Source organism: Ramlibacter sp., assembly GCF_035548915.1.
Taxonomy (GTDB): domain Bacteria; phylum Pseudomonadota; class Gammaproteobacteria; order Burkholderiales; family Burkholderiaceae_C; genus Ramlibacter.
This window is the reverse complement of the sequence record NZ_DASZSE010000028.1, coordinates 1-57,671: the sequence shown is the minus strand read 5'-3', so window position 1 is coordinate 57,671 and position 57,671 is coordinate 1. Positions and strand designations below refer to the sequence as shown.

Genomic DNA, 57,671 nt, shown 5'->3' with positions numbered 1-57,671 from the left:
ACCTGCCCCGACAACAGGTGACGCGGGAGGCTGACTCCGGCGTTGCTGCCGCTCACTACCCTTGGCATGGCTGGCCCAGCGGCCCGCAGGTTTCATTACTCACAGGAGAAGTCGCATGTCTCGTTTCACGAAAATCGCCGGCCTCGTGGCCGGGGCCTCCGCCGTCGCCGTGCTGGGCGTGGCCGTGGCGCAGGGCGTTCCGCCCAACCCCTTCATCACCAACCCCGCGCTCGGCGCGGGCCAGCAGAGCACGCACCTGACGTCGATGGGCGAGACGGGCGTGCCGGGCCTGATCGACCGTGTCGCGACCGCGCAGGTTCAGACCGAGCAGCAGACCGCCGCCGTCGAACAGCCCGCGCCGCAAGTGGCACAGGCCGAGCCGGCCCAGCCGCAGGAAAGCCAGGCCATGGGCGCACCGCCCGCGCCCGAGGCGCAGCCGCAGCCGGCGCCCGCGCCGATGAAGCCGCGCCACGACCGCAACTGATCGCGCCTCGCGTCGGCTTGCCAGGGGCCCTGCGCAACGGCCGGGCCCCTTTTTGCGTTCAGCCCGCGTCGAAGGCGGCCTTCAGCCACTCGATGCCGCCTGCCTCTAGGCTCACCACGTCGAAGCGGCATGGCGGGGGCGCGGCGAGGCGCGTGAGGAAGTGGCGAGCCGCGAACACGATGCGCCGCCGCTTCGCGTGGCCGATGCTCGCGGCGGCGCCGCCGTACCTCGCGCTCGCGCGTCCGCGCACTTCCACGAAGACGAGCGTGCCGTCGGCCTCGCGCATGACGAGGTCGATCTCGCCGCCGCCGCGTCCGGGCGTCCGATAATTGCGCGCGACCAGCACGAGGCCGCGTTCGCGCAGGTGCGCGAGCGCGCGCTCCTCGGCCGCGTCGCCGGCGGCCTTGGTGGTGGCGGCCGGCACGCTGCTTCGGCCGCGGGGGAACTGGATTGGGCGCATCTTTCGCATCGGCCCTCGATGCCGCCAAAGCCGCGGCGGGGCAGCAGCATTATCCGGACGGCGCGCTTTTCGTCGTCGCGACCCCGATCGGCAATCTGGCCGACGTGACCCTGCGCGCGCTTCACGTGCTGCGGCTGGCCGACGCGATCGCATGCGAGGACACGCGGCACACGCAGGCCCTGCTGCGACACCTGGGCATCGAGAAGACGGGGCCGCTCATCGCATTGCACGAACACAACGAGCGGGAAGCGGCCGAGGCCGTGATCGGGCGCCTGCGGGCGGGCGAGCGCATCGCCTACGTGAGTGACGCGGGCACGCCCGCGGTGAGCGATCCCGGAGCGCGGCTTGCCGCGTCGGTCCGGCAGGCGGGGCTGCGCGTCGTCCCCATCCCCGGTGCGAGCAGCGTGACAACGCTGCTGAGCGCCGCCGGCGCGGTGGGCCACGAAGGGGCGTTCGTCTTCGCCGGCTTCCTGCCCGCGAAGGCGGGCGAGCGCGACGCCGCGGTCGAAGCTCTGCGCGCCGAGCCGCGGGCCGTCGTGCTCCTGGAAGCGCCTCACCGCATCGAGGCGCTCGCGCGCTCGCTCGCGGCGCTGGGCGAGCGCGGCCTCACGGTCGGGCGCGAACTCACCAAGCAATTCGAGGAAATCGCCACGCTGCGCTGCGACGCGTTCGCCGCGTGGCTCGAAGCCTCGCCGCAGCGCACGCGCGGCGAATTCGCGCTCTTGCTGCATCCGGTGGAGCGAAGCGCCGAAGCCGGCGAAGGGCAACGGGTGCTCAGAATCCTGCTGGACGAAATGCCGCTCAGGACGGCGGTGAAGCTCGCCGCCGAGATCAGCGGCGAGCCGCGCAACGCGCTCTACGAAGAGGCGCTGAAGATGAAGGGCGGGTGAGGTCAGACGACGAGCGGATCGACGTCGATCGCCCAGCGGATGAGGCCCTTCGGGCGCAGCGTGTGCAGCGCAGGCTGCCACTGCGCGAGGAAGCGTTGCAGCGCGGCGCGCGAGGCGCACTCCACCAGCAGCTGCGCGCGCTCCACGTTCGCGACGCGCTGCACCGCCATCGGGACTGCCGAATAGATGCTCACGCCGTGCGCGCCGGGCAACGCGTGCGCCGCCTCGGCCGCCCCGTTCAGAAAACCCTGCGCCGTCTCCTGAGTGCGCGCTTCGGCGCGCAGCAGCGCCTGGAAGGCGAAGGGCGGCATTCCGGCTTGCTCGCGTTCCTTCAGCTGCCGCGCTGCGAAGCCGGGATAGTCGTGGCGCGCGAGCGCCGCGAACAGCGCATGGCGCGGATGCCACGTCTGCACCCACATCTCGCTCGCGATCGCCTGCCCGGCGTCGCGCCCGGCGCGGCCCGCGGCTTGCATGAGCAGCGAGAAGAGCCGCTCGGGCGCACGGAAATCGGAGGAAAAGAGCGCGGCATCCGCGTTCACCGCGGCCACGAGCGTGATGCGCCGGAAGTCGTGCCCCTTGGTCACCATCTGCGTGCCCACGAGCACGTCGACTTCGCCCGCGTGAACTTCGGCGAGCTGCCGCTCGAGCGCGCCCTGGCCGCGGGTCGTGTCGGCGTCCATGCGCGCGATGCGCGCGGGCTCGCCATTCGGGCGAAGCGCATCGGCCAGCAGCGCGGCGAGTTGTTCCTCGAGACGCTCGGTCCCGCGGCCGAAGGGCGCGATGTCGACGTTGCCGCAGGCCGGGCAGGCGCGCGGCACTCGCTCCGTGAAGCCGCAGTGGTGGCAGCGCAGGCTGCGGTCGATCTTGTGGAAGACACGGTACGCGCTGCAGTGCGGACACTCGCTTTTCCAGTCGCAGGCGGTGCAGGCGAGCACCGGCGCGTAGCCGCGGCGATTGAGAAAGACGAGGGACTGCTCGCCGCGCGCGATGCGCTCGCGCAGGGCCTGCAGCAGCTGCGCGGAAAACACGGTTCCCTTCGGCTGCAGGTTCATGTCGACCAGCCGCACCGCGGGCAGGGTGCCCTCGCCGACCCGTGCCGGCATGTCGAGCCGCCGGTAGCGTCGACGTTCGGCCGCGAGCCAGGATTCGAGCGAAGGCGTGGCCGAGCCGAGGATCACCTGCGCGCCTTCCGACCTGCCGCGCCACACGGCGAGGTCCCGCGCGGAATAGCGCGCGCCTTCCTGCTGCTTGTAGCTCGGGTCGTGCTCTTCGTCGACGACGACGAGCTTCAGTCGCGGCATCGACGCGAACACCGCCATGCGCGTGCCGAGCACGATGCGCGCGTCACCGAGATGCGCGGCCAGCCACGCCGCAAGCCGCTGGGGCGGCGTCATGCCGCTGTGCATCGGCACGACCGAGTCCTCTCCGAAGCGTTCGACGAATCTCGCGAGCAGTTGCGGCGTGAGATTGATTTCCGGCACGAGCACGAGTGCCTGGGCCCGCGCGTCCTCGTCCAGCACGCGCTCGACGGCTCGCAGATAGACCTCGGTTTTGCCGCTGCCGGTGGCGCCGAAGAGGAGCGACGTGCCGGGTTCGCCGCGCAGCGACTCGAGCACTTCCCTTTGCTGAACGGTGAGTTCGGGCCCGGTGCGGCGCGTTGAAGCCGATGGCGCGATGCGCTCGGACCGGCGCTTCAGCCGGCGCGCGAGTTGAGCCGGGCCGAGCTCACGCAGTTGCGGCGGCAACACAGCCAGCGCCAGTTCGCCGATGCCGCGCTGATAGTACGCGGCCGAAAAGGTAACGAGCTGTCGCCAGCTCTCGGTGAGTGGCGCGATGCCGTCGAGCGCGCCGCTCACCGCCTTTTCTTCCGCGCCGGCGGCTTGCGGCTCGCCGTCCCAGACGATGCCGAGCACCTCGCGCCGCCCGAGCGGCACCCGCACCAATGTACCGGGCGCAAGTGCAAGCTCACTCCGATACGTGAGAGGGGCCGCGAGTGAACTGTGAGCCGGCGTCGGCACGACAACCGCGGCGCGATGGGCCATCGTGGCCATCGGTTCAGCGGCCCAAGCTCAGGCCGGATTGCGAAATCGACTTTAAGTCGTTGATTCGAAAGCGCTTTGCCCGGCCGGCCGCATTCGTGTGGATAACTTTGTTGATAGGAAGCGCCCGCCCCCGCGCGGAGCCCGGAAAATCAAGGGCTTGGCTCACCGGTGCGCTTTCCGTGCACAAATCAAATTCTTTGAAAATCAAGGAGTTGCGACTGCTACTGATTTCGGAGCGGCGCGCGCGCGCCGTCCATTGGCAAGGCGTCCCGTGACACAAATTTTGTGCATAAGTCAAGTTGCGGACTGCATGGGAACCTAGGGAAGGACCTGATGACGAGGGGCTCGGCTCGCATCCTCGGATCGCATGTGCCGGGAATGTGAATGCACCGCATCCACGAGTGCCTGAACGTTCTCAGGCGGTGTGTGCTGGCTGATGCCGTGGCCCAGATTGAAGATGTGGGTGGGCCCGGGCTGCGCACCCGCATGCGGCGGGCCGAAACATTCGAGCACATGTTTCGCCTGCGCGGCGACCGCCGCGGGCGAGGCGAAGAGGACCGCCGGGTCGAGATTGCCCTGCAACGCCTTCGATCGGCCGACCTGCTCGCGCGCGTGTCCCAGGTTCACGGTCCAGTCGACGCCGAGCACGTCGCAATCGAGCTGTTCCATCTCGTCGAGCCAGAGGCCGCCGCCCTTGGTGAAAACGATGCGGGGGATGGTGGCGCCTTCGTGTTCGCGCTTCAGGCCCGCAAGCACGCGCGCCGTGTAGGCGAGGCTGAATTCCTGGAACGCGCCGTCGGCAAGCGCGCCGCCCCAGCTGTCGAACACCATCACGGCTTGCGCGCCCGCATCGATCTGCGCATTCAGGTAGCCGCACACCGCCTCCGCGTTCACGTCAAGGATGCGATGCATGAGATCCGGCCGGCTGTACAGGAGACTCTTCACGCCGCGCCAGTCGTCGGCCGAGCCCGCGCCTTCGACCATGTAGCACGCGAGAGTCCACGGGCTGCCTGAAAAGCCGATCAGGGGCACGCGTCCGTCGAGCGCGCGGCGGATCGATGCGACTGCGTCGAACACATAGCGCAGCTTTTCGAGATCGGGCACGCGCAACGCCGCGACGGCGGCCTCATCGCGTACCGGATGCGCGAAGTGCGGCCCTTCGCCCTCGGCGAAGCCCAGGCCCAGGCCCATCGCATCGGGCACCGTGAGGATGTCGGAAAAGAGAATGGCCGCATCGAGACCGTAGCGGTCGATCGGCTGCAGCGTGACTTCGGTGGCGAACCCCGGGTCGGTCGCGAGCCCCATGAAGCTGCCCGCGCGCGCGCGCGTCGCGCGGTACTCCGGCAGGTAGCGGCCGGCCTGGCGCATCAGCCACACGGGCGTGTAGGGCGTGGCCTCGCGCAGGCAGGCGCGCAGGAACACGTCGTTTTTCAGCGGGGCGGTCATGGCGCGATTGTCGCAGGACCTATGATGCGTCGCGACGCAATACCGGCGAAACGGGGACTCACGGGGCGGGAATGGACGAATCCTTCGAATGGGGCCGCGAGCTCTTCCTGCGCGGCGTGACCGAGTACCAGGCGGGCCGCTACGCCGAGGCGGAGTGGCGATTCGCCGAAGCCCTCGCGCTCGTCCCCGGGCGGGTGTCGACGCTCACGAACCTGGGGGCCGTCCGCCTGAAGCTCGGACGCGCGGCCGATGCCCTCGTCGTGCTGGACCAGGCGCTCGCGCAGGAGCCGGACAACGTCGAGGCGTTGAGCCAGCGCGCGACGGCGCTCGCCTCGCTCGGCCGGCACGAGGAGGCGCTGCGCGATTTCGACCGCTCGTTGACGCTGCGGCCCGCGCAAGGCGCCGCATGGAGCTACCGCGGCAACGTGCTGCGCGAGATGGGGCTTCTGGCCGAAGCGCGGCTGTCGTTCGAGCAGGCGCTCGCCCACGGAGCGGACCGCGAGCTGAACTCGTACTACCTGGCGGCGCTCGGCGGCAACGATGCGCCGCTGTCCTCGCCGGGCGGCTACGTGCAGTCGCTCTTCGACTCCTACGCGGGGGAATTCGACTCGCACCTCGTGAAGCAGTTGCGCTACGACGCGCCGGGCGTGCTCGCGGCACGCATCGCCGCCGAGGGAAGGCACTTTCGCCGTGCGCTGGACCTCGGCTGCGGCACGGGCCTGTGCGGCGCGGCGCTCGCGCCTCTTTGCGATGCCATCGACGGCGTCGACGTTTCGGGCGCGATGCTGGAAAAGGCGCGCGCGCTTCGCGTGTACAGCGAACTCGATCAAGTCGACGTCGTGCTGGCCCTGCAGCAGGCTCGGCATCGGTACGAGGCGGTGATCGCCGCCGACGTGTTCGCCTATCTCGGCGACCTCGAACCCGTATTCGCCGGCGTGGCTCGCGTGCTCGAAGCGGGCGGACTCTTCTGCTTCACGGTCGAAGCGGGCGAAGAGAGCGAAGCGGCGGCCGGTTTCGTGCTGCGTCCGAGCCTGCGCTATGCGCATTCGCGGGCGTATCTGCTGAGGCTCGCCCAGGCGCATGGCTTCGAAGCGAGGCACATCGAATCGCGTCCGATCCGCGAAGACCAGCGCGTGCCGATCCCGGGACTCTTCATCTGGCTGGCTTTGCCGAAGCCGTCATGAGACGGCCTTTTCAAGCGCCTGGTCGATGTCCCAGAGGATGTCCTCGACCTCCTCGATGCCCACCGAGAGCCGCACCATGTCGGGCCGCACGCCGGCGCGCGCGAGTTCCTCGTCGTTCAGCTGCCGGTGCGTGGTCGATGCGGGGTGGATCACGAGCGTCTTCGCATCGCCGATGTTGGCGAGGTGGCTCAGGAATTCGCAGGCATCGATGAAGCGTTCGCCGGCGCGCGCGGGGTCGGCAGCGCGGATGCCGAAGGTGAGGATGCCCGAGCACCCGGGCCGGCCGTCGATCTCGCGGAACTGCTTCTTCGCGAGCGCGTGATGTGCCGACGACTCGAGTCCGGGATAGTTCACCCACGAGACGCGCGGATGATCCTGAAGGTGCTCGGCGATCCGCTGCGCGTTGCGGCAGTGGGCCTGCATGCGCAGGTGCAGCGTCTCGATGCCCTGCAGGATCAGCCACGCATTGAGCGGCGAGAGCGATGCGCCGAAGGTCCGGTTCACCTCCATGCGCGCCTTCATGGTGTAGCCGAAGTCGCCGAAGGTCTCGTAGAACTTCACGCCGTGGTAGGCGCGGCTCGGCTCGAGCATCTCGGGAAACTTGTCGCGCGCAAGGGGCGAGCTCCAGTCGAACTTGCCCGATTCCACGATCACGCCGGCCATGGTCGTGCCGTGGCCGCCAAGGTATTTGGTCGCGCTGTGCACGACGATGTCGGCGCCGAAGGCGAACGGCGTGCACAGATAGGGCGAGGCGACCGTGTTGTCGACGACCAGCGGCAGGCCGTGGTCGTGCGCGATGCGCGCCGTCGCTTCGATGTCGAACACGTTCACGAGCGGGTTGCCGAGCGTCTCGCCGTAGAGCGCCCGCGTGGTCGGCCGAATCGCGCGGCGGAAGTTGTCCGGGTCTTCGGGATCGACGAAGGTGGTTTCGATGCCGAGCCGCTGGAAGCCGACGCCGAGCTGGCCCACAGTGCCGCCGTAGAGCGTGGACGCCGCCACGATGTGGTCGCCCGCCTTCAGGATCGCGAGCAGCGCAGTCATCTGCGCCGCCATGCCGGTGGCGCAGGCGAGGGCGGCGCGACCGTTTTCGAGCGAGGCGACGCGTTCTTCGAGCACCGCGACCGTCGGGTTGCCGATGCGCGAATAAACGTTGCCGAAGGTCTGCAGGTTGAAAAGCGACGCCGCGTGCTCGGCCGAATCGAACACGAAGCTCGTGGTCTGGTGGATCGGCGTCGCGCGCGCGCCGGTCACGGGGTCGGGCATCGCGCCCGCGTGGATGGCGCGGGTGCCGAACCCGTAGTCGTGGTCGCGGTCCTGGCTGGCCATGTCAGTAGAAGAGGTGCCGCGGGCGGCGCGACGAGATCACCTTCGTGTTCACGCCCGCCCAGTTCAAGCCGCCGAAGAGCCGCGCGTGTTCGATCTTCACGCAGCGGTCCATCACCACGTCGAGGCCCGCGGCGCGCGCCTTGGCCGCCGCCGTTTCGTTGACCACGCCGATCTGCATCCAGAGCGTCTTCGCGCCGATCGCGATCGCCTCGTCGGCGATGGGCGGGATGTCTTCGCTGCGGCGAAAGCAGTCCACCATGTCGATCGCGTGGTCCCGGGCGGCTTCGGTCACCGAAGCGTACGAACGTTGCCCGAGGATCTCGCGCGCGGTCGGGTTCACCGGGACGACGCGATAGCCGTGTTCCATCATGTACTTGGCCGCGAAGAAGCTCGGCCGGTGCCACTGCGGCGACAGGCCGACGACGGCGATCGTGCGCGTGGCGGCGAGGATGCGCCGCAGATCGGCGATGGTGTTCATCGCCGCCCAGTCTATGTCAAGTTCGTGCAAGGTGCCCAAGGCAGCATCCGCGCCCAGGAGGCGACGGCATGTTCTTCTTCACGGTGCTTGCCCTGATCGCGACGGTGCTCGCGCTCGTCTGCATGGGCTACTTCTTCCTGGGGTCGGTGCCGCTGCTCGTGCTGGAACACGACACGCCGCTCGACTCGCGCTTCATCCGCGGCTTCTTCAACGTCTACTATCGCGCGCTGCCGGCGCTCGCCGCCCTGGGCGCGGTGAGCTACGCGCTCGCGGGCAAGGCGGGCTTCGCCGTGGAGATGGCGCTGATTTTCGGACTCACGCTTGCCGCGCGGCGGATCGTGCTCGCGGAAATGGACACGCTGCGCGCGACGATGACGGCATCCGACGTGGCCGCCATCGCGCGATTTCGCCGCGTGCACATCGCGGCGATCGCGCTCAACCTCGCGCAGCTGGTCGCGCTCGGCGTGAGCCTCACGCTGCTGCGGTTGTAGGCACGCCGTGACTGGCTCCTCTCCCAGAGGGAGAGGGAGCCAGTCACCGGGCACCTGTAGGGCCAGGATCTCCTCGAATTGGATCTCTTCAGAGCTTCGCGATCGCCGAGCGGACTTCTCCGACACCCAGCACTTCCGACAGCACCACGGGCGCGCTGCCGTTTCTGTAGAACACGTACACCGGCACGCCGTTGCGCCCGAGCTCGGCGAGCGCGGCCGTGATTGCCGGGTCGCGCCGCGTCCAGTCCGCGCGCAGCATGACGACGTCGCGCGCCTTGAGGTCCGCGAGCACATCGGCATTCGAGAGCGTCGTCTTCTTGTTGTACTGGCAAGTCACGCACCAGGCCGCGGTGAAATCCACGAAGACCGGCTTGCCTTGCGCGAGCACCTGTTCGACGCGGCCCGGCTCCCACGGCTGCCACGGTCCTTCCGCGGCCGTGGCTTGCGCGGCCTGCACCTGGGTGACGTACGGGCCCGCGGCCCAGCCAAGCAATGCGAGCGTCGCGAGCGACAGTGTCGTCATCGCCACGCGCGCGCGGCCGGCGAGACCGATCGCCCACACGACCATCGCGAGCGCCACGAGCAGCAGAAGCAGCGACGCCGCGCCGTCGATACCGCTTTGGTGCCCGATCACCCACACGAGCCAGGCGACCGTGGCGAACATCGGAAACGCCATCAGACGCCGGAACACGGCCATCCAGGGGCCGGGCCGCGGCAGCGCCCGTGCGACCGCCGGGAGCCAGCTTGCGGCGAGATAGGGCAGCGCCATGCCCAGGCCGATGCACGCGAAGACGACGAGTGCCTCGGCCGCCGGCAGCGCGATTGCGAATCCGAGCGACGCGCCCATGAAGGGTGCCGTGCAAGGCGACGCCACGGCGACCGCGAGCACGCCGGTGAGGAGTGAATCCGCAAGCGGATGCCGCACCTGCAACGCCGCCACGCGGCTCGGCAGGATCGAGCCGAATTCGAACAGGCCGGCGAAGTTCAATCCGATGACGGTGAAGAGCGCCGCGAGCGAGGCGACCACACCGGGCGACTGCAACTGGAAACCCCAGCCGAGCTGTTCGCCCGCCGCGCGCAAGGCAAGCATGAGCCCGCCCAGGGCCAGGAATGAAACGATCACGCCCGCCGCATACGCGAGGCCTGCCAGGCGGTGCGCACGCCGGTCGTTCGCATGCTTCGTGAATCCGATCACCTTGATCGCGAGCACGGGGAACACGCAGGGCATCAGGTTCAGGATGAGTCCGCCGAAGAGCGCGCCAAGCAGCGCCGCTGCGAGTCCTATCGACGCAGTGGGCGCGCGCGCAGGCGCCTGGGCCGATGCGTTGCCGCGAAGCGCCTGCTCGAGCGCGGGCGACAGGCCCGCGGCCGCCGCCACCTTCGGCCATTCGCCCACGACCTCGAGTTCGGCGCGCCAGCCCTGTCCCGGCCCGCTCGCGAGCACCACCGGCATCGCTGCGGGCCTGCCGCTGCGCTGCGCGGAAAGCGGCACGCGGGCGGTCCAGGCGGCGCCGTTCCACGCCTGCGTCCATCTCGCGCCCGGTTCGATCACTTCGGGGGTTTCCGGGAAGAATTCGAGGGTCTTGCCGCGCACCTCCACGGGCAGGCCCTGGACAGTGACGGCCAGCGCATCGCCGTCGATGCGTGCGGTGCTGTCGGGGATCACGCCCGTGCCGGCGATCACCGGCCTCGGCCGCGCGGCGAGCGCCTCTTCGAATTCCCTCGCGTGCAGCGCGGTCGAGCCCTTCGCCGCAATCTTGAGGACGAAGTCGCCTTCTTCGGGAATGCATTCCTTCTGGCACACGAGCCACTGCGCATGCAGCTTGGCTTCCATGTCGCCGCCCAGGAGCGACGGCTTGAAGCCGGGCCCGATCGTGACGGGCACCGGCAGCAGCACGGTGTCTTCGTAGCCGTAGTTGGCAAGATTGCCGATCGGAATCTTCTTCGGCACGGGCCACGCGATGTCGCCCGCGGTCACGCCTTCGGGGAGCGTCCACTGCAGCTGGGTCGCAAGCCCCGAATCGCCCGGGTTCTTCCAGTAGGTGTGCCACCCGCTCGCGTGCTTCAGTTGCAGGCCCAGCCAGACCGGGCTGCCGGGCTGCACGCCTTCGGGTGCCTGCGCCATCAGTTCCGCTCGCACGTGTTCGGTCGTGAGGACCGCTTTGCCCTCGGCAGCCCAGGCGCCGCCGCACAAGAGGGCCAGCGCAGGCAGCGCGGCGCGCACCAGCCGCTTCATCGTCATGCGAACCCGAGCACCACGCGCCGCGTCATGGCGCTTTTCTTCTCGATCTTGGTGACGATGACGTTGCCGATCTCCGACGTGTTCGCCACGTGCGTGCCGCCGCAGGGCTGGTAGTCGATCAGTGCTTCACCGCCCACGCGGATGGTCCGGATGCGTCCCGTCCCCCTCGGCGGCTGCACCGACATGCTCTTCACGAGCGCCGGGTTCGCATCGAGTTCCTCGTCGGTGATCGAGCCGATCGCCACCGGATGCGCCGCCGCCACGAGCTTCGCGATGCCCTGGGTGAGCGCTTCCTTGTCGAGAGGTTCGGTCATGTTGAAGTCCAGCCGCGCGTATTCCCCGGTGATCGAGCACCCGTTCACGAGCTGCGGCACCAGGTGGCACAGCAGGTGGGTCGCCGTATGGAAGCGCATCAGCTTGTGGCGCCGCTCCCAGTCGATGCGCGCGTTCACCGTGTCACCGACCTTCAGGCTCATCAGAAGTTCCTCCTGACCGACGGCCGGCACGTGCACGATCCGGGCGGTCGGGCGACCCTCGGCATCCTTGCCCTTGCGGGTGTCGGCGATGCGCAGTTGCGTGCCGTCCGGCGCGCGCAGCACGCCGGTGTCTCCCGCCTGGCCGCCGCCCAGGGGGTAGAACACGGTCCGGTCGAGAATGATTCCATCGGCCCCGGCCGCGACCACGGCGGCCGTGCATTCCTGCAGGTAGGCGTCCTCGCGAAACAACTCTTGCGTCATGGCCGCCATTGTCCCGCTTTCCATGCCGGCGCGCCGGGCGCCGAGCGCCGCCGCCTCAGAACAGCGCGTCGAGATTCGCGATCACGAGCGCGGTGATGGACGGGCCGCGCGTGCACTGGTCGAGGCTGCACAGCACCATCACGGACGCGGACAGTACCCACAGCGGGAATTGTTCACGCAGCGCGAGCTGGAGTTTCGAAAGAGTCCCTCGGTTCATGCGAACGATGATCGCGCGGGGGCCGCATGCGCGAAGCCGCCGATTGCCGCCACCCGATGCGCGCGGCGGGCGCGTGCGGCAGTCGGCGTCGGGCCGACAGTCGTAGGGCGCATCCGCCGGTGGCGCGGCCCCGCATCCCGGGGCGCCCCGAGCTGAGCTTGGGTGCCTTGCTCCGGCGGGATGCAGGCAAGGCTGTGCCGGCACCGGCACGCGAGTCTCGAGCAGCGTGGCTGCCGGCCGCCGTAAACTGGCGCAACCGGGGGTGCACCACATGCCCAGCAAGACCTTCACGAGCGGCCGCATCCGCGAGGCCGACTACGACCCGTCGACGAAGCAGCTCGACCTGCATTGGGACAACGGCAACGTGCTTGCCTACAAGCACGTCCCGGACGAAGTGTTCCGGCGGCTTTGCGCCGCGCCGAATCCGACGACCTACTGGGAAGACCGCATCGCGGAGGAATATCCGAAGGGCGTGCCGCGCAGCTCGGGCAAGGCAGCCGGCGGCAAGACACTCAAGGATCTGTTCGGCGACACGGGCGAAAGCGCGGAGTGAGCCGATGGCGGCATGCCGCCCTCAGTGCGCGCGCCGGGATTTCACATCATCGAGGTAGTTGTAGACGGTAAAGCGCGTGACGCCGAGAGCGGCTGCCGCCTTTTCCACGCCGCCCTTCACGATGAAGAGGCCGCGCTCGAACATCGACTCGACCGCGGCCGTCTTCTCCTCCTTGTTCATCCGCGCGACCGGCTTGCCGTAGCGGCGCACGGCCTGCTCGATGATGTCGTGCATGAGCGCCTCCATGTCGGGCGCGTCCACCTTCGCCTGCGTCGTCGCGATCGCCTTCGAAGGCAGCATTCGCGAGAGCAGCGCGTGCGCCGCCTCGACGCCCTGCAGATCGGCGTTCAGGCACAGCGCGGCGAAGGTGCGTCCGAGCGAATCGCGGAACATCACGGTGCCCGAGGTGAGGTTGCGGCCGTCGCGGGTGATCGTCGGATACGGAAACACCGACACGTGCCCGGCGGGCAGCGCATCGACCATGCCTTCGGCGAGGATCGCGAGCGCCTTGTCGTTGCCCGGACCGGCCAGCACGGGGCTGCCCGGGCTGCGACCCGTGACGTGGCCGTTGGCGATCCTCAGCACGGAGTTTTCCGGATGCGTGAGGTCGTGCAGCACCACCTCGACGTGCTCGCCCGCCATCGCGCCGAGCATCGGCACGATGCAGTCCAGCGCGGCGAGGATCGCCTCGCGTTCGCGCTGGACCTCCGGCGGGATCGCACCCCGGGCGGGCGCCTGCTTGCGCGTCATCGTTCGAAGTCGACCTCCGCGACCATCTCGATCTCCACGGCGATGCCGAACGGCAGGTCGTGCGCGGACACGGCGCTGCGCGCGTGACGGCCCCGCTCGCCGAAGACCTGCACCAGCAGGTCGGACGCGCCGTTGAGCACGAGGTGCTGGCGCTGGAAGCCTTCGGCGCAGTTCACCCACGCGAGCAGCTTCATGATGCGCGTGACGCGGTCGAGCGAGCCCGCGTGCTCGCGCAGGATCGCGAGCGAATTGAGGATCGTGAGGCGCGCGGCGGCATAGCCTTCTTCTTCCGTCAGGTCGACGCCGACCTTGCCGCGATACACGACCTGCCCGCCCGCGAGCGGGCCCTGGCCCGCGAGGAAGACGAGGCGGCCGCTTTGGGTGGCCGTCACGTAGTTCGCGGCGGGTTTCGGCGCGACGGGGAGTTCGATGCCGAGCGCCTTCAGGCGTGCCTCGGGGGACGCGTCCGCCGAGCCGTCCGCCCGGGCGCCCGAAGGGCCGCCTGCCTCTGCGTCTGCGCCGTGCGTCTCCATGCCGGGAACCTTTCGTGCGGCTTGACACCCTCGTCGCGTGCCGCGTACAGTGCAGTTTAAACGTGTTGTTGAAGGTATTCAACAAAATTTCAAGAGCCGCGATGCCACCGCTTTCCATCCACGGACGCAGCCGCGAGGTACGCGACCTGTTTCCGTACCTCGAAGCGCGCTGCTATCTCGACACGGCGGCGGCGGGCCTCGCCTGGCAGGGTCACGGCGCCGCCGTCGCGCGCTTCTTCGACGAGGTCAAGGACCGCGGCTACGACGCGCGGCCCGAATGGTGGGCCATGATCGCGAAGGTGCGCGCACGGCTCGCCCGATGGCTCGGGATGGAACCGGAGGACGTCGCATTCGTGTCGAACACGACCGAGGGCCTGAACCTCGCCGCGCACAGCCTGCGGTTCGCCAGGGGCGAGCGCATCGTGCTCGCGGAAGACGAATTTCCCTCCGTGGCGCGCATCTGGGGGCCGGCCGCGCAGGCGGGGGCGGAACTCGTGCGCGTGCCGATCCCGCGCGAGGCGCTGCGCCAGCAGGCCCTCATGGAAGCGGTCGATGCGCGCACGCGGCTGCTCGTGGTCTCGCAGACGCATTCGGGCACGGGGACGACCGTGGACCTCGACGCGCTCGGACGCCACTGTCACGAACGCGGCGCGCTGCTGATGGTCGATGGCATCCAGGCGCTCGGCGCCGTGCCGTTCACGCTGGAGCACGTGGACATCTACGCTTCGTCCTTCTTCAAATGGATGCTGTCGGGCTTCGGCATCGCGATGCTCGTCACTTCCGCGCGGGCGCGCGAAGCGATGACGCCCGCATGGCACGGCTACGCCAACATGGACGAGCCGCATCAGCTGCAGTACGCGCACGTCAACTCGCCGGCGATCTATGGGCTGGACGCGACGCTCGACCTCATGGAGTCGTTCGGCTGGGAAGCGATCCACGCACAGGTGCGTGACCTCGGCGACCGGCTCCTGCTCGCGGCCGACGGCCACGGCCTGGACCTCGTCACGCCGCGCGCGCAGCGCGCGGGCATCTTCATCTTCCGCGCGCCGGACGGCGAAGCCGCGCGAATGCGCCTGGCCGAAAGCGGAATCAGTGTCTCCGCGCGCGGCCAAGGCGTGCGCGTCTCACCGCACTTCTACAACACGGCCGAGGATGTCGACCGCTGCGCCTCGGCACTGGCGCAGGCGATCGCCCGCACCTGAGCCGAAACGTCGTCCCAAGAATCCATCCCGAGGAGCCCACGATGCCGCTATCCGTCTTCTTCTCACACCGCATGGTCGCGGCCGTGGCGCTCGCCGCCGCGGGCGCATGCTCGCACGCGCAGGCACCCGCCGCGTCCGGGCCCGCCGCCCAGGCCACGACCTCGCCGACGCTCGCGGCCGTGAAATCGCGCGGAACGCTCAACTGCGGCGTGATCGGCAGCTCGGCCAATTTCTCGCTGCCGGACAGCCAGGGCGTGATGCGCGGCATCGATGCCGACCTGTGCCGCGCCGTGGCGGCGGCGGTGTTCGGGGACGCGAACAAGGTGAAGTTCGTCAACCTCACGCCCGCGCAACGGCTCGTGGCGGTGCAATCGGGCGAGGTGGACGTGTCGTTCTCGCAGATCACATGGACGCTCACGCGCGAGTCGAAGTCCGGCGTGCAGTTCACGGGCACCTACTTCTTCGACACGTACGGCGTGATGGTGCCCAAGTCGCTGAAGGTCGCGACCACCGCGAAGCTGGGCGGCGCCAGCATCTGCATGATCACCGGCCCGGGCGAGACGAATGCCGCCGAATACTTCGGCAAGATCAAGGTGCGCTACAAGCCCGTGCCGTTTTCCGAAGGCGAGCAGATGCGCAAGGCCTTCCTCGCGAAGCGCTGCGACGCGATCTTCCACAGTCTTTCGGCGCTCGCGAGCTTCAAGGGGACGCTCGGCGCGCAGGGCGGCGACTATCTGCTGCTGCCCGAGACGCACGCGCGCGAGCCGCTCGCGGGCGCGGTGCGCAAGGGTGACGACCGCTGGTTCGACATCGTGCGCTACGCGTTCAACGCGATGATCGTGGCCGAGGAGCTGGGCATCAACTCGAAGAACCTGAAGAGCTTCGCCTCTTCGAGCGATCCGGATGTGAAGCGCCTCCTCGGCGCCGAAGGCGAGCTCGGCCCCTCGATGGGCCTCGACAAGGAATGGGCGGCGAACATCGTCGCGCAGGTGGGCAACTACGCCGAAGTGTTCGACCGTGCGTTCGCCGCGAGCGGCATGCCGCGCGCGCAGAACAAGCTGGCGGCGCAGGGCGGGCTGATGTACGGCCTGCCGATGCGCTGAGCGGCTGCGCGATGACGGGTGCGCCGACGACGAAGCGGCCGCGGCGCCACCCGCGCGAGTGGCGCCGGGATTGGGCCGCGATGGCGCGGCAGGCGCTCGCCTTCGCGGTGCTCGCCGGCGTCGTGGTGGTGATGTTCCGCGTCACGAGCGCCAACCTCCATTCGCGCGGCGTCCACACGGGCTTCGACTTTCTCGGCCAGCCCGCGACGACGCCGATCTTCAACTCGCCGCTCGACTTCCGCCCCGGCGTCGACACCTTCGCGCGCGCCTTCGAAGCCGGGGCGCTCAACACGCTCAAGCTCACGGCGGCGTGCATCGTATCGGCCACCGTGACGGGCTTGCTGGTGGGCGTCGGCGCGCTCGCCCGCAATCCGCTCGCGCGGCGTCTCGCGAGCGCCTATGTGGAGCTGATGCGCAATGTTCCGGTGCTGCTGCACGTCGTGTTCTGGTACGGACTGCTCATCGAACTGCCGCCGCCCTCGGAAGGCGCGAACGCGTTCCTCGTCGCGAGCAATCGCGGCCTTTTCCTCCTGCCCACGGTGGACGGTCTCGACGTGCGCTCGGTGCTGTCGGTGTCGCCGGAATTCGCGGCGCTGCTCATCGGCATCTCGCTTTACACCGCGGCGTTCATCGCGGAGATCGTGCGCGCCGCCGCGCTCGCCGTGCCGGCGGGCCAGCTCGAAGCGGCCGAGGCGCTCGGGCTTTCGCGTGCCGCCACGCTCGGGCGCGTGATCGCTCCGCAGGCGCTGCGCATCGGCATTCCGCCGCTCGCGAGCGAATACATCGGCATCTTCAAGAACAGCACGCTCGCGGTGGCGGTGGCGTACCAGGACTTCATGGCGGTGGGCGAAACGATGCTCACCGACACCGGCCAGGCGGTGGAGATCATGGCGATCGTGATGCTGTTCTACGCGGGCGTGAGCCTCGCGGTGAGCGCGGCGATGCATGCCTTCGAACAGCGCCAGCGCGCCTGGAGCCTGGCATGAGGTATGTGGCCGTTCAACGGATCGGGCCCGCGCCCCGGCCCCGCGCGCAACAAAGTCCATGGACGCGGTGCAAGAGCGAATTCTTCCCGACCCCCGGCTCCGGCGCGGTGACCCTCCTGCTGGCGGTGCTCATTGCAGGGCTCGCATGGAAGCTTGCGCGATGGGGCATCGTGGACGCGGTGTTCTCCACGCATGGCCAGGGCCCCGCTGCCTGTCGCGCGACGGGCACCGGCGCCTGCTGGGCCGTGGTCGCGGAGAAGTTCCGCCTGATCGTGTTCGGCATCTATCCGTACGCGCAGCAGTGGCGCCCGGCCGTCGGCATGGTGATCCTGGGTGTCATGTACGTGCTCTCGACGCGGCCCCGGTGGTGGCATCCGCGGCTCGCGGTGGCGTGGCTGCTCGCGCTGGCCGCGTTCGGCGTGCTGATGTGGGGCGGCGTCGCGGGCCTGCCTTTCGTGCCCGACGATCAATGGGGCGGGTTGCCCGTGACCCTGATCCTCGCGACGCTCGGCCTCGCGGCCGGATTTCCGATCGCGATCGTCCTCGCGCTCCTGCGGCACTCGCGCCGGCCCAGCGTGGGCAAGGCGTTCGCGTTGGCGTACGTCGAGCTCGCGCGAAGCGTGCCGCTGCTCGCCGTCCTCTTTCTCGCAAGCGTCATGATCCCGCTTTTCCTGCCGCAGGGCATGGATCTGTCGAAGCTGCTTCGCGTCTTCATCGCGTTCGCGCTCTTCACCGCGGCCTATCTCGCGGAAGTGGTGCGCGGCGGCCTGCAGGCCGTTGCGCGCGGCCAGTACGAGGCGGCCGCCGCGCTCGGGCTCACGGCGCGCGTGACGACGCTGCGCATCGTGCTGCCGCAGGCGCTCACGGCCGTGCTGCCTGCGCTCGTGAACGTCTTCATCGCCTTCTTCAAGGCGACTTCGATCGTGGTCGTGGTCGGCATCTTCGATCTCATGACGGCCGCGAAGCGCGCGGTGGCCGATGCCGAGTGGCAGGGCAACGGCACGGAAATCTATCTCTTCACCGCCGCCGTCTATTTCGTCTTCTGCTTCGCCATGTCGCGCTACAGCGCGCGGCTGCATGCGTCGCTCGATGCGGGGCGGCGCCGCTGATCCCCCATGGGCGAGATCGTGCGCATCGAGCGGCTCAACAAGTGGTACGGCGAGTTCCACGCGCTGCGGGACGTCGACCTCGCGGCCGGGGAGGGCGAGCGCATCGTGATCTGCGGCCCCTCCGGCTCGGGCAAGTCGTCGCTCATCCGCTGCATCAACGGGATCGAGGGCTTCGAGGCCGGGCGCCTCACGGTGTGCGGCGTGCCGCTCACGCCGCGGTCGGGCGACCTCGCGGCCGTGCGCCGCCAGGTCGGCATGGTGTTCCAGCAGTTCAACCTCTTTTCGCACATGACGGCGCTTCAGAATTGCACGCTGGCGCCGGTCTCGACGAAGCGCATGAACGCACGCGAGGCGCACGACACCGCGATGCGGCTGCTCGAGCGCGTGCGAGTGGCCGAACATGCGCACAAGTATCCGGCCGAGCTCTCGGGCGGCCAGCAGCAGCGCGTGGCGATCGCGCGCGCCCTGTGCATGCGGCCGAGCCTCATGCTCTTCGACGAACCCACTTCCGCGCTCGACCCGGAGATGGTGAAGGAGGTGCTCGACACCCTGGTGGCGCTCGCCGAGGAGGGCATGTCGATGGTGTGCGTGACCCACGAGATGGGCTTCGCGCGCCAGGTGGCCGACCGCGTCGTGTTCATGGACGAAGGCCAGGTGCTCGAAGTGGCGCCCCCCGCGGAATTCTTCGATTCGCCCGGGCACGAGCGCACGCGCGCCTTCCTCGGGAACGTGCTGCGGCACTGAAAGCCGCCGGCGCCACCCACATGCGCCACCCATTGGCGGCCCCCTCTGGCTCTTTCCCGCCGATCCTGCAACACTAGCCGCGGACACAACCCCGGGGGAAGGGCGTATGGACATGTCCGCGAGGCGGCCGCGCGCGGCTCGCGCCCGCGCGAAACGCGACGTGCACAACGAGGTGAAGACCGTGAACCTCGCCCTGCAAGGCGGCGGCGCGCACGGCGCGTTCGCCTGGGGCGTGCTCGATCGCATGATCGAGGACGGCCGCATCGCCTTCGAAGGCATCAGCGCCACGAGCGCCGGCGCCATGAACGCGGCGGTGCTCGCATGGGGCTGGACGAAAGGCGGACGCGACGGCGCGCGCCATGCGCTCACCGAATTCTGGCGCGACGTCTCCCACACGGGCATGCAGTACAGCCCGTATCGCGGTCTCTCATGGCTCTCGCAGTTCGGCATGCAAGCCCTGGACAACTCGTTCACGTTCGCGCTGGGCGAGATGTGGACCCGCATGTTCTCGCCCTACGAGCTCAACCCCGCGAACTTCAATCCGCTGCGCTCCATTCTCGACAGGCACGTGGATTTCGCCGCGCTGCGCGCGGGCAGCGCGATCAAGCTCTTCCTCTGCGCCACCAACGTCGAGACCTGCAAGGTGCGCATCTTCGAAGCCGCCGACGTCACTGCCGACGCGGTGCTCGCCTCGGCCTGCCTGCCGTTTCTCTTCCAGGCCGTGGAGATCGAGGGCCAGTACTACTGGGACGGCGGCTACATGGGCAACCCCGCGATCTTCCCGCTCATCTACGACTGCGATGCGCGCGACGTGGTGATCGTGCACCTGAATCCGGTCGTGCGCGAAGGCTGCCCGCGCACGGCGGCGCAGATCATGAACCGCATCAACGAGGTGAGCTTCAACTCCTCGCTCATGCGCGAGATGCGCGCCATCGCCTTCGTCACGTCCCTCATCGAGCGCGGCAAGCTCTCGGACCGCGAGTTCAAGAAGATGCTGATCCACTCGATCCGCTGCGACGAGGAGATGCTGCATCACGGTGTCGCGAGCAAGTTCAACCCCGACTGGGGCTTCCTTTGCCACCTGCGCGACAAGGGGCGCGAGTACGCCGAGGCGTGGCTGGCCGCGCACTTCGAGCGCATCGGCCGGGAGTCGAGCGTGGACGTGCGCTCGGAGTTTCTCTGACATGCCGGCAAGGCCGCTCGGCGCGTTGCTGCTTGTCGTGTTCGCCGCGTGGATGGCATCGATGGCCTCTTGCGTGGCGGCCGAGCCTCGGCTCGCGGTGCAGCAGGGCGTCGCGCATCTGGACGCGGCGCCCGCATCGGCCATCGGCCTGGAGGGCGAGTGGGGATTCGCGTGGCAGCGCTTCGTCGATCCGCATGCGGCAGTCGGCCCCGGCGCCTTCGCCCATGTGCCCGCTTCGTGGCTCGAACTGCCCGGCGCCTCGGGCGAGGGGTACGCCAGCTATACGCTGCGCATCGACTGCCCTCGCGGCGCCGAACTCGCGCTGGCGGTGCCCGCGCAACGCTCCGCGATGCGGCTTTACGTGAATGGCGCTCTCGCGGCGAGCCAGGGCGAGCCCGGTACGTCGGCGGCGTCCACGACGGCCGCGATCGGCCCGCGTGCCATGCTCACGCGGCCCTTCGCCTGCCCGCTGAACGTGGTCGCGCACGTTGCCAACTTCAGCCATCGCGCGGGCGGCCTCGTGCGCGCGCCGGCCGTGGGGCCGTACGACGTGCTGCTCGCGGGCATTCGCGAGAAGCTCTTCATCAACACGGCGGTGCTGGGCGCCTATTTCGTGCTGGGACTTCTGCCGGTCATCTTCTGGTTCGCGCGGCGCAAGGACGTGACGCCGCTTTTCTTCGGCGTGTTCTGCCTCGCGGTGGCGACCTACGCGGACATGACGGGCGAGCGCGCGCTGCTGCTCATGGGCGGCGCGGAAACCGGCTGGGAGACGTACCTGCGCATCGAATACGTGTCGTGGTTCGCGTCGATGGGAAGCTTCCTGCTGCTGCTCAGGCAGCTCTTCTCGCGCGAGATGCCGCCGCTGCCGATGAAGGTGCTGATGTCCGCGTGCGTGGCCGGCCTGCTCGCGGTGCTCGTGACGCCGGCACGCACCTACAGCCACCTCGCGACCTCGGGGCAGGTGCTCACGCTCGCGATCGTGGTGCTCGTCACCTGGGTGGTCGTGCAGGCCGTGCGGCGCGGCCGAAGCGGCGCGCGCGTGCTGCTGGGCGCCATGGGCTTCATGCTGGCGCTGGTCGGCGTCGATGCGCTCGAATACAACCTCGGCACCTCGATGCGCAGCATCACGCCGTTCGGGCTGCTCGCGTTCGTTGCCGCGCCCGCGCTCGTGCTCGCGCGGCGCCTCGCGCGCGCGCTCAACGCCGAGGAACTGCGCGTGCTGGAGCAGCGCGTGAAGGGCGACCTGCTCGTACGCACCACCAAGGCGGGCATCTACGACTGGGACACCACCACCAACGTCACGTCGTATTCCGAACGGCTGAAGGAGATCCTGGGGCACCCGCCCGACGCCGATACGGCGAAATGGCCGCTCTTCTACGAATTCATCCACCCCGACGACCGCGAGCTCGTGCGCGGGCGGTTCCTGCAGCAGGTGCGCGAATGCAGCGTCGCAAGCGGCGAGATGCGCCACGTGCCTTTCGAATACCGGCTCGTGCGCGCGGACGGCCAGGTGGTGTGGGTGAGGGCGGAAGCGATCAGTCTCACCGGCAGCGACTGCCGCACGCTGCGCTACATCTGCTCGTTCATCGACATCACCGAGGCGCGCCGCCTGCAGGAGCGGCTCGCGGCCTCGCGCGACGAAGTCGCGCTGCAGGCGCGGCAGCTCCTTGCGCAGAACACGGCGCTGGAGGAGAACGCGCGGCTGCGCGAGGACGTGGAGCGCATGTCGCGCCACGACCTGAAGACGCCGCTCAACAGCATCATCGGCGCCACGCGGCTATTGCAGGGCGACGCCGCGCTCGGCGCCGAACAGCGCGAACTGCTCGGCATCACCGAGCGCGCCGGCTACCGGATGCTCGAACTCGTGAACCTGTCGCTCGGTCTTTTCAAGATGGAGACGGCAAGCTACGACTTCCGGCCGCAGGCGGTGAACATGCAGGAAGTGCTCCGGCGTGTGCTGCAGGACATGCGCAGCCACGCGGAATCCAACGGCGTGCAGCTGCGCCTTCTCGCCGACACGCGTTCTCCCGTGTACGCGCGGGCGGAGGAGCCGCTTTGCTATTCGCTTGCCGCGAACCTCGTGAAGAACGCCGTCGAAGCGACACCGAGCGGCGGCATCGTGACGCTCACGCTCGAGGCCGGCCAGCCGCTTCGGCTGCTCGTGCACAACCCCGGCCGCGTGCCGCCGTCGGTGGCCGCACGCTTCTTCCAGAAGTACGTCACCGCCGGCAAGAGCGGGGGCACCGGGCTCGGCACCTATTCGGCGCGGCTCATGGCGCGCGCGCAGGAGGGCGAGCTCGAAATGAGCACCGGCGACGAAGGAACGACGCTCACGCTCACGCTCAAGTCCGTCGCGGCCGATGCGCTGCCTCGCGATGCGACGCCTGCCGAGCGCGAAGCCGCGGCGCAGCCCGCCGCGGCGTTCGCGGCCGATCACGTCCTGCTGGTGGACGACGACGAGTACACGCGCCTCATCCTCAGGCGCTACCTGCCGAGCCCGCCGCTTTCCATCGACACGGCCGTGAACGGGCAGGCGGCGCTCGAGGCGTTCGAGCGCAGGCGTCCGGGCTTCATCGTGATCGACATGGAGATGCCGCTCATGAACGGGCTGGAGGCGATCGCGGAAATCCGGCGGCGCGAGCGCGATGGGCCTGCGAAGCGATGCCGCATCGTGATGATCTCGTCGAACGACGACCCGGGCTCGATCGCCCGCGCGATGCAGGCCGGCGCCGATCGTTACCTCACGAAGCCCGTCACTCGCGAAGCACTGCTCGCGACGTTGCTCGAACTGCAGGCGGGCAGCGCGGCGCAGGCGCCACCGGGCGCGCGCGCTGACACCGCCGACACATCGACATCACCCGCGCCCATCCGCACGAGAGCGCCTGCCCATTCGGCATCGGACCCCGTGGATGTCGACCCCGATCTCGGCCCGCAGGTGCCGGCCTTCCTCGCCTCGCGGCGCGAACTCGCGGACGCGATGGTCCAAGCCCTTGCCGGGGGCGACCGAGAACGCTTGCGCAGCCTCGCGCACCGCGCGGCCGGCGGGCTCGCGCTCTACGGTTTCCACTGGGCCGCATGGCAGAGCCGCGAGATCGAAACCGGCGCGCTGTCGGGCGAGGCCGAGGGCCTGCAGCGCGGCATCGACGCGCTGGCCCGGCACCTGCGCGACGTGCGGGTGCGCGCGGCAGAGCCGGACCCCGGCGGCTGAGCCCCGCGCGCTGCGGCGCAAGGCCGAACCCGCGCTCCTCCTACAAATCGCCGGGCAACGCGCGCGGCACAGTGGTGCTTTTCGATAGCCCACTCGACAAAGGAGCGTCACGATGGCCACGACCACCGTCGCCGACCAGGTGCTCGCGCGTCTTCACGCGTGGGGCGTGCATCGCGTGTTCGGGTATCCCGGCGACGGGATCAACGCTTTCCTCGGCGCGTTCGACCGCATGCAGGAGCGAATCGAGTTCGTGCAGGCGCGGCACGAGGAGCTCGCGGCTTTCATGGCGTGCGCGCACGCGAAGTTCACGGGCGAGGTGGGCGTGTGCGTCGCGACGTCGGGGCCGGGCGCGATCCATCTGCTGAACGGCCTGTACGACGCGAAGGCCGATCATCAGCCGGTGGTCGCGATCGTCGGCCAGAGCGCGCGCAGCGCGATCGGCGGCGACTACCAGCAGGAAGTCGACCTGCACAATCTCTTCAAGGACGTCGCGCACGAGTATGTGCACACCGCGATGGACCCGGCGCAGGTGCGGCACCTGGTCGACCGCGCCGTGCGCATCGCGCGCATGCAGCGCACCGTCACGTGTCTCATCTTTCCGCACGATCTGCAGGAGCTGCCCGCCGTCGAGACGCCGCCGCGCGCGCACGACACGGTGCATTCGGGCATCGGCCGCTCGGCTTTCGCGATGGTGCCGCCGCAAGGCGACCTGCAGGCGGCGGCCGATCTCCTGAACGGCGCAAGCCGCGTCGCGATTCTCGCGGGCGCCGGCGCGCTGCATGCATCGCGCGAGTTGCGAGACACCGCCGAGCTCCTCGGCGCGGGCATCGCGAAGGCGTTGCTCGGCAAGGCCGCGGTGCCGGACGACGTGCCGTACGTGACCGGCAGCATCGGCCTGCTCGGAACGTATCCGAGCTGGTACATGATGAACGAGTGCGACGCGCTGCTGATGGTGGGCACGTCGTTCCCGTATTCCGAATACCTGCCGCCCGAGGGCAAGGCGCGTGCGGTGCAGATCGACGTCGACGGCCGGCTGCTCGGCCTGCGCTACCCGACCGACATCAATCTGGTGGGCGACAGCCGCGCCACGCTCGAAGCGCTGAAGCCGCTCCTCGCGCGAAAGACCGACCGCGCGTGGCAGGAAGACCTGCAGGGCAAGATCGCCGAGTGGTGGCAGGTGCTGCAAGCGCGCGCGATGAACGAGGCGAACCCCATCAATCCGCAGCGGTTCTTCCGCGAGCTGTCGCCGCGGCTGCCCGAGCGCTGCATCGTGGCGTGCGACTCCGGCACGTCGGCCGCGTGGTATGCGCGCGACCTGAAGTTTCGCGAAGGCATGATGGGGTCGGTCTCCGGCGGGCTCGCCTCGATGGGTTGCGCCGTGCCCTATGCGCTCGCCGCGAAGCTCGCGCATCCCGAGCGCGCGGTCGTCGCGCTCGCCGGCGACGGCGCGATGCAGATGAACGGGATCAACGGCCTCATCACGGTTGCCGAGCGCTGGCGCGACTGGAGCGACCCGCGGCTTGTCGTCGTCGTCCTCAACAACGGCGACCTGAACATGGTGACTTTCGAGCAGCGCGCGCTGGGCGGCGAGCGCCGCTTCGACGCATCGCAGCTGCTGCCGCGCTTTCCCTACGCGGACTACGCGGTGTCGCTGGGCCTGGGCGGCATCCGGATCGACGAGCCCGGCGGCATCGTGTCCGCGATCGACGAGGCGTTCGCGGCGAAGCGGCCGACGCTGCTCGAAGTGGTGTGCGATCCGGACGTGCCCGCCGTTCCGCCGCACGTCACGGCGAAGCAGGCACGTTCATACTTCAAGGCCTTGATGCACGGCGACCCCGAAGCGCGCGACGTGATGGTCGCGACCGCGAAGGAGTGGTGGGCGGCGCACGGCGGCAAGAAGAAGGCCGCACGGTGAGCGCGGGCGCAACGCCCGCGCATCCTTCGCCCGCGCCCCCGCGTCAGAGGGTGATGTTGGCCGTCGTGAGTGCGTTCACCCCTGTGAGGAGCACCGCGAACTCGGCGTCGGTGTCGGCATCGGTGCTGCCGAGCAGCATGTGCGTGCCCGGGTCGAAGCGCAACTGCGCCGTCGCATCGCTCGAACTGAACGCCGCCGTCCCGATGAAGGTGAACTTCTGGTCGCCCGCGACGAGCGGATTCGGGTCGATGGCCTGCAGGTTCAGCTTGTCGCCTTCCGTCGCCTTGAAGTCGGTGATGGTGTCGTTGCCGCCCCACGGCGACTGGTTCACGGCGCTCCAGATGAAGGTGTCCGCCCCGGTGCCGCCGGTCATCGTGTCGGCGCCCAGACCCCCGGTCAACTGGTTGGCCGCGGTGTTGCCCGTGAGCTGGTTCGGGTCGCCGTTGCCGACGCCGTTGATCGCGGCCGTGCCCACGAGCACGAGGTTCTCGACGTTCACGGGCAGCGTATACGTGACGAGCGAGTCGATCGTGTCGGTGCCCGCGGAGGCGCCTTCCTGGACCTGGTCGAGCGCGGAGTTGACGATGTAGGTGTCGTTCCCTCCGGCGCCGGCCATGGTGTCGGAGCCCGCGGCGCCGTCGATGAAGTCGTTGCCCGCGCCGCCCGTGATGCTGTCGTTGTTGGCGGTGCCCACCGTCGCGACGATCACGCTCAAGGCACTCGAAGACGGGCTCGCGTTGCTCGCGGCGTCGCTCGAACTCGCGGTGATCGAATGCGCGCCCAGCGACAGGCTCGAACTCGTGATCGTCCAGTGGCCGCCCGTGGCGACGCCTGTCCCGATCAGGGTCACCCCGTCGTAGAGGTTCACGGTCGCGCCGGTTTCGGCCGTGCCCGTGAACGTGGGCGTCGTGACGCCGGTGATGTTGTCCGTGCTGGAACTACCCGTGTCCGTCGCGGCGGTCATGTCCGGCGTGCTCGGCGCGAGCGGGGCTTTCGTGTCGATCACGATGTTCTTGTTGACGCCCAGCGAGTGCGCGGCGGTGAGCGCGGGCAGCGTGAGCACCGCGTCGGCGCCGCCCGCCTGGATCGTGCCAGTCAACGCCGCCGTGGTGGTGTAGTTGAGGTCCGCGCTCGTGTCGCCCGCCTGCACGATGTACTTGAAGGTGAGCGTGTCCGTGCCGTCGCCGCTGATGTAGGAGGCCGTTCGATCCGTGGTCCCGGTCTCCAGCGTGAGCGTGGGCGTGCCGGTGACGTCGACCGAGCCGCTGAACTTCACCTGGACGAAGATGTTCGTGCCCGCGCCGTAGGCGCCGTTGGAGTTCGACGAGGTCACGTCGAGCACCGACGGAACGATCGTCACGCCGAGCGTCGTCGCGGAAGCGGCGGTGTTGCCGGCGTTGTCCGTCGTGCTCGCGCTCATCGTGTGCGCGCCCGAGGAGAGCGTCGTGCTCTTGATCGACCAGGCGCCCGTGCTCGCATTCGCGGTGGCGGTACCCACCGCCGTCGCGCCGTCGTAGAGTGTGACCGCCGCTCCCGGCGCGGCCGTGCCCGTGAAGGTCGGCGTCGTGATGCTCGTCACGTTGTCGCTGCTCGATGCGCCGTTGTCGCTCGCGGTCGCGAGGTCGGGGGCGCTCGGCGCGGCGGGCGCGGTCGTATCGATCGTGACGGTGAGGCCCGTCGATGCGCCGCTCGTGTTGCCTGCCGCGTCCGTGGCCTTGGCGGTGAGCGTGTGCGCGCCTTCGGACAGCGTCGAGGAGGTCGTGATGGACCAGTGGCCGAGCGCGTCGGCCGATCCGGTGCCGACACTGGTGACGCCCTCGTAGAGCGTGACGGTGGCATTCGCTTCGGCCGTGCCCGTGAAGGTCGGCGTCGTCACGTTCGTGAGGTTGTCGGTGCTCGACTTGCCGTGATCGTCCGCCGCGATGAGGTCGGGCGCGCCCGGGCTTCCCGGCGTCGAGGAGTCGATCGTGACCGCGAGGCCGGTGGAGAGCGAGCTCACGTTGCCCGCCGCATCGACGGCCTTGGCGGTGAGCGTGTGCGTGCCGTTGGAAAGGGTCTTGGTCGTGATGCTCCACGCGCCGCCCGTGGCAACGGCGCTGCCCATCGCGATCGAGCCCTCGTAGAGCGTCACGGTCGCGCCCGCCTCGGCAAAGCCCGTGATGGTGGGCGTCGTGTCGTTTGTGATGTTGTCCGACAGCGTGCCGGAATCGCTCGTGCTGTCGAGCGTGAGCGAATCGGGCGACAGCGGCGCGGTCGCATCGATCGTGACCGTGAGCCCGGAAGAGGCCGTGCCCGTGTTGCCCGCGACGTCCGTGGCTTTCGCGGTGAGCGTGTGGGACATTTCGCTGAGGCTCGACGACGTGATCGTCCACGTGCCGCGGGCGGCGAGCGCGGTGCCGAGGACGGTCGTGCCGTCCGTGTCGTAGAGCGTCACCGTCGAGCCGGTTTCGGCCGTTCCGGTGAAGGTCGGGGTCAGGTTTTTGGTCGTGTTGTCCGAGTTGGACGAGCCGCTGTCGGTGGCCGCCGTCATGTCCGGCGTCGTCGGCGCGGCCGGGTTCGTGAGGTCGATCGTCACGGCGAGCCCGGCGGTCGTGGTCACGTTGCCCGCGGTGTCCGTCACGGTCGTGTGGAAGGAGTGCGAGCCCGCGGTGAGCGACGGGTCCGTCATGATGGTCCACGCGCCGCCCGCGGCCACGAAGGGGCTGCCGGTGGGCGTCGCACCGTCGTAGAGCTGCACCGTCGCGCCGGTTTCGGCCGTGCCCGAGAAGCTCAGCTGGTCGAGGTTCGTGATGTTGTCACTGCTCGAGGAGCCCGTATCGGAAGCCGTGTCCAGGTCCGGCGAGCCGCCCGCCGGCGCGATCGTATCGATCGTGACGGTGAGGCCCGTGGAGTCGGTGCTCGTATTGCCTGCGGCGTCGGTGGCCGTGGCGGTCAATGTGTGGCCGCCGTCGGTGAGCGTGGTGCTCGTGATCGCCCAGTCGCCCGTCGTGCCGTCCGCCGTGACGGTGCCCACCACCGTCACGCCGTCGTAGAGCGTGACCTTGGAATCGGGCTCGGCGTGGCCCGTGATCGTCGGGGTCGAGTCGTTCGTGATGTCGTCGCCCGAAGCGCCGGAGTCGCTGCCGCTGTCGAGCGCGAGCGTGTCGGGCGCGTTGGGCGCGTCGGTGTCGACGACGATCGCATTGTTGTCGCCGAGCGATCCTGCTGCGCCGGGGGAAGCGAGCGTGAGGTCGGCGTCGTTGCCGGCCGCGTCCTGGATCGTGCCGCCGTTCAGCGCGAGGTCCGTCGTCGCGGTGTAGTCGAGGTCGGCGCTCGCGTCGCCCGAGCCGATCGTGTATTCGAAGGTGAGCGTGTCGCTGCCCGAGCCGCTCACGTACATGGCCGTGGCGCTCGCGTCGCTGTTGAGCGCAAGGGTCGGCGTGCCGCCGGACACGTTCACCGCTTCGCTGAAGACGACCTGGATCTCGATCGTGTCGCCCGCCTTGTAGCTGCCGTCGGGCGTCGCGGCGATCACGTTGGTCACGGTGGGAACGGTCGTGTCGATCACGATGTCCTGGTTGGCGCCGAGCGAGCCCGCGGCGCCGGGGCTGGCAAGCGTGAGGTCCGCGTCGTTGCCGGCCGCGTCCTTGATGGAGCCGCCCGCGAGCGTGAGCGCGGCGGTGTCCGTGTACTCGAGGTCGCTGCTTGTCTCGCCGCCGGACACCATGTACTGGAACGTGATCGTGTTCGTGCCGGTGCCGTTCAGATAGGTGGCGGTACCGCCGCTGTCCAGCGCGAGTTCGGGTGTTCCCGTCACGGCGACCGCCTCGCTGAACGTCACCTGGATCAGGACCGTGTCGCCCGCCATGTAGCTGCCGTCGCCCGAGCTCGAGTCGACGTTGCTCACCGAAGGTGCCGTCGTGTCCACCACGATGTCCTGGTTCCATCCGAGGGAGCCGGAAGTCCCCGGTGTCGCGAGCGTGAGCGTCGCGGCATTGCCCGCCGCGTCCTTGATCGTGCCGCCGTTCAGCGCGAGCGCCGCGGCGCTCGCATAGTCGAGGTCGGCGGCCGAATCGCCCGGCTGCACCACGTAATCGAACGTGAGCGTATTGGTCCCGGTGCCGGCGGCATAGTTCGCGTAGCGGTCGAGCGTGCCGGTTTCGAGCGTGATCTGCGGCAGGCCGGTCACGGTGACCGCCTCGCTGAAGGTCACTTCGACGTGGATCGTGCTGCCCACGCCGTAGCTGCCGTCGGCCGAACTCGACGCCACGTTGCTTACCGTGGGCGCGGTGGTGTCGATCACGATCGCCGCGTTGTCCGCGAGCGAGAAGCCCGAGGGCAGGGTGAGGTCGGCGTCGTTGGTGTCGGTCGCCGTGTCCTTGATCGAGCCGCCGTTCAGCGAGAGCAGCGTCGTGTCGAGGTCGGCGCTCGTGTTGCCCGCCTGGACCAGGTAGGTGAAAGTCAGCGTGTCCGAGCCCGAGCCGCTCACGTAGTTGACGAGGGCGCCGGTGTCCATGGTGAGCTGCGGCGTGCCGACCACGTCGACCGCTTCGCTGAAGGTGATCAGCACGACGATCGAATCGCCCGCCTTGTAGCTGCCGTCGGCGGTGCTCGTATCGACGTTGGTGATGGTGGGCCCGGTGGAGAGCACATGCTCGTAGCGTTCGAGGAGCTCGGGGCTCACCGCCGGCTGCGTCCGGACATCGCCGCTGCGCACCGCGAGCCGCCAGTCGCCACCCAGTTTCGACGAACCGGTGGGGCCGTCCGAGGCGGCCACATCCGCGCCGGTGACCGCGGCGAAGCGTTCCACGAAGCCGCGTCCGTCGCCCGCGCCCACGTGGCAGCCGTACAGCAGGATGTCGCCGCCGGGTGCGAGACTGCGCCCGATCGACTCGAGTTCCGCCCGGTAGGCGTCCAGGCCGCCGTCATCGAGCGTCACCGCGCCGAGACGCACGGCGCCCTCGTTGCCGTGGGTGACGAGGTGGATGCCCTCCAGTCCGGAGCGCTCCGCGAGCACCGAGGCGACCTTCGCCACGCCGTTCGCCGCGGCATCGAGCACGTGGACTTCGCGCCCCTCGCCCATGATGCGCTCGAGCAGAGCGACGTCGGCGACGTCGCTTTCGATGAAGACGATCTCTCTCATGGGTGCTCCTCGGTAGGTTCGTGTTGAAGCGATGCGTGCGGGCCGCCGCTCACCCGCGCGGAGTGAGATCGACCGGAGTGGCTGGCATGACTCGATAGGCCCGTGACGGGACGCACGTGCGGGGGACAACGCGCGCGGCGCGGAGATGGCCCGCCTGCTGGCGGACACCGAATGGCGTTCTGGCACGACCCCTCCTTATTCACCCCGCCGCTGGCGAGGTGTCCCTCAGGGAGGACCAGTCTAGCCCAATGTTTCGGGCAGTTGCAAGACACACGCGCAGTTGCATCGCGGCCGTGCATCGCCCGCGCAACGGAGCGCGTCGGCGAGGCGCGCGGTCAGAGCAGCAGGCTGGAGGCCGAAAGGGTCGTCACGCCCGTGAGCTGCACCGCGAATTCCGCGGCGGCGTCCGCGTCGGTGCTGCCGAGGAGCATGTGGGTCGCGGGGTCGAAGCGCAATTGCGCCGTGGCGTTCGTCGCGCTGAAGGAGGCGGTGCCGATGAAGGTGAACTTCTGGTCGCCCGCCAACCCGGCGTTGGGGTCGATGCTGCGCAGATCGAGCAGGTCGCGCTGAGCCGGGGTGAAATCCGTGATCACATCGTAGCCCGTGGGCTGCGACTCGCTCGCCGAACTCCACGCGAAGGTGTCGCTGCCGCCCGCGCCCGTCATCGTGTCCGCGCCCGCGCCGCCCGTGATCCTGTTGGCGGCGCTGTTGCCCGTGAGCAGGTTGTCCAGCGCGTTGCCGGTCGCGTTCAGGGCGGCGGTGCCCAGGAGCACCAGGTTCTCGACCTCCGCGGCAAGGGTGCAGCTCACCAAAGCCTCCACGGTATCGGTGCCGCCACTGGCAGGCTCCTGCACGACGTCGAGGGTCGAGTCCACGATGTAGGTGTCGTCGCCCAGGCCGCCCGCCATCGTGTCGGCCCCCTTGCCGCCGTCCAGGATGTCGTTGCCGCCGGTGCCCGACATGTTGTCGTTGCCGGTGCCACCCACGGTGGCGATGGTGACGGCCAGGGCGGGCGACGCGGCGCTCACGTTGCCGGCGGCATCGGTGGCCGTCGCGGTGATGCTGTGAGTGCCCACGGCCAGCGAACTGCTCGTGATGGACCAGGCGCCCGTCGCGGGAACCGCGAAGGAGCCGACGACGGTCGCGCCGTCGTACAGCGTTACCGTCGAGCCGGCTTCGGCCTTGCCGGTGAAGACCGGCGTCGCGACGCCCGTGATGTTGTCGGTGGTCGAACTGCCCGTGTCGGTGAGTGCCGTCATGTCCGGCGCGAGCAGCGTCGCGGGCGCTGCCGTGTCGATCACGATGGCCTTGTTCGTGCCGAGCGAGTGCGCGGCCGTGAGCGCGGCGAGCGTCAGGTTCGCGGCGTCGTGCACCGTGTCGTTGTCCGTGATCGAACCCGTGAGGGCCGTGGTGCTCCAGTAGTTCAGGTCCGCGCTCTTGTCGCCCGGCTGCACCGTGTAGTTGAAGGTGAGCGTGTCGGTGCCCGCGCCGGACGCGTAAGTCGCGAGTTCGTCCGTGGTGCCGGTCTCCAGCTTCAAGGTCGGCGTGCCGCTTGCCACGGTCACCGCTTCGCTGAACTTGACCTGGATGCTGATCACGTCGCCCGCCTTGTAGGCGTGGTTCGGATTCGACGACGTCACATCGAGCACCGTCGCGATCGCGTCGATCGAGATGACCGCGCTCGACGCCGGGCCGACATTGCCCGCGGCGTCGGTGGCAGTCGCGGTGATCGTGTGCGTTCCTTCCGCGAGCGCCGGGCTCGTGAGCGTCCAGGTGCCGCCCGCGGCCGTCGTCGTGCCGAGCACCGTGGCGCCGTCTTTCAGCGTCACCGTCGCGCCGGCTTCGGCCGTGCCCGTGAAGGTCGGCGCCTTCACGCTCGTGACGCCGTCGCCCAGCGTGCCCGTGTCGCTCGCCTTGGTGAGCGCGGGGGTGCTCGGCGCGAGCGGCGCGGTCTGGTCGATCGTGACTTGCAGCGCGAAGGACGCGCCGCTCATGTTGCCCGCCGCATCCGCGGCCTTGGCCGTCATCGTGTGAGTGCCTTCGGTGAGCGAGACACCGGTGAAAGTCCAGGCGCTGCCGGCGGCCGTGACGGTTCCGAGAGGCGTCGCGCCGTCGTACAGCGTCACTTCGCTGCCGGCGGCGACGGTCCCGGTGAAGGTCGCGGTGCCGCTACTCGTGATGTTGTCCGAGCTCGAAGCCCCGGTGTCGCTCGCCGCCGTCAGGTCCGGCATGCTTGGGGCACCGGGCCCCGACGTGTCGACCGTGACCGCGAGCGCCGCGGAGGCGGTGCTCACGTTCCCCGCGGCGTCGGTCGCTTTCGCGGTGAGCGTGTGCTTGCCGTCGCCGAGCGTGGAGGTCGTCACCGACCAGTCTCCGCTGCCGTCCGCGAGCGCGGTGCCCAGCACCGAGCTGCCGTTGTCGTAGAGCGTGACCGTCGCGTTCGCTTCGGACTTGCCCGTGATCGCGAGCGTCTTGAAGTTCGTGACGTTGTCGGTGTTCGAACTGCCCGAGTCGTAGATCGCGCCCAGGTCGAGCGCGGTCGGCGCCGAAGGCGGCGCCCGGTCGACTTCGACCGCCAGCGTGGACGCCGCGCTCACGTTGCCCGCGACGTCGGTGGCCGTCACGGTGAGCGTATGCACGCCGTCGCCGAGCGCCTTGTACGTGGGAATGGCGATCGACCACGCGCCGCCCGCGCTCGCCTGGACCGTGCCCAGCAGGAGCGTGCCGCCGGTGTCGTAGAGCGTCACGGTCGAATTCGGTTCGGCCGTGCCGGTCACGGTCGGCGTGGTCTTCTGCGTGATGTTGTCCGTGTTCGAGCGGCCCGTGTCGAAGCTCGCCGCGATGTCGAGCGCCGCGGGCGCGCCGGGCGCCGTGGTGTCGATCGTGAGCGTGAGCGAGGCGGGAGTGCTCACGTTGTTCACGCTGTCGGTCGCGGTGGTCCACACCGTGTGCGTGCCGGGGGTGAGCGCGATGTTGTCGATCGTCCAGCTGCCGTCGGCGGCGGCGGACGTCGTGCCGAGCACCGTCGTCTTGTCCGCGTCGTACAGCGTGACGGTGGAAAGCGCTTCCGCGCTGCCGATGAAGGTAAGCGTCGTCTGGTTCGTGATGTTGTCGGTGAGCGAGCGGCCGGAGTCGCTGAGCGCATACAGGTCGGGGGCCGTCACCGGCGGCGCGATCGTGTCGATCACGATGTTCTTGTTGAACCCGAGCGAGCCCGACGTGCCGGGCGTGGCGAGCGTGAGCACCGCGGCGTTGCCCGCGCCATCCTTGATCGTGCCGCCGTTCAGGGCGAGCGCGGTCGTGCCGGTGTAGTCGAGGTCGAGGCTCTTGTCCCCCGCCTTCACCACGTAGTCGAAGTCGAGCGAGTTGCCCGAGCTGCCCGTGAACGTGACGACTTCGTCGGTGGTGCCCGTTTCGAGCGTGAGCGTGGGCGTGCCCGTGACGCTCACCGGCTCGCTGAACCATACCTGGACGTGGATGGTGTCGCCGGCCGCGTAGGTCCCGTTGAATTCGCCGGCCGTGACGAACGCCACCGTGGGACCTTGCGTGTCCACGACGATGTCCTTGTTCGCGCCCAGCGAGCCGGGGTTGCCCGGCGTGGCGAGCGTGAGCGTGGCATCGTTGCCCGCGGTGTCCTTGATCGAGCCGCCGTTGAGCGTGAGGGCCGTCGTGTTCGCGTAGTCGAGGTCGGCCGCCTTGTCGCCGGCCTTCACCACGTAGTCGAAAGTGAGCGTGTTCGTGCCCGAGCCGCTCTTGTAGTTGATCACCTCGTCGGTGGTCCCCGTCTCCAGCTTGAGCTGCGGCGTGCCGATCACGGTGACGGCATCGCTGAAGGCGACCTGGATGGAGATCGTGTTGCCGGTGCCGTAGGTGCTGTTCGCGGAACTGGACGTGACGTTGGTCACGGTGGTGGGCGTGATGTCCACCGTCACGCTGCCGGTGGCCATGAGCTCGCCGCCCGAGCCCTGGGCAGCGCCCGTGTTGCCGTCGCTGAAGGTCCAGTCCACCTGCACGGTCGCGGGCGGCGTGGAGGAGGAGTTGGAGTAGCCGATGCTCGAAAGCGCCTCGTCGACCGCGGCCTGCGTGGCGTTGCCGTCGAAGGTGATCGTGAGCGTGCCGCCGGCATTCGTCACGTCGCCGATGTCGTTGCCCGAGAGCAGCACGTCGGCGCCCGAGAACGAGAGGTTGCCGAGCGCGGAGAAGACATCCTCGCTCGCGGCGCCGCCGTCGCGCTCGAGCGTGACGCTCGCGCCGGCGTAGTTGCCGGTCTGCGCGAGATCGGGGTCGTAGACTGCGACCGAACTGTCGAGGGCGACGGGCGCGTGGCCCTTCACGTAGGTGACCGTGCCGCCCAGCGTCGAGGACGACGGCGTGGCGTTGAAAGTGCTGTCCAGCGATCCGTCGGCATCGAGGCGCACGACGCTCGTGTCCCAGTCGGTGCCGTTCCAGCTGCGCCCGGCAAGGACGATCCTGCCGTCCGGCTGCACGGCGAGGCTCACGGCTTCGTCGTCGCCGCTGCCGACGGCGAGCGTCTCCACGCCCGGTGTGGCGCCGGTGGGATTGAAGGTGGTGTCGAGCGAGCCGTCGGCATCGAGCCGCACCACGCAGAAGTCCTCATGGCCGCCGATGGTCACGTGGCCGCCGAGGAGAATCTTGCCGTCCGGCTGCACCGCGACACTCAGCGCCACGTCGTCGGAACTGCCGATCGGCAGGACCTTCGTGCCGGGTGTCGGATCACCGGCGTTGAAGCTCGTGTCGAGCGAGCCGTCGGCGTTGAGCCGGACGATGCTGAAGTCGGTGGTGCTGCCGTTGGAGCTGGTCCCCGCGAGCAGAATCTTGCCGTCCGCCTGCAGCGTGACGCTGTAAGCGTTGTCGTCGAAGCTGCCGACCGCGAGCAGCTCGGTGCCCGGCGTGGGGCCGCCGCTGTTGAAGCTCGCATCCAGCGTGCCGTCCGCATTGAGCCGCACCAGGCTGAAATCCTCGAACGAAGCGCCGTTGGCGCTGTGGCCGGCCAGCAGGATCTTGCCGTCCGCCTGCAGCGTGACGCTGAAGGCCCGGTCGTTGCCGCCGCCGACCGGAACGAGTTCCGTGCCCGGCGTGCTCCCCGCGGAATTGAAGCTCGTATCGAGCGAGCCGTTGGCGTTCAGCCGCACCAGGCTGAAGTCGTGGTTGGCGCCGTTGGAGCTGTAGCCACCCACGAGGATCTTGCCGTCGGGCTGGACCGTGATGCTGCTTGCGAAGTCGTCGTCGCTGCCCACCGACATGAGCTTCACGCCGTTCGAATCGAAGCTCGGATCGAACGAGCCGTCCGCATAGAGCCGCATCACGGCGAAGTCGTAGTCGACGCCGTTCCAGTAGTAGCCGCCCACGAGGATCTTGCCGTCCGGCTGCAGGGCGACCGTGGTGCCGGTGTCTTCCGTGCTGCCGGCCGAGATCGCCTTCGTGCCGGGCAGCGTTCCGCCGGGGTTGAAGCTCGTGTCGAGCGAGCCGTCGGCGTTGAGCCGCACGACGCTGAAGTCCTGGTCGACGCCGCCGTTCTTGCTGCTGCCCGCCAGGAGAAGCTTTCCGTCCGGCTGCACGAGGAGGCTCGCCGCGCCATCGTCGAACCCGTTCAGGACGGACACGAGTTCCTTGCCGGTGCCGTTCGGCACGGCGAAGCTCGGGGCGTCGTTCACGGCGGTCACGCTCAGGCTCGCCACGTCGGGCGTGTCGCCGAAGGCGGTCGTGCCTCCGTTCGCGGTGATGACCGTGTAATCGCCCTCGCTGCCGCTCGTGCCGTCCCAGGCGCGGAAGGAGATGGCCGCGGAGAGATCGCCGTTCAGGTCGGCGAAGGGCAGCAGCCGCACCATCGCGTCCGGTCCGAGCAGAAGCGCGAGTTCGTTCGTGGTGCTGTCAAGAAGGCCCGCGTCGATCGTCCGCCAGGAAATGCCGGCGTCCAGGCTGTACTCCCAGGTGCCGATGCTTGCATCGACCGCGGTGACCGCGATGCCGATCGGGTCGGAGTCGGCATCGGTGAACCGGCCCACGAGCGTGCTGACCACCGTGCCGGTCGGGTTCGATGCATCTTCCGCGATGGAAGTCAGCGCCGGATATGCGCCTCCCACGAAAACCGGTGCGCTGTTGGCCATGTGCCATCCTCCTCGACGTCTGGAGAGCGCGATTATGCCGTGGGGGGATGCATTTGTCCGATGAAGTTACAGCTTCGAGAGCACATCTGCGTCAAAATTCTGCTAAAGGGCGAATGAATTGTTCGACAGCTGGGTGTGATCGACACCCAGGATCACGATGGCGAAGTCCGCCTGCAGGTTCCCGTTGACGTTGCCGTACAACGTGTGCGTGGCGTCGTCGAATCGCAACTGCCCGGCGGCGGTGAACGCCGCGCCGCCGATCCAGGTGAACGCCTGGTTGCCCTTCGCGCCCGTGTTCGCATCGATGGCCGACACGTCGATCACGTCGCCCTCGGCGCCGTTGAACGGCCCCTGGCCCTGATCGAAGTCCATGATCGTGTCGCGTCCCGAAGCCTTCACCGAGCTGTCGGCAGCCCCCGTGAACACGTAGCGGTCCGCGCCCTTGCCGCCGTAGAGGTCGTCGGCGCCGATGCCTCCCGCGAGCGTGTCGTCGTCGTCGCTGCCCTGGAGCACGTCGTTGCCGTTGCCCCCGAGGAGCGAATCGTTGCCGTCGCCGCCGTCGAGCGTGTCGTTGCCGCCCATGCCGCTCAGCACATTGCCCGATGCGTTGCCCTGCACATGGTTGTCGAGGCCGTTGCCGGCTCCCCGGTACGCGCCTCCCGGCAGCAGCACGAGGTTTTCGACGTAGAGCGCGATCGTGTAGTCGGCGGCGGCGTACACGGTGTCGTCCCCCGCGCCGGCCGCCTCCACGACCACGTCGTGGGTCTGGTCCACGACGTAGATGTCGCTGCCGGTGCCGCCTTGCATCGTGTCGCGGCCGGCGCCGCCGTCGAGCGAGTCGCTGCCGTCGGCACCCGCGAGCGAATCGTTGCCCGTGCCGCCTTCCAGCGTGTCGTTGCCGCCCAGTCCCCGCAGCGTGTCGTTGCCGCCGAGGCCTTGCAGCAGGTCGTTCGTGGCATCGCCAACCAGCAGGTCCGACCGGTCCGTGCCGGAGCCGGTCACCCCGATCGTCGGCGTCGGTGCGCTCGGCACCGAGGTTTCGACCGCGCCGTCGGCATCGTGCAGCGTGATCGACACCGTGTACGTGTGGTTCACGTCCTCGTGCACGAGCGTATAGGTGGCGTCGCTCGTGGAGAAGTCGTAGCCGTCGTCGCGATGCCAGTTGTAGCTGATGACCGAACCCAGGCCATGGTCCACGGGATCGGCGAGCGTGCCGAGCTGCGCCGTGATCGTCTGGCCTTCGACGAGCGAGCCGTCGACGTGGATCGCCGGCGCGCCCTGCAGCGGCGGGTCGTCCACCGCCGCCACGGTGATGGTGGCGGTGTCCGTGTCGGTCAAGGTGCCGCCCGTGCCGCTGTTGCCGCCGTCCGAGGCGACCAGGGTGAGCGTCACCTGGCCATTCGCATTGGCGGCGGGAACGAAGGTGGGCGCCGAACTGCCCGCGAGGAACGCGTCGAGGTCGGTGGAAGTCCCGCCGAGCACGAGCGAGCCCGTGCCCGAGCCGCTCACGGTCACGCCGCCGCCCGCGGTGGCGGTGAGGCTGCCCGAGGCGACCGAGAGCGTGACGGACAAGCCGCCCGAGCCCGCGTCGACGTCGGTCACCGAAATCCCCGTGAGCTGCGTGTTCGTGTCCTCGTCCGTCGCGAACGAACCGGGCAGGGTGTTCACGGGCGCGTCGTTGACGGCGGTGACGTCGACCGTGAGCGTGTTGGCCGACACGTCGAGATCGACCCCGCCGCTGGCGGTGGAGCCGTCGTCCTTCACCTGGAACGTTAAGGTGTCGTAGGCCGTGCCGTTGGCATTGGCTTCGGGCGTGAACTTCAGCTTGCCGCCCGTGATGTCGGCGACGGCGATCACGTCGCCCGCACTCACCGCCGCGCCGTCGTCGCGGAGCGTGCCATGCGCGGGAAGCGTCGTGATCTTCACGCCCGATAGCGTGTTCGCGGGCGAATCGCTCTCGTCGCTGAAACCGAAGTCGCCGGCGGCGAAGACGAACGTGGTGTCCTCCGCCGTGGTCACCGTCTTGTCCGCTCCGGCGGGCGCGTCGTTCACCGCCGTCACGTCGAGCGTGATCGTGTCGGCCGACGCATCGAGATCGGCGCCGCCATGGTCGGTGCCGCCGTCGTCCTGCACCTGGAAGGTGAAGGTCGCGTAGCCCGTGCCGTTCTCGTTCGCCGCGGGCGTGAAGACGAGTTTGCCGCCGATCAGGTCGGCCACCGCGATGTCCTGTCCGGTCGTCACCGCCACGCCGTCGTCGGTGAGCGTGCCGTGGGTGGGCAGCGTCGCGATCTTCACCGCGAGCAGCGCGTTCGCGGGCGAATCGCTCGAATCGGAAAAGCCGAAGTCGGACGACCCGAAGGTGTACGACTTGTCCTCGAGCGTCGTGAGGGTCTTGTTCGCTCCCGCGGGCGCATCGTTGACGGACGTGACGTCGAGCGTGATCGTGTTGGCCGACGCGTCGAGATCGACGCCGCCGTTGTCGGTGCCGCCATCGTCCTGCACCTGGAAGGTGAAGGTCGCGTAGCCCGCGCCGTTGGCGTTCGCCGCCGGGGTGAACTTCAGCTTGCCGCCCGTGATGTCGGCCACCGCGATGAAGTCGCCCGCGCTCACGGCGGTGCCGTTGTCCGTGAGCGTGCCGTGCGTCGGCAGCGTCGTGACCTTCACCGCGAGCAGCGCATCGGCTGGCGAATCGTTCGCATCGCCGAAGCCGAAATCGCCCACGATGAACGTGTAGGCGCTGTCCTCGAGGGTGGCGACGGTCTTGTCCGTGCCGGCGGGCGCGTGGTTCACGGCGGCCACGTCCACCGTCAGCGTGTTGGCCGTGGTGTCGAGGTCCTCCCCGCCATCGGCGGTGCCGCCGTCGTCCTGCACCTGGAAGGTGAAGCTGTCGTAGGCCGTGCCGCTCGCGCCCGCTTGCGGCGCGAACTGGAACTTGCCGTCCAGAATGTCCGCCACGGCAATGAAGTCGCCCGCGCTCACGGCCGAGCCGTCGTCGGTGAGCGTGCCGTGCGAGGGCAGCGTCGTGATCTTCACCGCGAGGAGCGAGTTCGCCGGGGAGTCGGTGGGATCGCTGAAGCCGAAGTCGCCCGTCACGAAGGCGTAGGCCAAGTCCTCGGAGGTCGAGACGGTCTTGTTCGCTCCGGCGGGCTTGTCGTTCACCGGGGTAAGGTCCACCGTCAGCGTGTTGGCGGAGAGGTCGATGTCCTGCCCGCCGTCGGCCGTGCCGCCGTCGTCCTGGACCTGGAAGGTGAAGCTGTCGTAGCCCGCGCCGCTCGCGTCGGCGCCGGGGATGAATTTCAACTTGCCGGCAAGGATGTCGGCGACGGAAATGAATTCGCCCGCGGTGACCGCCGCGTTGTCGTCCCGGAGCGTGCCGTGCGTCGGCAGGGTCGTGATCTCGACGTTCGCGAAGCTGTCGTCGAGATCGGCGTCCGTGAAGCCGAAGTCGCCCGTGGCGAACGTGTACGCATGATCCTCGAGTCCGATCACCGTGCCGTCGGCGCCCGAGGGCGCGTCGTTCACGCCTTGCAGGGTCACGGTCACTTCGTGGGTGTCGCGGTCCGCGCCGTCGGAGATCGTGACCGCGAAGTGCAGCGAGATGCTCTCGCCGCCGCCGAGCCGCTGCAGCATGTCGTCGGCGATCGTGTAGTTCCACCCGCTCGTGTCCGCCGTGAAGCCGCCGGTGAGGGCCGCGGCCGAAAATCCGGCGGTGTCCCCCGACAGGCTGAGGATCGTGTGGTGCATCGTGTGCGTGTCGTGGATGTCCACGTCCGTCCACGAGAGATAGCCGCCGGTGCTGTCGCTCACGCCGTCGGTGATGGTGCCGGTGTAATCGCCACTCGTGAACTGCGGCGCGTCGTTGGCCCCGTAGAGCGCGACCGTCACCGCGTGGACGTCCGACGCGGAACCGTCCGCGATCGTGACGCTGAAGTGCAGGTCGATCTCGTCGCCCGCGCCGAGCTGCTGCAGCACATTGGAGGCCACCGAGTAGTTCCAGCCGGTCTCGTTCGCCGTGAAGCCGCCGGTGAGGCTCGTCGTCGCGATGCCCGTCGTGTCGCCGGTGGCGTTCACGAAGGTCCATGTCATCGCATCCACGTCGTGGATGTCCGCGTCGTCCCAGGAGAGGAATCCCGAGGTGAAGCTCGTCACGCCGTCGGTGACGGAGCCGCTGTACGTGCCGTTCGTGAAACGCGGCGCGTCGTTGGCGCCGTGGAGGGCGATGGTGATGTCCTGCGTGTCCGACGAGAAGCCGTCGGTGATCGTCACGTCGAAGTGCAGGGTGATCTGCTCGCCCGCGCCGAGGCCGTCCAGCACGTCCTGCGATATCCCGTACGTCCAGCCGTCGTTGGTCACGGCGAAGCCTTCGGTGAGGCTCGTCGTGGAAAAGCCGGTCGTATCCCCGCTCAGGGACGCGAACGTGAACGCCATCGTGTGCGCGTCGTGGATGTCGGGGTCGCTCCAAGAGAGGAGCCCGCTCGTGTTGTTCGTCACGCCGTCGGTCACGTCGGCCAGGTAGGTGCCCGCAGTGAAGAAAGGCGCGTCGTTGGTGCCGTTGAGCGTCACCGTCACCGCGTGGAGATCGGAGGCGGAACCGTCGGTGATCGTGACTTCGAAATGCAGCGAGATGTGTTCGCCCGCGCCCAGTTCCTGCAGCACCCCGGGATAGATGGAGTAGATCCAGCCGCTCGTGTCAGCGGTGAAGCCGCTCGTGAGGCTCGTGATCGCGAAGCCGGAAGTGTCCCCCGTTGCGCCGAGGAACGCGCATTCCATCGCGTCCGCGTCGTGAATGTCGGCGTCGCTCCAGCCGAGAAAGCCGCTCGTGAACGACGTGACGCCGTCGGTGACCGAGCCGCTAAAGTCGCCGCTCGTGAACTTCGGACCGTCATTGGCGCCGAAAAGCAGGATCTGGAGCGGAGTGCTGTCGCCGGGGCTCGCGTCGGAAATGGTGACGCCGAAGTGGAGCGAGATGTGTTCGCCCTCGCCGAGCCGGCGCAGCACGTCGCTCGACACGGAATACTGCCAGCCGGACAGGTTGGCCGTGAAGCCGCTCGTGAGACTCGCCGCCGAAAAGCTCGTGGTGTCGCCCGACATCCCGCCGAATCCGTGATTCATCGTGTGCGAATCGTGGATGTCCTCGTCGTGCCACGAAAGCGATCCGCTCGCCTCGCGCGTCACGCCGTCCGTGACCGATCCGCTGAAGTCGCTGCTCGTGAAGAAGAAGGGGACGTCGTTCGCACCGGCAAGGTGAATGGTGACCGGCTGCACGTCCGACGAGCTGCCGTCGGTGAGGGTGAGGTCGAAATGCAGGGTGATCTGCTCGCCCGCGCCGAGCTGCTGCAGCACCGAAGACGCGATCGAGTAGCTCCATCCCCCGGTGTCCGCCGTGAAGCCGATCATGACACTCGCTGCCGAGAAGCCCGCCGTGTCGCCGGTCATGGAGACGAAGGCGTGCTCCATCGTCTCGGAGTCGTGAAAGTCGGGGTCCGACCAGTCGATGAAGCCGCTCGTGAAGAAGTCGACGCCGTCGGTGAGCGTCGCGCCGAAGTGGCCGCTCGTGATGGCCGGCGCGTCGTTGTCGCCGATCAGATGGATCAGCACCTGCGCGGAGTCCGCGGAGCCGCCCGTGCCGCTCACGGTCACGCTGTACGCGATCGTGAGTTCCTCTCCTTCGGCGAGGAACTGCAGGTCCGCGTTGTCGACCGCGTACTGCCACGAATCCCGGTCCGACGTGAAGCCGTTCAAGCCCATCGCATCGAGTCCCGGTTCCGAGATGGGAACGTTCCAGGACGCGCTCACGAAGTGGTGCTGCCAGGCGGTGGCACTCGTCGTGAAGAGCGAGCCGCCCACGAGGTAGGTGCCGCCATCTTCCGTGATGCTGGCCTGCGACGGACTGGCCGTCACGTGTGGCGCGAGTACACCCATGGCAGCTCCTCCTCTCGGGTTCGAGAACAATGGTTATACGACTCGCGGATGGACTTGTCGCGAGGAATTACGTCAGCCGGCGATACGTGCTGGCACCTGCTGGCGATACCGTGCGGCGACAGCGGCCCGCGCCTGTGCGTCGCCGACGCTGGCGTGGCTTCTTTGCGTGGCTTCTTTGCATGCTGCCGCGGCACCGGCCGCGGCAGCATGCATGTGCTAGAGCGTGATATGCCCGGTCAACTGAGCGCTGCTCACGCCGAGGATCACGACGGCGAAGTCCGGGTTCAGGTTCGCGTCGACGTTGCCGTAGAGCGTGTGCGTGGCATCGTCGAAGCGCAGCTGCCCCGCATGCGTGAACGCGGCCGTGCCGATGAAGGTGAAGGCCTGGTTGCCCTTGGTGGTGGTGTTCGCATCGATGCCCGAGACGTCCACCAGGTCGCCCGCCCCGCCGCTGAAGTCGAGGATGGTGTCCCGCCCGCTGGCCTTCACGGTGCTGTCCGCCGTTCCGGTGAAGACGAACTTGTCGGCTCCGGCGCCGCCTGTCAGCGAGTCCGCGCCGACACCGCCCGTGATCGAGTCGTTGTTGTTGCCGCCGTCCAGCGAATCGTCGCCGTTGCCGCCGAGGATCGTGTCGTTGCCATCGCCGCCGAAGATCGTGTCGTTGCCGGCCGCGCCGCTCAGCGAGTTGGCCGCGGTGTTGCCGTCGATCATGTTGTTCAGGCCGTTGCCCGTGCCGTTGATCGCGCTCGCGCCGGTCAGCACGAGATTTTCCACGTAGAGCGCGATCGTGTAGGTGGCGCTCGCGTACACCGTGTCGTTGCCCGCGTCCGCGGCTTCCACGACCACGTCGTTCGTCGCGTCCACGACGTAGGTGTCGTCGCCCGCGCCGCCTTGCATCGTGTCGCGGCCCGGTCCGCCGTCGAGCGAATCGTTGCCGTCGCCGCCCGCGAGCGAGTCGTTGCCGGACCCGCCGTCGAGCGTGTCGTCGCCGCCCAGCCCGCGTAGCGTATCGTTGCCGCCCAGCCCCTCGAGCCAGTCGTCGGTGGCGCCGCCCGTGAGCGTGTCCCGGCCCGGCGTGCCGATCTCGTGCACGGCGATCGTGACCGCATCGCTGGTTTCTGTCTCCAGCACGCCGCCGTCGTCGACGTAGGAGATCTGCAGCGAAATCTGGTGGCCCGAGTCGCCGTTCGTGAGCGTGTAGGACGCTCCCGTGGCATTGGCGATCGGCGTGCCGTCGCGCAGCCACTGGTAGTCGAAGCTCGGATCGTCGTAGTCGCCACTGAACGTGAAGTTGTCGACGTCGACGATGTCGTTGGAGGCGGTGAGGACGTCGCCCGCGAACGGCCCGGGGCCCGCCCCCGAATTGGTCGCGGTGTCGTAGATGTAGACGTTGCCGGTGTGTACGTCGTTCACGCCGTAGATGTTCACCGTCACGTCCGTCGTCGCGGTGGTGTGGCCGTCGGAGAGCTGGACGTGGTAGACCTGCGTCACGAATTCGCTCGCGCCGAGCGACTGGATCTGCGTGTTGGAGTCGCTCACGCTGAAGCTCCAGTCGATCGTGCCGCTGCCGCTGCCGGAGCCGCCGATGTCGACGCTGAAGGAGCCCACGTAGTCGAACGAGGCGTCCGTCGTCGTGTACGTGACGGAGTGCGAGTCGTGCAGGTCGACGTCGGTGAAGCTGATCTGCCCGCTCGCGTAGAGCGTCCCGCTCGTCACGTCTTCCGTGATCGAGGCGGAGAAGGTGCCGCTCGTGATCGACGGCGCGTCGTTCTCGCCGGTGATGCTCACGACCACGTCGGTCGTGTCGCCGCCGCCGTGGCCGTCTCCGATGTGCACGTGGAACGTCTCCACCAGCGCTTCGCCCGAGCCCAGGAACTGCACGTCGTCGTTATCGACCGTGAAAGTCCATTGCACGTAGCCCGTGCTGCTTACCGTGCTGTCTGTGGAGACGGAAACATCGAAAGTGCCGATCGGCTGGGTGGAGCTGCCCGCCCAGGTCGCCTCCGCCGAGAACGACACCGAATGCAGGTCGTTCGCGTCGGCGTCGTTGAAGCCGATGCTGCCGGTGGCGGTGAGCGATGGCGTGCTCGAGTCTTCGGTGAGCGTGGCGGAGCTGCCGTTGGTGAACGTCGGTGCGTCGTTCACGCCGTGGATGACGACGGTGATGTCCTGGGAGTCTTCTCCACCGTGATGATCCGTGATGTACACGGTGTAGGTCTGCGTGAGCGTTTCGTTCTCGCCCAGGGACTGAACGACGTCGTTCGAGTCGTCGACCGAGAAATTCCATTCGACGTACCCCGCGCCGTTCGATTCGGAAGTGACATTGGCCGAGAAAGTGCCGACGTAGTTGCCGGTGGTGCCCGTGATGCTGCTCACGCTGTGGGAGTCGTGGATGTCCACGTCCGTGAAGCTTATCGTGCCGCTCGTCTCGAGCGTGGAGGCCGCGTCCTCCGTCACGTCCCCGGAGAAGGTGCCGCTGCCGGTGAAGGACGGGGAGTCGTTCACGCCTTCGATCTGGATGGTCACGTCGGTCGTCGCGACCCCGCCATGATGATCGCTCAGGTGGAGGTGGAATGTCTCGGTGAGCGTCTCGGTCGCGCCGAGGAATTGCACGTCGGCGTTGTCCACGCTGAAGGTCCACGCGACGCCCCCATCGGACGACGTGGTGCTGTCGTAGCTGATGGTCGCGTCGAAATTGCCGATCACGCTCCAGGAGCTTCCGCTCAGCGTCGCGTCGGACGACCACGTGACCGAATGCGAGTCGTGAATGTCCACGTCGGTGAATCCGACGCTGCCCGATGTCGTGATGAACGAGCCGCTTGCCGCGACGAAGGTCACGTTGTCTTCCGTGAGCGAGCCCGTGTCGCTGCTGCTGAACGACGGCGAATCGTTCACCCCGTTGATCGTGATGGTCACGTCCTGGATGTCGGTCGCGTTGTGGTTGTCCTCGACATGGACGTGGTAGATCTGCGTGATCGATTCGCCCACACCGAGGGCCTGGATCGCGCTCGAGGAATTGGAGGCCGCGAAGCTCCAGCCGATCGTGCCGGAGGCGGAAAAGTCGTTCGTGCCGGTGAGGGTGAAATTGCCGACGTAATTGCCTGTCGTGCCGGTCACGGAGGCCCCATGCGTGTCGTTGATGTCGACATCGGTGAAGGTGAGCGAGCCGCTCGCCGAGAGCGTGGCCGCGTCGTCTTCCGTGACGGTTGCGGAGAAGTCGCCGTCGGTGATCGAAGGCAGATCGTTCGCGCCCTCGATCGTGATCACGACGTCGGTCGTGGCGGACCCGCCGTACGGATCGGACAGGTGCACGTGGAACGTCTCCACCAGGCTCTCGCTCAGGCCGAGGAACTGGATGTCGGCGTTGTCGACGTGGAAGCTCCAGTGGACTTGGCCGTCCGGGCCCGAACTCGGGTCGTTCGTGATGGAGACGTCGAGCGAGCCGACGGAGTTCGCGGACGTGGTGCCGCCGAATTCGGTGTACCAGGTCGCGCTCGCGCTGATGGTCGCGTCGGCGGTATGGGTGTCGTGCCAGTCCGGGTCGCTGAAGTCGATTGTTCCGCTCGCGCTCAACTCGCCCGAGACCACCGCCACATCCTCCGTGACGGAGCCCGAGTCGCTCGTGCTGAACGTGGGCGAATCGTTCACGCCCGTGATCGTGATGTCGATGTCGTGCTGGCCCGTCGCGTCGTGGCTGTCCTCCACGGCCACGCCATAGTGCAAAGTGACAGTTTCGCCCTCGCCGAGATAGTCGAAGGCGAAGCCGTCGGAATCGAACGACCAGCTCAGATTGCTGGACTCCCCCGGATTCGCGCTCAATGTCACAGGCGTGACGCTCATCCAGCTCTGGATGACCCCTATCGGCAGTCCCTCAGTGAATCCCGTCGGGTTGCCGCTGCTGAGCGCGATGACATATAGCACATCGCTCAGGTCCGGATCATGAACCGTGAGCGTGCCCGAGGCCGTGAGCGTCGAATTCGATTCCGCGAGCGAGGCGGACGCCGTATCGCCGGTGCCGACGGTGATCGTCGGCGCGTCGTTGTTCCCGGTGATGCGGATCGTCATGTCGCCCGAGGCGCTCGTGTTGCCCGTGCCGTGCACGTCCACGTCGAACACGAGATTGATCGCCTCGTCCTCGCCCAGGAACTGGAGCTCGGCGTTGGACGGGTCGAACGACCAGGAATTCAGATCGACGTTGAATTCGGAAGCCAGTGAGTTGATGAAATCGGACAGCGACGCCAGATCGGCAGCGGAAGTGAAGCTGTATCCCTGGTAGATCCAGTCGCCGAGGTGGTGCTGAACCGTTGGCGAAACGAAGCCCGTGTAGACGAGTCCTCCTCCAACCTGAGGAGATGCCTGATCTTCTGTGATCGTCGGTGCTGTCAGATGGACTTTGGCCATGGTGGCTCCTCCTCGAACCTTGGAAAGCGTTGGTTATACCGTGTCCTCCAGTGTTTGTCGTGAATGCTTTCCCCCGATTCGCACGCGCCAGTGTGAAAAAATGCCACGGCTCACGCGGGAGGAAAAGACCGGCTCGGGCAGCGGCCGTCGGCGGCTGTGTCGCGGGAATCCGACATGCGGGACACGCAGCCCCGGGACGCACAACCCTGGGGCAAGGCACCCGGGCCAAGGAATCCGGGTATTCCCCGGGAACCGGTGCGCGCGTCCGCGGCCGCAGCGGCGGGACGCGCAGGCCGGGGCGGCCGAGGCCTCGGCCCGGCCGAGTCGAACGCACGGCGCAGCGGTAAAATCCCGGGCATGTCCCGCGACGCCGAGCCCATCAACTTCACGCATCACTTCCTGATCGCGATGCCCGGGCTGCAGGACCCTTCCTTCGCGGGCAGCGTCGTCTACATGTGCGAGCACAGCGCTCAGGGCGCGCTCGGGCTGGTGATCAACAAGCCGACCGACATCAACCTGAAGAACCTTTTCGAGAAGGTCGACCTGCCGCTCGGACGCGAGGAACTCGCGACCGAGCCCGTGCTGCAGGGCGGGCCGGTGCAGACCGAACGCGGCTTCGTGCTGCACGAGGCCGTCCACGCCGTGGACGGCGAGCCGGGCGAGTCGGTGTACGCCTCGACGATGACGATTCCCGGTGGGCTCGAGATGACGACATCCAAGGACGTGCTGGAGGCCATCGCGACCGGGGCGGGCCCGCGCAAGGTCTTGATCACACTTGGCTACTCTGCTTGGGGCGAGGGCCAGCTCGAGTCGGAGATCGCCGAAAACAGCTGGCTCACGGTGTGCGCCGATCCGGCCGTCATCTTCGACACGCCGATCGAGAAGCGCTACGAGAAGGCGCTGCTGCTGCTCGGGCTTCAGTCATGGATGCTCTCGCCGGGGGCGGGGCACGCATGAGCCCTGCGGTGCTCGACATCCCGGCCCGCCACACCACCTTTCTTGCTTTCGATTTCGGTCTCAGGCGCACGGGCGTGGCCGTGGGCAACCGCCTCATCGGCACGGCGACGCCGCAGCCGACGATTCGCGCCGAAGGCGCCGCGCGGCTGCAAGAAGCCCTGCTTCGCATCCGCCAGTGGCAACCCGACGCGCTCGTGGTGGGCGTTCCTTTCCATCCGGACGGCGCGAGCCACGAGAATACGGCGCGCGCGCGCAGGTTCGCGAGGCAGTTGCGCGCGGCGAGCCGGCTCGCGGTCTATGAAGTCGACGAGCGCTACAGCACCGTCGAAGCCGAGGCCGCGGGCGCCCGCGACGCGGATGCGGGCGCGGCGTGCGTGATCCTGGAACAATTCCTGAGAGGTCTGAAGTGAAGCGGCACCGTCAAGGCTGCGTCGTCCCCGCGAAGGCGGCAAACCGTGGCATTCCCGCGCCCCGGAACGCCGCCCTCGCGGGAATGCCGGGCCATCGTTCGCACGAAGTGACAAGCAGGAGGGAAGAGCGATGAGCGCGCTGATGCTCGATGCCGAAGCTCTGTACAAGGAACTGCTGAAGGGCGTCGCGCTGCTGCTCGCGCCGGACGCGAAACTGGTCGGCATCACCTCGGGCGGCGCCTGGCTTGCCGAGCGTCTGCAAAAAGACCTGCGGCTCGCGGGCGACGCGGGAGTCATCTCCTCGGCGATGCACCGCGACGACTTCGCCCGGCGCGGCATGGCGGCCAGCGCGCAGACGAAGCTGCCTTTCGACGTGAACGATGCGCGGATCGTCCTGCTGGACGACGTGCTCTACACCGGCCGGACCACGCGCGCCGTGATCAACGAGCTTTTCGACTACGGCCGCCCCGCCGACGTGAGGCTCGCGGTGCTCGTGGATCGGGGCGGGCGCGAGCTGCCGATCCAGCCCGATTTCGCCGCGGCTCGCGTGAGCCTGCCCGCATCGATGTCGCTCGCGCTCGCGCGCGACGCGCAGGAGCGCCTCAGCTTCCAGGTGGAAGGGCCCACTGAATGATTTCCGGAAGAAACCCGCAACTGAACCGACACGGCGAACTCGTCCACCTTCTGTCCGTGGAGGGCCTGCCGCGCGAGACGCTCGTGCGAATCCTCGACACCGCCTCCAATTTCGTGAGCGTGAGCGACCGCGAGGTGAAGAAGGTGCCGCTTCTGCGCGGCAAGAGCGTCTTCAACCTCTTCTTCGAGAATTCGACGCGCACGCGCACCACGTTCGAGATCGCGGCCACGCGCCTGTCGGCCGACGTGATCAACCTCGATATCGCGCGGTCGTCCACGGCCAAGGGCGAGTCGCTTCTCGACACCATCGCCAACCTCTCGGCGATGGCCGCCGACATCTTCGTCGTGCGGCATAGCGAGTCCGGCGCGCCCTACCTGATCGCGCAGCACGTCGCGCCCCACGTGCACGTGGTGAACGCGGGCGATGGGCGCCACTCCCATCCGACGCAGGGCCTGCTCGACGTGTACACGATCCGCCACTACAAGAAGGATTTCTCCAATCTCGCGGTGGCGATCGTGGGCGACGTGCTGCATTCGCGCGTGGCGCGCAGCGACATCCATGCGCTCACCACGCTCGGCTGTGCCGAGGTGCGCGTGGTCGGGCCGAAGACGCTCGTGCCCGGCGACATGGCGCAGATGGGCGTGCGGGTGTGCCATACGCTGGAAGAGGGCCTGAAGGACTGCGACGTGGTGATCATGCTGCGCCTGCAGAACGAACGCATGAGCGGCGCGCTGCTGCCTTCGGCGCAGGAGTTCTTCAAGTGCTACGGCCTCACGCCCGAGCGGCTTGCGCTCGCGAAGCCGGATGCGATCGTGATGCACCCCGGGCCCATCAACCGGGGCGTGGAGATCGATTCGTCGGTGGTCGACGGCCGCCAGAGCGTGATCCTGCCGCAGGTGACGTTCGGCATCGCGGTGCGCATGGCCGTGATGAGCATCGTGGCGGGCAACGAGGCATAGCACCGTGAAAATCCTGATCAAGAACGGCCGCGTCATCTGTCCCGGCCGCCATTTCGACGAGGTGGCCGACGTCGCGCTGGCCGCGGGCCGCGTGGTCGGCATCCGGCAGGTGCCGGACGGCTTCGCGCCGAACCGCGTGATCGATGCACGCGGCTGCGTCGTCGCGCCCGGCCTCGTGGACCTGGCCGTGCGCCTGCGCGAGCCCGGGCACGAGCACGAGGGCATGCTGGAAAGCGAAATGGCCGCGGCCGTCGCGGGTGGCGTGACGAGCCTCGTGTGCCTGCCGGACACGGAGCCGGTGCTGGACGAGCCCGGCCTCGTGGAGATGCTCAAGTTCCGCGCCGAGAAACTGCACCAGGCGCGAGTCTTCCCGCTCGGCGCGCTCACGCGCGGCCTGCAAGGCGCCGTGCTCACGGAAATGGTGCAGCTCGGCGAGTCGGGCTGCGTCGGCTTCAGCCAGGCGGAAGTGCCGCTTGCCGACACGCAGGTGCTGCTGCGCGCGCTGCAGTACGCGTCGACCTTCGGCTTCACGGTGTGGCTGCGGCCGCAGGAGCTGCATCTGGGCCGGGGCGTCGCCGCGAGCGGCGCGATCGCCACGCGGCTGGGGCTCGCGGGGGTGCCGGTGGCGGCGGAGACGATCGCGATCCACACGGTGCTCGAACTGATGCGCGCCACCGGCGCGCGCGTGCACCTGTGCCGCCTGAGCAGCGCGCCGGCGGTCGAGCTCGTGCGGCAGGCGAAGGAGGAGGGCTTGAGGCTTTCCTGCGACGTGAGCATCAATTCGCTGCACCTCACCGACGTGGACATCGGCTACTTCGACAGCCGCATGCGGCTCGAGCCGCCGCTGCGCCAGCAGCGCGACCGCGATGCGCTGCGCGAAGGGCTCGCCGACGGCACGATCGATGCGCTGGTGTCGGACCACACGCCGGTGGACGAGGACGCGAAGACCTTGCCGTTCGCGCAGGCCGAACCCGGCGCCACGGGGCTCGAGCTGCTGCTGTCGCTCGCGCTGAGGTGGGGGCAGGAAAGCGGCGCCGGGCTGGCGCGCGCGCTCGCGGTGCTCACGAGCGAGCCCGCGCGCGTGCTGGGTGCATCGCTCGGCACGCTGCAGGCGAGCACGGGGCAGCTCGTGGAAGGCGGTGTGGCCGACGTGTGCGTGTTCGATCCGGGGAGCGTGTGGACGGTCGCGCCCGAAGCGCTCAGGAGTCACGGCAAGCACACGCCGTTTGCGGGCTGCGAGTTGCCTGGGCGCGTGCGCTGGACAGTGGCCGCGGGGAACCTGGCTTTCGAAGCCGGCGGCGCGGAATAGCTTCGATGGGCTGCGTGCCTGGCCTCTGGCGCATTTTGCGCGCGCTCGTCCATGCCGTGGGCGGGTGGTTCACGATCCGGCTCGTGTTCCCGCGCCTCGCGCAGGCCGAACGCGAAGCGCGGGTGCAGGCCTGGGCGGTCCGGATGCTTGCGATCATGGGGATCGGTCTCGAGTTGCGCGGCACGCCGCCTGTGCGTGGCCCGGTGCTGCTCGTGGCGAACCATCTTTCGTGGCTGGACATCGTCGTGCTGCATGCGTCGCGCTATTGCCGCTTCGTGTCGAAGGCCGATGTGAAGCGCTGGCCGGTGATCGGCACGCTCGCCACTGGCGCGGGCACGCTGTACATCGAGCGGGAAAGGCGCCGTCACGTGATGCACGTCGTGCATCGCATGGCAGAGAGCTTGCGCGACGGCGAAGTGGTGGCTGTGTTTCCGGAGGGCACGACCGGCGATGGGACGGGCGTGCTGCCGTTCCATGCCAATCTGATGCAGGCGGCGATCTCCGCCGATGTGGCGGTGCAGCCGGTCGCGCTCAGTTTCGTGGAGAGTGCCACTGGCGAGCGTTGCGGGTCGCCGTTGTACCTGGGTGACGAGACCCTGGTGGGCTCGGTTTGGCGGACGTTGACCGGTCCGCGGTTTTTCGCGCGAGTGAGCTTCGGGGAGCCGGTGAAGGCCGAGGCGAGGGATCGGCGGGCTTTGGCGCACGCGGTGCGGGAGGAGGTCGTACGGCTGTACGAGGAGCGCCCCGCGGGGTAGGTTTGCTGCCCTTGCAGGGCGGCGCCTCGCTTGCTCTATCGCATTGATGTCGGACCTGGGTTCATTGCCCTTGCAGGGCAGCACCTCGCTTACCCTATCTCTCCCCCCCGCCCCTCTCTTCCCCAGCGGGGAAGAGAGGGGAGCCCAACACCGATTTTGGCTCGTCGTGACGACAAAGGGCCGAAGACCCGCGAGGTCGGGTGGCGAGCTGACATGTGTAGCTCCGTGACCATCGTGGCGCGCGACGGCGGGTATGCGGAGTCTCGTTGTCGTTGCTAACGATTGCGGACTGCCCGACCTGGCGGGTCTTCGGCCCCTTGTCGGCACGACGAGCCCAAATCGGATGTCCGTGTTGGCTCCCTCTCTTCCCCGCTGGGGAAGAGAGGGCGGGGGGAGAGATAGGGCAAGCGAGGTGCTGCCCTGCAAGGGCAAGTGAACCCAGGTCCGACACCTCTCGATAGGACAAGCGAGCCGCCCTGCAAGGGCATACCGCCGGAGGCCCCCGCACTTGGGCCCCGCGCCCATCCCGCGTATCCTCCCCGCATGCCGCGCCTCGCCCGCTGGTGCCTGCTCGCAGGACTCGTCCTGGGCTGCGCGCTGGGCAGCCATGCGGCGCAGGCCGAACCGCAGTGGCCGGTGGCACACGCGGGCGTGCTCGATCTCACAGCCTGGGACTTCACGCGCGACGGCATGCTGGGCCTGGACGGCGAGTGGCAGTTCGCACCGAACCGCCTCGTCGGCCCTCACGAACCCTGGCCCGCGGACGCCCGCCTCATCCAGGTCCCCGGCGCCTGGAACGACGCGCTCGGCAACCGCTTCGGCCACGGCACGTATCGCCTGCGCGTGAATTGCAAGGCGCCCCAGCCACTCGCGATCGAAGTGCCGGTGGAACACAGCGCCACACGCATCTTCGCCAACGGCCGCGAAGTGGCGCACCAGGGCACGCCGGGCGAAACGCTCGCGACGCACCGCCCCGAAGCGCGCCTCATGGTCGCCCCCCTGCCCGACGCCGCCTGCCCGCTCGAGCTGCGCATCCAGGTCTCCAACCACGAGATGCAGCGCGGCGGACTCTTTCGCAGCTTGCAGCTGGCGTCGTCCGAGGACACCCTGCAGCGCCGCGAACGGTCGCTGCTGCGCGCGCAGCTCGCGCTCGGTGCGATGCTCTTTCTCGGCCTCTTCACGATGATGTTCGTGCCCTGGGGCCGGCGCGACTGGGGCGGGGCGCTCTTCGCCCTCTTCACCTTCGACTACGCGATGAGCCTCGGCCTCATGGCCGAGCGGCCGCTGCAGTCCCTCGTGGAAGACCTCGGCTTCGAGGCGCAGATGCGCCTCACGTTCGCCAACTGGGCCTTCGGCACGAGCGTGCTCGCACTGCTCCTGCGCAGGCTCTACCCGGCGCACGCCGGACGCGTGCCCACCGGGATCATCACCGGCTTCGCCGCAGCGGCCACGCTGCTGCCGCTCGTGACGCCCGCACGCGTCTTCACGTTCTCGACACCGCTGCTGGTGGTGGGCGGATTCGCCGTCGCGATGTTCGCGGTGTACGTGCTCGTGCGCGCGCTGCGCGAGCGGCAGGCGGGCGCGGGGCTGCTCCTGGCGGGCATCGCCGTGCTGATCGTGACCGGCTGGCACGACTCGCTGCACGTGCAGCACCTGCTGCAGATGAGCATCCTCCCCTACGGCATGCTCGGCTTCGAGGTGGCGCTCGCATGGATGCTCGCGAAACGCTTCGCGCGGGCGCTCTCGGCCGAGGACCTGCGCACCATCGAGCAGCGCGAACGCACCGATATGCTCGTGCGCGCGACGAAGGCGGGGCTCGGCGACTGGGATGCCGTGACCGGACAGATCACCTATTCCGAGCGCTTCAAGGAAATGTTCGGCTACCCGGCGGACATGCCCGACGCCGGCATCCCGGAATTCTCCGAGATGCTGCACCCCGACGAACGCGACGAAGTGCTGTCCCGCTTTCGCGAGCAGATGCGCGGGCGCGACGTGCGGGACGGCATCCGCCAGTTCGAGCCGCGCGACTACCGCATGCGGCACGCGGACGGCCACTTCATCTGGGTGCATGCCGAGGCCGTGGCGGTGTGCGGGCCCGACGGGCGGCCGCTTCGGCTCATCAGCTCGGTGATCGACATCTCGCAGAGCAAGCGCCATGAGGAGGAGATCGCGGAGCACGCGGCGGCGCTCGCCACGGAACGCGAGCGGCTGCGGCTTCTCGTGCGCTCCACCAAGGCGGGCTTCGGCGACTGGGATGCGGCGGCCAACGTGGTCACCTACACCGACCGCTTCAAGGCGATGCTCGGCTACCCGCCGGACTGCGACACGAGCGATTGGCCGAGCATCTTCGAGATGATGCATCCGGACGACCGCGAGCGGGCGCACCGGGAGTTCCGCGCCATGATCCGGCGCAAGCCCACGGGCGGCGAGCAGGAGCCGGGCTTGCCGATGACCTACCGGTTGCGGCGCGTCGACGGCAGCTACATCTGGATCCACGCCGAAGGAATCGCCCAGGTCGACGAGACCGGGCGGACCCGGCGTTTCATCACGTCCTATCTCGACTTCACGCAGTTCCACGAACAGGAGCAGGCGCTGCGCGAGCAGATGAAGCTCACGCGCACCGAGCAGCGGCGGCTCGACCTCGTGGTGCGCGCGGCGCGCGTGGGCATCGTCGACTGGGACGGCCACACGCACGAGACCTACTATTCGCCGCGCTTTCGCGAGATTCGCGGCTACCCGCCGGATGCGGACACGTCCGGCTGGCCGGACTACTTCAAGGTGATGATCCACCCCGAAGACCGCGAGCGCGTCACGAAGCGATGGGTGACGTTCATCAAAGGCAAGGGGCCGGAGGGGCCGCGCGGGGAGTACTACTCGCCCGAGGAGTACCGGCTTTCGCGCGCCGACGGCAGCCACACCTGGGTCGAAGTGAGCGGCATGGCCGTGCGCGACGACAACGGCTTCGTCGTGCGCTGGATCGCCGCGATCATCGACATCACCGAGCGGCGCGCGCAGCGCGAAGCCCTGCGTGCCTCGCGCGACCAGGTGGCCGCGCAGGCCGAGCAGCTCGAGCACCAGAACGAGGCGCTGAAGGAGAACGTGCGGCTTCGCGAAGAGGTGGAACGCATCGGCCGGCACGACCTGAAGACGCCCCTCAACAGCATCGTGGCCGTGCCGCGGCTGCTGCGCGAGGAACGCAAGCTGGGGCCCGAGGCGGACGAACTGCTCGGCATCGTGGAGCGCGCGGGCTACCGCATCCTGTCGATGGTGAATCTCTCGCTCGACCTGTACAAGATGGAGCAGGACACCTACATCTTCCGCCCCGACGCGGTGGACCTCGCCGAGCTTGCGCTGAAGGTGATCGCGGAAGTGCGGATGCACGCGGCGTCCAAGCAGGTGCAGCTGCAGCTGCAGGCGTGGCAGCCGCCCTTCGCGTGGGCCGAGGAGCTCCTGTGCTACTCGCTGCTCGCCAATCTGCTGAAGAACGCGGTGGAGGCTTCGCCCGAAGGAGGCACCGTGAGCGTGCACGTGGAAGCGGGCGGCGACGAGACGGTGCGCGTGCGCATCCACAACATGGGCGCGGTGCCCGAGTCGATCCGCGGCAGCTTCTTTCGCAAGTACCAGACGCTCGGCAAGGCGAGCGGCACGGGGCTCGGCACGTACAGCGCGTGGCTCATGGCAAAGGTGCAGGACGGGCATACGGAAATGCACACCTCCGACGAGGAGGGCACGACGCTCACCGTCACGCTGAAGGCGGCGCCGGCGGGCAAGGTGCCGGCCGCGACGCGCCATGCCGCGGAACAGCCCGGGCCGGAGTCGGCGCAGATCGCGAATCTCGCGCCGATGCGCGTGCTGCTCGTGGACGACGACGAATACAACCTCCTCATCGTGCGGCGCTACCTGCCGACGCCTCCCTTCACGGTGGATACGGCGATCAACGGCCGGGTGGCGCTTGCCGCGGCCGAGCTGCAGTGGCCCGACCTCGTCCTGATGGACCTCGACATGCCGGTGATGGGCGGGCTGCAGGCGGTGGGCGAGTTCAGGCAGTACCAGCGTGCCACGCTCTGCAGGCCGTGCACGATCGTGGCGCTGTCGTCCCACGACGACGAGGACACGCGCCGCGCGGCGCTCGCGGCGGGCTTCGACGCCTATCTCACGAAGCCCGTCACGCGCGAGGTGATCCACCGGATGCTCCTGGAGCTGAACACGACGATCGGACGCGCGAGCCCCGCGGGGCCGCCTGCGCTCGCGGCCGTGCGCACGCGCGACGATCCCGTGTGCATTGACCCGGACATCCAGCCGGTGCTCGGCCAGTTCCTCGAGTCGCGCCGCGCGTTGCTCGCGCAGCTGGAGGAGGCGGCGGCGAAGGAGGAGCAAGGCGAAGTGCGGCGGCTTGCGCACCTGCTCGCGGGCAGCTTCGCGCTTTATGGCTTTGCGTGGGCGAGCGACCGCAGCCGCTGGCTGGAGCGCAATTTCAGCGAAGTGATGGCGCCCGCGGTGCGCGAATGGGCGACGGAGCTGAGAGCGCACCTGGATACGGTGGACATCCGGGTGGAGAACGAGCAAGCTTCGGGCTGAGCCACATTTCCCGGTCTCACCGTTCAATCCGGAGCTCCTCAACATGGAAGTCGCCCGCAAGAAGATACTGATCGTCGACGACGACCCGGCCGTGCTTGCTCTCCTGGTCACAAAGATTGGCAGCCGGTACTACGTGGTCACGAGCTCGGACTCGAGCAAGGCGCTGGAGATGGCGCGCCACGAACTGCCCGACGCGATCCTGTGCGACATCGACATGCCGGGGCTCACGGGCGGCGACGTGGCGGCCCAGCTGAAGGCCGACCCGAAGACGGCGGGCATCCCGCTCGTCTATCTCACCTCCATGGTCTCGCCCGAGGAGACGAAGGACATGGGCGGTCTGGTCGGGGGGCGGCCGGGCGTGTCGAAGCGCGCGCCGCTCGCGGAACTGGTGCGCGTGATCGACCGGGTGACGGGCGGGCCGTACTAGCCAGCGGGGATTTGAGGCGAAGGCGCGTCCCCGCCTTCGCGGCAATGACGAAAGCCGCGGTTCAGAGCTCTTCGCTCCATTCGAAGCGCTGCGTCGCGGGCTTGGTGAACACGACCTCCCCGGTGGGGACGTGCACCACGCGGATGTCGCTTGCCAGCTGGTCGCTCCCCGGCTTCGTGAAGCTCTTGGCGGCGAGGGTGATCGCGAGCGCGCGATCGCTCACCGCATATTCGTGCGAGCCTTTCGCCGGCCAGAGCGTGCCGGCGATGGGCTGGTCGCTTTCGATCCTGTATTCGGCGCAAGTCATGGCCTCTCCTGGTTGTCTCGTCGCTGTTGTTGTTGTCCTTCGCGCGTGCCGCTCTTCTTCTCGTGGCGCGTGTCTTCATCCTAGGCCGTGGGCATGACACCGGAGTGACCCGAATGAAAGGACCGCGTGACACCCGTAACGAACCGGCACCTCGTGCAGGTTAGCGGCACGCGGTTTGCTGTCTGTAGGAAGGAGACTACCGCGCTGTAGGACGCGCAAGCGGGCGATGCTGCGCTGCGGCATTGGCGCCCCCGACAGGAATCGAACCTGTATCTAGCGCTTAGGAGGCGCTCGTTCTATCCATTGAACTACGGCGGCGGGGAGGCAGATTTTACGGCGGGTCGTGTCCCTCGACGTGGTGTAAGTCCATAGCCCGGACAGGCTGAGATGCACGTCACTCAGCGAGCCACAGCGGGCAGCCGAGTGGGTGCAGTATCGCTCAGGGTTTGCAGGCCCTCAAGTTGCATGTAGCGCCGGTT

General features: G+C 68.6%; 36 protein-coding genes and 1 tRNA gene. 21 read left to right on the top strand and 16 right to left on the bottom strand.

The genetic code is table 11. The features are described from left to right. Positions 1-115 precede the first annotated feature (115 nt). Positions 116-484, top strand: a complete 369-nt coding sequence (locus VHA82_RS08935) for a hypothetical protein (protein WP_325542632.1) — start codon at positions 116-118, stop codon at positions 482-484. A 58-nt stretch (positions 485-542) separates the two neighbouring features. Here the strand turns inward: VHA82_RS08935 and VHA82_RS08930 are convergent, their stop codons facing one another. Then, positions 543-944 carry a YraN family protein gene (locus tag VHA82_RS08930; RefSeq protein ID WP_325542630.1) on the bottom strand — a complete coding sequence of 134 codons (402 nt, stop codon included), beginning with the start codon at positions 942-944 and terminating at the stop codon, positions 543-545. Here VHA82_RS08930 and rsmI point away from each other — a divergent pair. After that, entirely contained in the window at positions 935-1,834 is a 900-nt protein-coding gene (gene rsmI / locus VHA82_RS08925; RefSeq protein WP_325542627.1) for a 16S rRNA (cytidine(1402)-2'-O)-methyltransferase, read from the top strand. The genes VHA82_RS08930 and rsmI overlap by 10 nt on opposite strands. A 2-nt stretch (positions 1,835-1,836) precedes the next feature. Here rsmI and priA read toward each other — a convergent pair whose 3' ends face one another. After that, positions 1,837-3,876, bottom strand: a complete 2,040-nt coding sequence (gene priA / locus VHA82_RS08920; RefSeq protein WP_325542625.1) for a replication restart helicase PriA — start codon at positions 3,874-3,876, stop codon at positions 1,837-1,839. 318 nt (positions 3,877-4,194) lie between these two features. Beyond that, on the bottom strand, positions 4,195-5,322 hold the full coding sequence (gene hemE / locus VHA82_RS08915) for a uroporphyrinogen decarboxylase (RefSeq protein WP_325542623.1): 1,128 nt from the start codon (positions 5,320-5,322) through the stop codon (positions 4,195-4,197). 71 nt (positions 5,323-5,393) lie between these two features. On the opposite strand from hemE, the gene VHA82_RS08910 reads away from it, so the two are divergent. Continuing rightward, on the top strand, positions 5,394-6,506 hold the full coding sequence (locus VHA82_RS08910) for a methyltransferase (RefSeq protein ID WP_325542621.1): 1,113 nt from the start codon (positions 5,394-5,396) through the stop codon (positions 6,504-6,506). On the opposite strand, the gene VHA82_RS08905 is transcribed toward VHA82_RS08910, so the two are convergent. Then, positions 6,501-7,832, bottom strand: a complete 1,332-nt coding sequence (locus tag VHA82_RS08905; protein WP_325542619.1) for an O-acetylhomoserine aminocarboxypropyltransferase/cysteine synthase family protein — start codon at positions 7,830-7,832, stop codon at positions 6,501-6,503. The two genes, VHA82_RS08910 and VHA82_RS08905, sit on opposite strands and share 6 nt — an antisense overlap. Before the next feature lies 1 nt (position 7,833). Beyond that, positions 7,834-8,310 (bottom strand): CoA-binding protein, encoded by a 477-nt coding sequence (locus tag VHA82_RS08900; RefSeq protein ID WP_325542617.1) that lies wholly within the window; start codon positions 8,308-8,310, stop codon positions 7,834-7,836. A gap of 68 nt (positions 8,311-8,378) precedes the next feature. On the opposite strand from VHA82_RS08900, the gene VHA82_RS08895 reads away from it, so the two are divergent. Then, positions 8,379-8,801 (top strand): hypothetical protein, encoded by a 423-nt coding sequence (locus VHA82_RS08895; protein ID WP_325542615.1) that lies wholly within the window; start codon positions 8,379-8,381, stop codon positions 8,799-8,801. 88 nt (positions 8,802-8,889) lie between these two features. Here the strand turns inward: VHA82_RS08895 and VHA82_RS08890 are convergent, their stop codons facing one another. From VHA82_RS08890 to VHA82_RS08880, 3 genes are read right to left on the bottom strand one after another with little or no spacing between them, the layout of a single operon-like run. Then, positions 8,890-11,037, bottom strand: coding sequence for a protein-disulfide reductase DsbD family protein (locus VHA82_RS08890; RefSeq protein WP_414708639.1), 2,148 nt, complete (start codon positions 11,035-11,037; stop codon positions 8,890-8,892). A 2-nt stretch (positions 11,038-11,039) separates the two neighbouring features. Beyond that, positions 11,040-11,780, bottom strand: a complete 741-nt coding sequence (locus tag VHA82_RS08885; RefSeq protein WP_325542613.1) for an alanyl-tRNA editing protein — start codon at positions 11,778-11,780, stop codon at positions 11,040-11,042. Positions 11,781-11,835: 55 nt separating this feature from the next. After that, a complete protein-coding gene (locus VHA82_RS08880) occupies positions 11,836-11,997 on the bottom strand; it encodes a hypothetical protein (RefSeq protein ID WP_325542611.1) in 162 nt (53 codons plus the stop codon). Between the two features lie 271 nt (positions 11,998-12,268). Between VHA82_RS08880 and VHA82_RS08875 the strand changes: the two genes are divergently transcribed. Further along, positions 12,269-12,550 carry a KTSC domain-containing protein gene (locus tag VHA82_RS08875; RefSeq protein ID WP_325542609.1) on the top strand — a complete coding sequence of 94 codons (282 nt, stop codon included), beginning with the start codon at positions 12,269-12,271 and terminating at the stop codon, positions 12,548-12,550. Between the two features lie 21 nt (positions 12,551-12,571). Here VHA82_RS08875 and VHA82_RS08870 read toward each other — a convergent pair whose 3' ends face one another. Both VHA82_RS08870 and VHA82_RS08865 read right to left on the bottom strand, forming a co-directional pair. Beyond that, positions 12,572-13,300, bottom strand: coding sequence for a helix-turn-helix transcriptional regulator (locus VHA82_RS08870; RefSeq protein ID WP_325542607.1), 729 nt, complete (start codon positions 13,298-13,300; stop codon positions 12,572-12,574). Beyond that, positions 13,297-13,833, bottom strand: a complete 537-nt coding sequence (locus VHA82_RS08865; RefSeq protein WP_325542605.1) for a RidA family protein — start codon at positions 13,831-13,833, stop codon at positions 13,297-13,299. The genes VHA82_RS08870 and VHA82_RS08865 overlap by 4 nt, the downstream gene beginning before the upstream one ends. A gap of 101 nt (positions 13,834-13,934) precedes the next feature. Here VHA82_RS08865 and VHA82_RS08860 point away from each other — a divergent pair, with 101 nt between their 5' ends. The 8 genes from VHA82_RS08860 to VHA82_RS08825 all read left to right on the top strand — a co-directional run bounded on the left by VHA82_RS08860 (position 13,935) and on the right by VHA82_RS08825 (position 25,283). Next, a complete protein-coding gene (locus VHA82_RS08860) occupies positions 13,935-15,035 on the top strand; it encodes an aminotransferase class V-fold PLP-dependent enzyme (protein ID WP_325542603.1) in 1,101 nt (366 codons plus the stop codon). A gap of 41 nt (positions 15,036-15,076) precedes the next feature. After that, on the top strand, positions 15,077-16,138 hold the full coding sequence (locus VHA82_RS08855; protein WP_325542601.1) for an amino acid ABC transporter substrate-binding protein: 1,062 nt from the start codon (positions 15,077-15,079) through the stop codon (positions 16,136-16,138). Positions 16,139-16,149: 11 nt separating this feature from the next. Further along, the gene (locus VHA82_RS08850) at positions 16,150-17,124 is read left to right on the top strand and encodes an ABC transporter permease subunit (RefSeq protein WP_325542599.1); all 975 of its coding nucleotides are present in this window, start codon (positions 16,150-16,152) and stop codon (positions 17,122-17,124) included. Positions 17,125-17,231: 107 nt separating this feature from the next. Continuing rightward, positions 17,232-18,233, top strand: coding sequence for an amino acid ABC transporter permease (locus VHA82_RS08845; RefSeq protein ID WP_325542597.1), 1,002 nt, complete (start codon positions 17,232-17,234; stop codon positions 18,231-18,233). A gap of 6 nt (positions 18,234-18,239) precedes the next feature. Continuing rightward, entirely contained in the window at positions 18,240-18,977 is a 738-nt protein-coding gene (locus VHA82_RS08840; RefSeq protein WP_325542594.1) for an amino acid ABC transporter ATP-binding protein, read from the top strand. Between the two features lie 112 nt (positions 18,978-19,089). Continuing rightward, complete coding sequence (locus VHA82_RS08835; protein ID WP_325542592.1) at positions 19,090-20,160, top strand: patatin-like phospholipase family protein; 1,071 nt, start codon at positions 19,090-19,092, stop codon at positions 20,158-20,160. Position 20,161: 1 nt separating this feature from the next. Then, positions 20,162-23,368, top strand: a complete 3,207-nt coding sequence (locus tag VHA82_RS08830) for a response regulator (protein ID WP_325542590.1) — start codon at positions 20,162-20,164, stop codon at positions 23,366-23,368. A gap of 112 nt (positions 23,369-23,480) precedes the next feature. Next, a complete protein-coding gene (locus tag VHA82_RS08825; protein ID WP_325542588.1) occupies positions 23,481-25,283 on the top strand; it encodes a thiamine pyrophosphate-requiring protein in 1,803 nt (600 codons plus the stop codon). Between the two features lie 43 nt (positions 25,284-25,326). Here VHA82_RS08825 and VHA82_RS08820 read toward each other — a convergent pair whose 3' ends face one another. The 4 genes from VHA82_RS08820 to VHA82_RS08805 all read right to left on the bottom strand — a co-directional run bounded on the left by VHA82_RS08820 (position 25,327) and on the right by VHA82_RS08805 (position 46,856). Continuing rightward, on the bottom strand, positions 25,327-30,405 hold the full coding sequence (locus VHA82_RS08820) for an Ig-like domain-containing protein (RefSeq protein ID WP_325542586.1): 5,079 nt from the start codon (positions 30,403-30,405) through the stop codon (positions 25,327-25,329). Between the two features lie 335 nt (positions 30,406-30,740). Further along, a complete protein-coding gene (locus VHA82_RS08815) occupies positions 30,741-36,533 on the bottom strand; it encodes an Ig-like domain-containing protein (RefSeq protein WP_325542584.1) in 5,793 nt (1,930 codons plus the stop codon). A 102-nt stretch (positions 36,534-36,635) separates the two neighbouring features. After that, entirely contained in the window at positions 36,636-42,455 is a 5,820-nt protein-coding gene (locus VHA82_RS08810; RefSeq protein ID WP_325542581.1) for a VCBS domain-containing protein, read from the bottom strand. Between the two features lie 216 nt (positions 42,456-42,671). After that, complete coding sequence (locus VHA82_RS08805) at positions 42,672-46,856, bottom strand: VCBS domain-containing protein (protein ID WP_325542579.1); 4,185 nt, start codon at positions 46,854-46,856, stop codon at positions 42,672-42,674. Positions 46,857-47,213: 357 nt separating this feature from the next. On the opposite strand from VHA82_RS08805, the gene VHA82_RS08800 reads away from it, so the two are divergent. The 8 genes from VHA82_RS08800 (at position 47,214) to VHA82_RS08765 (ending at position 56,885) form a co-directional block, all read left to right on the top strand. Then, positions 47,214-47,813, top strand: coding sequence for a YqgE/AlgH family protein (locus VHA82_RS08800; protein ID WP_325542578.1), 600 nt, complete (start codon positions 47,214-47,216; stop codon positions 47,811-47,813). Beyond that, entirely contained in the window at positions 47,810-48,223 is a 414-nt protein-coding gene (gene ruvX, locus VHA82_RS08795) for a Holliday junction resolvase RuvX (RefSeq protein WP_325543087.1), read from the top strand. Before VHA82_RS08800 ends, ruvX begins: the two co-directional genes overlap by 4 nt. A gap of 130 nt (positions 48,224-48,353) precedes the next feature. After that, positions 48,354-48,857 carry a bifunctional pyr operon transcriptional regulator/uracil phosphoribosyltransferase PyrR gene (pyrR, locus tag VHA82_RS08790; protein WP_325542577.1) on the top strand — a complete coding sequence of 168 codons (504 nt, stop codon included), beginning with the start codon at positions 48,354-48,356 and terminating at the stop codon, positions 48,855-48,857. Beyond that, positions 48,854-49,816, top strand: coding sequence for an aspartate carbamoyltransferase catalytic subunit (locus VHA82_RS08785; RefSeq protein ID WP_325542575.1), 963 nt, complete (start codon positions 48,854-48,856; stop codon positions 49,814-49,816). The genes pyrR and VHA82_RS08785 overlap by 4 nt, the downstream gene beginning before the upstream one ends. Before the next feature lie 4 nt (positions 49,817-49,820). After that, a complete protein-coding gene (locus VHA82_RS08780) occupies positions 49,821-51,125 on the top strand; it encodes a dihydroorotase (protein WP_325542574.1) in 1,305 nt (434 codons plus the stop codon). Positions 51,126-51,130: 5 nt separating this feature from the next. Then, a complete protein-coding gene (locus VHA82_RS08775; RefSeq protein ID WP_325542573.1) occupies positions 51,131-51,880 on the top strand; it encodes a lysophospholipid acyltransferase family protein in 750 nt (249 codons plus the stop codon). A 543-nt stretch (positions 51,881-52,423) separates the two neighbouring features. After that, positions 52,424-56,458, top strand: a complete 4,035-nt coding sequence (locus VHA82_RS08770) for a PAS domain-containing protein (protein ID WP_325542572.1) — start codon at positions 52,424-52,426, stop codon at positions 56,456-56,458. Between the two features lie 43 nt (positions 56,459-56,501). Then, positions 56,502-56,885, top strand: a complete 384-nt coding sequence (locus tag VHA82_RS08765) for a response regulator (RefSeq protein ID WP_325542571.1) — start codon at positions 56,502-56,504, stop codon at positions 56,883-56,885. A gap of 61 nt (positions 56,886-56,946) precedes the next feature. Here VHA82_RS08765 and VHA82_RS08760 read toward each other — a convergent pair whose 3' ends face one another. Further along, on the bottom strand, positions 56,947-57,192 hold the full coding sequence (locus VHA82_RS08760) for a hypothetical protein (protein WP_325542569.1): 246 nt from the start codon (positions 57,190-57,192) through the stop codon (positions 56,947-56,949). Positions 57,193-57,435: 243 nt separating this feature from the next. Further along, positions 57,436-57,510, bottom strand: a tRNA-Arg gene (locus VHA82_RS08755). Positions 57,511-57,671: the final 161 nt, after the last annotated feature.

Coding starts and splice junctions, on each gene's coding strand:
- VHA82_RS08895 (WP_325542615.1), top strand. CDS start 8,379: ATGTTCTTCTTCACGGTGCTTGCCCTGATCGCGACGGTGCTCGCGCTC.
- VHA82_RS08830 (WP_325542590.1), top strand. CDS start 20,162: ATGCCGGCAAGGCCGCTCGGCGCGTTGCTGCTTGTCGTGTTCGCCGCG.
- VHA82_RS08910 (WP_325542621.1), top strand. CDS start 5,394: ATGGACGAATCCTTCGAATGGGGCCGCGAGCTCTTCCTGCGCGGCGTG.
- VHA82_RS08855 (WP_325542601.1), top strand. CDS start 15,077: ATGCCGCTATCCGTCTTCTTCTCACACCGCATGGTCGCGGCCGTGGCG.
- VHA82_RS08820 (WP_325542586.1), bottom strand. CDS start 30,405: ATGAGAGAGATCGTCTTCATCGAAAGCGACGTCGCCGACGTCGCTCTG.
- VHA82_RS08850 (WP_325542599.1), top strand. CDS start 16,150: ATGACGGGTGCGCCGACGACGAAGCGGCCGCGGCGCCACCCGCGCGAG.
- VHA82_RS08885 (WP_325542613.1), bottom strand. CDS start 11,780: ATGACGCAAGAGTTGTTTCGCGAGGACGCCTACCTGCAGGAATGCACG.
- VHA82_RS08760 (WP_325542569.1), bottom strand. CDS start 57,192: ATGACTTGCGCCGAATACAGGATCGAAAGCGACCAGCCCATCGCCGGC.
- VHA82_RS08930 (WP_325542630.1), bottom strand. CDS start 944: ATGCGCCCAATCCAGTTCCCCCGCGGCCGAAGCAGCGTGCCGGCCGCC.
- VHA82_RS08765 (WP_325542571.1), top strand. CDS start 56,502: ATGGAAGTCGCCCGCAAGAAGATACTGATCGTCGACGACGACCCGGCC.
- VHA82_RS08800 (WP_325542578.1), top strand. CDS start 47,214: ATGTCCCGCGACGCCGAGCCCATCAACTTCACGCATCACTTCCTGATC.
- VHA82_RS08865 (WP_325542605.1), bottom strand. CDS start 13,833: ATGGAGACGCACGGCGCAGACGCAGAGGCAGGCGGCCCTTCGGGCGCC.
- VHA82_RS08785 (WP_325542575.1), top strand. CDS start 48,854: ATGATTTCCGGAAGAAACCCGCAACTGAACCGACACGGCGAACTCGTC.
- priA (WP_325542625.1), bottom strand. CDS start 3,876: ATGGCCCATCGCGCCGCGGTTGTCGTGCCGACGCCGGCTCACAGTTCA.
- VHA82_RS08810 (WP_325542581.1), bottom strand. CDS start 42,455: ATGGGTGTACTCGCGCCACACGTGACGGCCAGTCCGTCGCAGGCCAGC.
- VHA82_RS08835 (WP_325542592.1), top strand. CDS start 19,090: ATGTCCGCGAGGCGGCCGCGCGCGGCTCGCGCCCGCGCGAAACGCGAC.
- hemE (WP_325542623.1), bottom strand. CDS start 5,322: ATGACCGCCCCGCTGAAAAACGACGTGTTCCTGCGCGCCTGCCTGCGC.
- VHA82_RS08890 (WP_414708639.1), bottom strand. CDS start 11,037: ATGAAGCGGCTGGTGCGCGCCGCGCTGCCTGCGCTGGCCCTCTTGTGC.
- VHA82_RS08805 (WP_325542579.1), bottom strand. CDS start 46,856: ATGGCCAAAGTCCATCTGACAGCACCGACGATCACAGAAGATCAGGCA.
- VHA82_RS08815 (WP_325542584.1), bottom strand. CDS start 36,533: ATGGCCAACAGCGCACCGGTTTTCGTGGGAGGCGCATATCCGGCGCTG.
- pyrR (WP_325542577.1), top strand. CDS start 48,354: ATGAGCGCGCTGATGCTCGATGCCGAAGCTCTGTACAAGGAACTGCTG.
- VHA82_RS08825 (WP_325542588.1), top strand. CDS start 23,481: ATGGCCACGACCACCGTCGCCGACCAGGTGCTCGCGCGTCTTCACGCG.
- VHA82_RS08770 (WP_325542572.1), top strand. CDS start 52,424: ATGCCGCGCCTCGCCCGCTGGTGCCTGCTCGCAGGACTCGTCCTGGGC.
- VHA82_RS08860 (WP_325542603.1), top strand. CDS start 13,935: ATGCCACCGCTTTCCATCCACGGACGCAGCCGCGAGGTACGCGACCTG.
- VHA82_RS08880 (WP_325542611.1), bottom strand. CDS start 11,997: ATGAACCGAGGGACTCTTTCGAAACTCCAGCTCGCGCTGCGTGAACAA.
- VHA82_RS08775 (WP_325542573.1), top strand. CDS start 51,131: ATGGGCTGCGTGCCTGGCCTCTGGCGCATTTTGCGCGCGCTCGTCCAT.
- VHA82_RS08840 (WP_325542594.1), top strand. CDS start 18,240: ATGGGCGAGATCGTGCGCATCGAGCGGCTCAACAAGTGGTACGGCGAG.
- VHA82_RS08905 (WP_325542619.1), bottom strand. CDS start 7,832: ATGGCCAGCCAGGACCGCGACCACGACTACGGGTTCGGCACCCGCGCC.
- VHA82_RS08900 (WP_325542617.1), bottom strand. CDS start 8,310: ATGAACACCATCGCCGATCTGCGGCGCATCCTCGCCGCCACGCGCACG.
- VHA82_RS08870 (WP_325542607.1), bottom strand. CDS start 13,300: ATGACGCGCAAGCAGGCGCCCGCCCGGGGTGCGATCCCGCCGGAGGTC.
- VHA82_RS08875 (WP_325542609.1), top strand. CDS start 12,269: ATGCCCAGCAAGACCTTCACGAGCGGCCGCATCCGCGAGGCCGACTAC.
- ruvX (WP_325543087.1), top strand. CDS start 47,810: ATGAGCCCTGCGGTGCTCGACATCCCGGCCCGCCACACCACCTTTCTT.
- VHA82_RS08935 (WP_325542632.1), top strand. CDS start 116: ATGTCTCGTTTCACGAAAATCGCCGGCCTCGTGGCCGGGGCCTCCGCC.